Source organism: Limosilactobacillus secundus, assembly GCF_020784695.1.
GTDB lineage: Bacteria > Bacillota > Bacilli > Lactobacillales > Lactobacillaceae > Limosilactobacillus > Limosilactobacillus reuteri_F.
Genome location: NZ_JAJGUA010000039.1, coordinates 1 through 57,671 on the forward strand (window position 1 = coordinate 1; position 57,671 = coordinate 57,671).

57 protein-coding genes, 1 pseudogene, 1 riboswitch and 1 other annotated feature are annotated in these 57,671 nt (G+C 37.4%); of the genes and pseudogenes, 28 read left to right on the forward strand and 30 right to left on the reverse strand.

Translation table 11 applies throughout. The annotated features are described in order from the left end of the window. Both tnpA and LMB57_RS06975 read left to right on the forward strand, forming a co-directional pair. Positions 1-294, forward strand: a 294-nt coding sequence (gene tnpA / locus LMB57_RS06970; RefSeq protein WP_229278044.1) for an IS200/IS605 family transposase, incomplete at its 5' end; no start/stop codon positions are given. A gap of 206 nt (positions 295-500) precedes the next feature. Then, positions 501-737 (forward strand): hypothetical protein, encoded by a 237-nt coding sequence (locus LMB57_RS06975; protein WP_229271541.1) that lies wholly within the window; start codon positions 501-503, stop codon positions 735-737. Between the two features lie 103 nt (positions 738-840). Here the strand turns inward: LMB57_RS06975 and LMB57_RS06980 are convergent, their stop codons facing one another. Continuing rightward, entirely contained in the window at positions 841-1,158 is a 318-nt protein-coding gene (locus LMB57_RS06980) for an ArsR/SmtB family transcription factor (protein WP_003665080.1), read from the reverse strand. Between the two features lie 159 nt (positions 1,159-1,317). Next, entirely contained in the window at positions 1,318-3,027 is a 1,710-nt protein-coding gene (locus LMB57_RS06985) for a LysM peptidoglycan-binding domain-containing protein (protein ID WP_229271540.1), read from the reverse strand. A gap of 425 nt (positions 3,028-3,452) precedes the next feature. Here LMB57_RS06985 and LMB57_RS06990 point away from each other — a divergent pair, with 425 nt between their 5' ends. Beyond that, a complete protein-coding gene (locus LMB57_RS06990; protein ID WP_229271539.1) occupies positions 3,453-4,397 on the forward strand; it encodes a LacI family DNA-binding transcriptional regulator in 945 nt (314 codons plus the stop codon). Between the two features lie 132 nt (positions 4,398-4,529). Here the strand turns inward: LMB57_RS06990 and LMB57_RS06995 are convergent, their stop codons facing one another. Further along, positions 4,530-4,715 (reverse strand): LBP_cg2779 family protein, encoded by a 186-nt coding sequence (locus tag LMB57_RS06995; protein WP_003665077.1) that lies wholly within the window; start codon positions 4,713-4,715, stop codon positions 4,530-4,532. Positions 4,716-4,939: 224 nt separating this feature from the next. Between LMB57_RS06995 and LMB57_RS07000 the strand changes: the two genes are divergently transcribed. From LMB57_RS07000 to hisS, 3 genes are all read left to right on the forward strand, one after another. Beyond that, positions 4,940-5,560, forward strand: coding sequence for an LVIS_2131 family protein (locus LMB57_RS07000; RefSeq protein WP_229271538.1), 621 nt, complete (start codon positions 4,940-4,942; stop codon positions 5,558-5,560). Position 5,561: 1 nt separating this feature from the next. Continuing rightward, positions 5,562-6,758: an MDR family MFS transporter gene (locus LMB57_RS07005; protein ID WP_229271537.1), complete on the forward strand. Its 1,197-nt coding sequence runs from the start codon at positions 5,562-5,564 to the stop codon at positions 6,756-6,758. A gap of 326 nt (positions 6,759-7,084) precedes the next feature. Beyond that, positions 7,085-8,362 (forward strand): histidine--tRNA ligase, encoded by a 1,278-nt coding sequence (gene hisS / locus LMB57_RS07010; protein WP_229271536.1) that lies wholly within the window; start codon positions 7,085-7,087, stop codon positions 8,360-8,362. A 123-nt stretch (positions 8,363-8,485) separates the two neighbouring features. On the opposite strand, the gene LMB57_RS07015 is transcribed toward hisS, so the two are convergent. The 3 genes from LMB57_RS07015 to LMB57_RS07025 form a co-directional block, all read right to left on the reverse strand. Then, on the reverse strand, positions 8,486-8,980 hold the full coding sequence (locus tag LMB57_RS07015; protein WP_229271535.1) for a helix-turn-helix domain-containing protein: 495 nt from the start codon (positions 8,978-8,980) through the stop codon (positions 8,486-8,488). Positions 8,981-9,083: 103 nt separating this feature from the next. After that, a complete protein-coding gene (locus LMB57_RS07020; protein WP_229271534.1) occupies positions 9,084-9,722 on the reverse strand; it encodes an NAD(P)H-hydrate epimerase in 639 nt (212 codons plus the stop codon). A gap of 349 nt (positions 9,723-10,071) precedes the next feature. Beyond that, positions 10,072-11,457 carry a L,D-transpeptidase gene (locus LMB57_RS07025; protein WP_229271533.1) on the reverse strand — a complete coding sequence of 462 codons (1,386 nt, stop codon included), beginning with the start codon at positions 11,455-11,457 and terminating at the stop codon, positions 10,072-10,074. A 516-nt stretch (positions 11,458-11,973) separates the two neighbouring features. Here LMB57_RS07025 and LMB57_RS07030 point away from each other — a divergent pair. Next, positions 11,974-12,630: a L,D-transpeptidase gene (locus LMB57_RS07030; protein WP_229278152.1), complete on the forward strand. Its 657-nt coding sequence runs from the start codon at positions 11,974-11,976 to the stop codon at positions 12,628-12,630. A gap of 198 nt (positions 12,631-12,828) precedes the next feature. Here LMB57_RS07030 and LMB57_RS07035 read toward each other — a convergent pair whose 3' ends face one another. Next, positions 12,829-13,410 carry a hypothetical protein gene (locus tag LMB57_RS07035; RefSeq protein ID WP_229271531.1) on the reverse strand — a complete coding sequence of 194 codons (582 nt, stop codon included), beginning with the start codon at positions 13,408-13,410 and terminating at the stop codon, positions 12,829-12,831. A 70-nt stretch (positions 13,411-13,480) separates the two neighbouring features. On the opposite strand from LMB57_RS07035, the gene LMB57_RS07040 reads away from it, so the two are divergent. Together LMB57_RS07040 and LMB57_RS07045 are read left to right on the forward strand one after the other, a co-directional pair. Next, entirely contained in the window at positions 13,481-14,692 is a 1,212-nt protein-coding gene (locus LMB57_RS07040) for a D-alanyl-D-alanine carboxypeptidase family protein (protein ID WP_229271530.1), read from the forward strand. A 64-nt stretch (positions 14,693-14,756) separates the two neighbouring features. After that, positions 14,757-15,611, forward strand: coding sequence for an alpha/beta hydrolase (locus LMB57_RS07045; protein WP_229271529.1), 855 nt, complete (start codon positions 14,757-14,759; stop codon positions 15,609-15,611). A 41-nt stretch (positions 15,612-15,652) separates the two neighbouring features. Here LMB57_RS07045 and LMB57_RS07050 read toward each other — a convergent pair whose 3' ends face one another. The 3 genes from LMB57_RS07050 to LMB57_RS07060 form a co-directional block, all read right to left on the reverse strand. After that, positions 15,653-16,774, reverse strand: a complete 1,122-nt coding sequence (locus LMB57_RS07050) for a glycerol dehydrogenase (protein WP_229271528.1) — start codon at positions 16,772-16,774, stop codon at positions 15,653-15,655. Positions 16,775-16,932: 158 nt separating this feature from the next. Continuing rightward, positions 16,933-19,062: an LTA synthase family protein gene (locus LMB57_RS07055; protein WP_229271527.1), complete on the reverse strand. Its 2,130-nt coding sequence runs from the start codon at positions 19,060-19,062 to the stop codon at positions 16,933-16,935. Between the two features lie 125 nt (positions 19,063-19,187). Beyond that, positions 19,188-19,451, reverse strand: coding sequence for a hypothetical protein (locus tag LMB57_RS07060; RefSeq protein WP_229271526.1), 264 nt, complete (start codon positions 19,449-19,451; stop codon positions 19,188-19,190). A gap of 131 nt (positions 19,452-19,582) precedes the next feature. On the opposite strand from LMB57_RS07060, the gene LMB57_RS07065 reads away from it, so the two are divergent. Together LMB57_RS07065 and LMB57_RS07070 are read left to right on the forward strand one after the other, a co-directional pair. Then, a complete protein-coding gene (locus LMB57_RS07065; protein ID WP_102816351.1) occupies positions 19,583-20,236 on the forward strand; it encodes a histidine phosphatase family protein in 654 nt (217 codons plus the stop codon). Positions 20,237-20,549: 313 nt separating this feature from the next. Further along, on the forward strand, positions 20,550-22,100 hold the full coding sequence (locus tag LMB57_RS07070) for a YfcC family protein (RefSeq protein WP_229271525.1): 1,551 nt from the start codon (positions 20,550-20,552) through the stop codon (positions 22,098-22,100). Positions 22,101-22,140: 40 nt separating this feature from the next. Here the strand turns inward: LMB57_RS07070 and nhaC are convergent, their stop codons facing one another. Beyond that, a complete protein-coding gene (gene nhaC, locus LMB57_RS07075; protein ID WP_229271524.1) occupies positions 22,141-23,550 on the reverse strand; it encodes a Na+/H+ antiporter NhaC in 1,410 nt (469 codons plus the stop codon). A 311-nt stretch (positions 23,551-23,861) separates the two neighbouring features. Continuing rightward, on the reverse strand, positions 23,862-25,190 hold the full coding sequence (locus LMB57_RS07080) for a nucleobase:cation symporter-2 family protein (protein ID WP_229271523.1): 1,329 nt from the start codon (positions 25,188-25,190) through the stop codon (positions 23,862-23,864). 102 nt (positions 25,191-25,292) lie between these two features. Beyond that, positions 25,293-25,391: riboswitch (purine riboswitch) on the reverse strand. Positions 25,392-25,554: 163 nt separating this feature from the next. On the opposite strand from LMB57_RS07080, the gene LMB57_RS07085 reads away from it, so the two are divergent. Next, positions 25,555-26,988: a C69 family dipeptidase gene (locus tag LMB57_RS07085; protein WP_229271522.1), complete on the forward strand. Its 1,434-nt coding sequence runs from the start codon at positions 25,555-25,557 to the stop codon at positions 26,986-26,988. Positions 26,989-27,172: 184 nt separating this feature from the next. On the opposite strand, the gene LMB57_RS07090 is transcribed toward LMB57_RS07085, so the two are convergent. Further along, positions 27,173-28,090 (reverse strand): magnesium transporter CorA family protein, encoded by a 918-nt coding sequence (locus LMB57_RS07090; RefSeq protein ID WP_229271521.1) that lies wholly within the window; start codon positions 28,088-28,090, stop codon positions 27,173-27,175. A gap of 146 nt (positions 28,091-28,236) precedes the next feature. Here LMB57_RS07090 and LMB57_RS07095 point away from each other — a divergent pair, with 146 nt between their 5' ends. Genes LMB57_RS07095 through trxA form a run of 3 tightly spaced genes read left to right on the forward strand, consistent with a single transcriptional unit; the run spans position 28,237 to position 30,250 of the window. After that, entirely contained in the window at positions 28,237-29,148 is a 912-nt protein-coding gene (locus LMB57_RS07095; RefSeq protein ID WP_229271520.1) for an RluA family pseudouridine synthase, read from the forward strand. A gap of 27 nt (positions 29,149-29,175) precedes the next feature. Further along, positions 29,176-29,931: a TerC family protein gene (locus tag LMB57_RS07100; RefSeq protein WP_229271519.1), complete on the forward strand. Its 756-nt coding sequence runs from the start codon at positions 29,176-29,178 to the stop codon at positions 29,929-29,931. A 1-nt stretch (position 29,932) separates the two neighbouring features. Further along, a complete protein-coding gene (gene trxA, locus LMB57_RS07105) occupies positions 29,933-30,250 on the forward strand; it encodes a thioredoxin (RefSeq protein ID WP_229271518.1) in 318 nt (105 codons plus the stop codon). 208 nt (positions 30,251-30,458) lie between these two features. Here trxA and LMB57_RS07110 read toward each other — a convergent pair whose 3' ends face one another. Next, complete coding sequence (locus tag LMB57_RS07110) at positions 30,459-31,388, reverse strand: prenyltransferase (protein WP_229271517.1); 930 nt, start codon at positions 31,386-31,388, stop codon at positions 30,459-30,461. 161 nt (positions 31,389-31,549) lie between these two features. Beyond that, a complete protein-coding gene (locus tag LMB57_RS07115) occupies positions 31,550-32,872 on the reverse strand; it encodes an MATE family efflux transporter (RefSeq protein ID WP_229271516.1) in 1,323 nt (440 codons plus the stop codon). A 168-nt stretch (positions 32,873-33,040) separates the two neighbouring features. On the opposite strand from LMB57_RS07115, the gene LMB57_RS09900 reads away from it, so the two are divergent. Further along, positions 33,041-33,172 (forward strand): LPXTG cell wall anchor domain-containing protein, encoded by a 132-nt coding sequence (locus LMB57_RS09900; protein WP_418887478.1) that lies wholly within the window; start codon positions 33,041-33,043, stop codon positions 33,170-33,172. Between the two features lie 58 nt (positions 33,173-33,230). Here the strand turns inward: LMB57_RS09900 and LMB57_RS07120 are convergent, their stop codons facing one another. From LMB57_RS07120 to LMB57_RS07165, 10 genes are all read right to left on the reverse strand, one after another. After that, the gene (locus LMB57_RS07120; protein ID WP_003675296.1) at positions 33,231-33,563 is read right to left on the reverse strand and encodes an ArsR/SmtB family transcription factor; all 333 of its coding nucleotides are present in this window, start codon (positions 33,561-33,563) and stop codon (positions 33,231-33,233) included. Between the two features lie 47 nt (positions 33,564-33,610). Continuing rightward, a complete protein-coding gene (locus tag LMB57_RS07125; RefSeq protein ID WP_153701675.1) occupies positions 33,611-34,174 on the reverse strand; it encodes a cadmium resistance transporter in 564 nt (187 codons plus the stop codon). 65 nt (positions 34,175-34,239) lie between these two features. Continuing rightward, entirely contained in the window at positions 34,240-35,004 is a 765-nt protein-coding gene (locus LMB57_RS07130) for an ABC transporter ATP-binding protein (protein WP_229271515.1), read from the reverse strand. Next, positions 34,997-35,896: an ABC transporter permease gene (locus tag LMB57_RS07135; RefSeq protein ID WP_003665032.1), complete on the reverse strand. Its 900-nt coding sequence runs from the start codon at positions 35,894-35,896 to the stop codon at positions 34,997-34,999. Before LMB57_RS07135 ends, LMB57_RS07130 begins: the two co-directional genes overlap by 8 nt. Then, positions 35,893-36,888 (reverse strand): tryptophan ABC transporter substrate-binding protein, encoded by a 996-nt coding sequence (gene trpX / locus LMB57_RS07140; RefSeq protein ID WP_229271514.1) that lies wholly within the window; start codon positions 36,886-36,888, stop codon positions 35,893-35,895. Before trpX ends, LMB57_RS07135 begins: the two co-directional genes overlap by 4 nt. A 372-nt stretch (positions 36,889-37,260) precedes the next feature. Further along, entirely contained in the window at positions 37,261-38,292 is a 1,032-nt protein-coding gene (locus LMB57_RS07145; RefSeq protein WP_229278153.1) for a C40 family peptidase, read from the reverse strand. A gap of 683 nt (positions 38,293-38,975) precedes the next feature. Beyond that, positions 38,976-39,599: a DUF3278 domain-containing protein gene (locus LMB57_RS07150; RefSeq protein WP_229271512.1), complete on the reverse strand. Its 624-nt coding sequence runs from the start codon at positions 39,597-39,599 to the stop codon at positions 38,976-38,978. Then, positions 39,568-39,792 (reverse strand): helix-turn-helix transcriptional regulator, encoded by a 225-nt coding sequence (locus LMB57_RS07155; protein WP_113897151.1) that lies wholly within the window; start codon positions 39,790-39,792, stop codon positions 39,568-39,570. The genes LMB57_RS07150 and LMB57_RS07155 overlap by 32 nt, the downstream gene beginning before the upstream one ends. A gap of 241 nt (positions 39,793-40,033) precedes the next feature. Further along, positions 40,034-40,312 carry a hypothetical protein gene (locus tag LMB57_RS07160; RefSeq protein WP_229278154.1) on the reverse strand — a complete coding sequence of 93 codons (279 nt, stop codon included), beginning with the start codon at positions 40,310-40,312 and terminating at the stop codon, positions 40,034-40,036. Positions 40,313-40,379: 67 nt separating this feature from the next. Continuing rightward, complete coding sequence (locus LMB57_RS07165; protein ID WP_229271511.1) at positions 40,380-40,991, reverse strand: helix-turn-helix domain-containing protein; 612 nt, start codon at positions 40,989-40,991, stop codon at positions 40,380-40,382. 454 nt (positions 40,992-41,445) lie between these two features. Here LMB57_RS07165 and LMB57_RS07170 point away from each other — a divergent pair, with 454 nt between their 5' ends. The 3 genes from LMB57_RS07170 (at position 41,446) to LMB57_RS07180 (ending at position 44,479) form a co-directional block, all read left to right on the forward strand. Continuing rightward, complete coding sequence (locus LMB57_RS07170) at positions 41,446-42,987, forward strand: ABC-F family ATP-binding cassette domain-containing protein (RefSeq protein ID WP_229271510.1); 1,542 nt, start codon at positions 41,446-41,448, stop codon at positions 42,985-42,987. Between the two features lie 40 nt (positions 42,988-43,027). Continuing rightward, complete coding sequence (locus LMB57_RS07175) at positions 43,028-43,807, forward strand: putative ABC transporter permease (RefSeq protein WP_229271509.1); 780 nt, start codon at positions 43,028-43,030, stop codon at positions 43,805-43,807. A 78-nt stretch (positions 43,808-43,885) separates the two neighbouring features. Next, on the forward strand, positions 43,886-44,479 hold the full coding sequence (locus LMB57_RS07180; protein ID WP_229271508.1) for a glycoside hydrolase family 73 protein: 594 nt from the start codon (positions 43,886-43,888) through the stop codon (positions 44,477-44,479). A 71-nt stretch (positions 44,480-44,550) separates the two neighbouring features. Here LMB57_RS07180 and brnQ read toward each other — a convergent pair whose 3' ends face one another. Further along, complete coding sequence (gene brnQ / locus LMB57_RS07185; RefSeq protein WP_229271507.1) at positions 44,551-45,936, reverse strand: branched-chain amino acid transport system II carrier protein; 1,386 nt, start codon at positions 45,934-45,936, stop codon at positions 44,551-44,553. Positions 45,937-45,987: 51 nt separating this feature from the next. Then, positions 45,988-46,227, reverse strand: a binding site (T-box leader). A gap of 63 nt (positions 46,228-46,290) precedes the next feature. Then, complete coding sequence (locus tag LMB57_RS07190; RefSeq protein ID WP_229271506.1) at positions 46,291-47,526, reverse strand: DUF2325 domain-containing protein; 1,236 nt, start codon at positions 47,524-47,526, stop codon at positions 46,291-46,293. A 135-nt stretch (positions 47,527-47,661) separates the two neighbouring features. Between LMB57_RS07190 and LMB57_RS07195 the strand changes: the two genes are divergently transcribed. Further along, complete coding sequence (locus tag LMB57_RS07195; protein WP_229271505.1) at positions 47,662-48,741, forward strand: DHHA1 domain-containing protein; 1,080 nt, start codon at positions 47,662-47,664, stop codon at positions 48,739-48,741. Positions 48,742-48,806: 65 nt separating this feature from the next. Here LMB57_RS07195 and LMB57_RS07200 read toward each other — a convergent pair whose 3' ends face one another. After that, on the reverse strand, positions 48,807-49,187 hold the full coding sequence (locus tag LMB57_RS07200; RefSeq protein WP_229271504.1) for a hypothetical protein: 381 nt from the start codon (positions 49,185-49,187) through the stop codon (positions 48,807-48,809). Between the two features lie 106 nt (positions 49,188-49,293). Further along, on the reverse strand, positions 49,294-49,647 hold the full coding sequence (locus tag LMB57_RS07205) for a helix-turn-helix domain-containing protein (RefSeq protein ID WP_225359159.1): 354 nt from the start codon (positions 49,645-49,647) through the stop codon (positions 49,294-49,296). A 323-nt stretch (positions 49,648-49,970) separates the two neighbouring features. On the opposite strand from LMB57_RS07205, the gene LMB57_RS07210 reads away from it, so the two are divergent. The 3 genes from LMB57_RS07210 (at position 49,971) to LMB57_RS07220 (ending at position 54,072) form a co-directional block, all read left to right on the forward strand. Then, positions 49,971-50,414: a hypothetical protein gene (locus LMB57_RS07210; RefSeq protein WP_229271503.1), complete on the forward strand. Its 444-nt coding sequence runs from the start codon at positions 49,971-49,973 to the stop codon at positions 50,412-50,414. A gap of 17 nt (positions 50,415-50,431) precedes the next feature. Next, entirely contained in the window at positions 50,432-53,443 is a 3,012-nt protein-coding gene (locus tag LMB57_RS07215) for an LPXTG cell wall anchor domain-containing protein (RefSeq protein WP_229271502.1), read from the forward strand. Between the two features lie 89 nt (positions 53,444-53,532). Next, entirely contained in the window at positions 53,533-54,072 is a 540-nt protein-coding gene (locus LMB57_RS07220; protein ID WP_229278155.1) for a hypothetical protein, read from the forward strand. 99 nt (positions 54,073-54,171) lie between these two features. Here LMB57_RS07220 and LMB57_RS07225 read toward each other — a convergent pair whose 3' ends face one another. After that, a complete protein-coding gene (locus LMB57_RS07225; RefSeq protein WP_011953591.1) occupies positions 54,172-54,456 on the reverse strand; it encodes a hypothetical protein in 285 nt (94 codons plus the stop codon). Positions 54,457-54,682: 226 nt separating this feature from the next. Between LMB57_RS07225 and LMB57_RS07230 the strand changes: the two genes are divergently transcribed. The 5 genes and pseudogenes from LMB57_RS07230 (at position 54,683) to LMB57_RS07250 (ending at position 57,632) form a co-directional block, all read left to right on the forward strand. Further along, complete coding sequence (locus LMB57_RS07230; protein WP_229271500.1) at positions 54,683-55,654, forward strand: Rpn family recombination-promoting nuclease/putative transposase; 972 nt, start codon at positions 54,683-54,685, stop codon at positions 55,652-55,654. Positions 55,655-55,758: 104 nt separating this feature from the next. After that, positions 55,759-56,434 (forward strand): annotated as a pseudogene (locus LMB57_RS07235) (Lreu_0056 family protein). Between the two features lie 12 nt (positions 56,435-56,446). Next, positions 56,447-56,767: a DUF7671 family protein gene (locus tag LMB57_RS07240; protein WP_229271499.1), complete on the forward strand. Its 321-nt coding sequence runs from the start codon at positions 56,447-56,449 to the stop codon at positions 56,765-56,767. Between the two features lie 5 nt (positions 56,768-56,772). Then, the gene (locus LMB57_RS07245) at positions 56,773-57,456 is read left to right on the forward strand and encodes an NAD(P)H-dependent oxidoreductase (RefSeq protein ID WP_229271498.1); all 684 of its coding nucleotides are present in this window, start codon (positions 56,773-56,775) and stop codon (positions 57,454-57,456) included. Between the two features lie 2 nt (positions 57,457-57,458). Next, on the forward strand, positions 57,459-57,632 hold the full coding sequence (locus tag LMB57_RS07250; protein WP_229271497.1) for a hypothetical protein: 174 nt from the start codon (positions 57,459-57,461) through the stop codon (positions 57,630-57,632). Positions 57,633-57,671 lie beyond the last annotated feature (39 nt).

A 57,671-nucleotide genomic window follows, 5' to 3' on the forward strand; every position in this document is an offset into this window, starting at 1 on the left:
GGTCATATGATGCCAGATCATGTGCACTTGTTAGTAAGTATTCCGCCGAAGCTAAGTGTATCGCAGTTTATGGGATACTTAAAAGGGAAAAGTGCATTAATGATGTTTGATCGACATGCAAACTTAAAATACAAATATGGGAACCGACATTTTTGGGCTGAAGGCTACTACGTAAGTACAGTTGGATTGAATGAATCCACGATAAAGAAGTATATCCGAGATCAAGAGAAACATGATATAGCAATGGATAAGCTAACAAGTGTGGAATATTCGGACCCTTTTAAGGGTAAGTGAAGTAGTACAAACACCGCTTAAAGCGGTGGCAAAGTAGTCAGAGCATTTTGGCTTGAGCAAAGCGAAAGCCAGCGCCTTGAGACGCCGGCTTTTATTATCGGCTTATAGCCGATGTGCAAACCACCCGTTTGACGGGTGGTTATGATTTTTAAAAAATATTTTAGGCGCTCCGAAAAAATGATATAATGAAAATGGAGGTGAGGAGAGTGACGGTAATTTATGTTCATAATACTAATCAATCACAAAATATTACTTGTTCAGATGGCTCACAAGGTGTATTGCGAGTTAGTAAAACGAATAATGCAGTGCGGTATAATTTTAAATTTTATAGCCACGCACATCTTGGATTCTGGTTAGATAAGCGGCAATTCTATGATGGTAAGTCATTAATTGTAAAAGGAGTTTTGGAAAATGAACGATTAGAAATTAAATTTGTTAACTAGCGAAAAGACGTTTAGAAGTCATCGTCTAAGTTTGACTTAGGATGAGTTCTAAACGCCTTTCTTTTATTTCAAGGGGGGATCCCAAAGAATATTCACTAAACTATTAGATGATTTTTTCTGCATGACTTAATACATCAGCGATCAAGGTCATTACCTGTGGATCCTCTAAATGATAGATAACGGTTTTTCCTTCTCGCCGTTGTTGAACTAAATTATATTTTCTCAATAGTTGCAGCTGGTGAGAAACCCCCGATTGTTCCCAGTTCAACTTCATACTAATTTCTGAAACGCTCATCGAATGTTGAATCAGCAAATATAATAATTGTAACCTTTTAGGATTCCCTAGTAATTTAAATAATTGACTGATTTTATTAACATTTGGAATATCTGTTGTCCAACGGTCTACCACAATAAATATCACTTACTTTCTATAAACTCCCTAATAGTAATTTAGTGAATATTAATAATAAACTGCCTACCTTTATTCTAGAACAGAAAAGAATTTTTTTAAAACAAAAAAGCAAGAAGTATAGCTTTCATTATACTTCTTACTATGTAACGTATAATTATTTAAAATTAATTACAGTGATAAACGTTGTCCCACAAAGATTGTGTATGGACTTTGAATATTATTCTTAGCTGCAATTGACCGCCAGTTTAATCCGTGGTAGGCAGCAATCTTTGATAGTGAGTCACCGCTTTGAACCACGTAGTTTCCGTGATTGGTAGTGGAATAGTGTGAGGTGCTTCTTTGAACACTAGCACTATTGTTAATCCGTAATTGTTGACCAACCTCAATTAAATTAGGGTTACTAATGTGGTTGGTTGAAGCTAATGCAGATGTGGTAGTGTTAAAACGAGCGGCAATTTGTGAAAGGGTATCACCACTTTTAACTGTGTATGTGCCATTAGCATTAATAGTAACTTGTTTATTTTGCTGGCTTTCTTGGTGGTGAGTAGTAGTATTTTGAGCTATAGTTTTTTGATGAAGCGTTAATACTTGACCTACATGAATCATGTTAGGATTACTAATATGATTGAGCTGAGCTAATTGAGTATAAGTGGTGTTAAACTTACCAGCGATTCCTGAAAGGGTGTCACCACTTTTAACTGTGTATGTATTACTATTGGTTGTAGTATTAGTTTCATTTTGCTTAGAGTTTGTTTGTTGCTGTTGTTTAGCAGGTTGACGAACCAAGAGCCGTTGACCAACATAAATGCGGTTAACATTGTGGATATCGTTTAAGGCAGCGAGGTTATTCACAGTCGTATTAAATTGTCCGGCAATGCGTGATAATGTGTCCCCGCCCTTAACAGTATAGTAACTGGTATTAGAAACAGTTACATTAGTTTCTGGAGTTTGAGCACTTTCAGTTTGCTTATTCGTAACAACTTTCCCAGAAAGTGCAACGGCATCTAACTGGTTTAAGTTATATGTCTGAACAAAACGAATTAAGGTACTAGCATAGCTTGGATCAGTAGCATAGCCGTCTTGACGAAGCTTATTTGCAACAGATGCATAGTTAGTGTCGCCAAGTAAGTTCCGATAACGACTATTTACGTTGAGAAAACGACCATGATCAGTAACTGATTCGGAGTTGTTAGCGTAGGCCCGGAAATTGGCGTTAACGTAAACGCTCCGGCCACCATAAACTTCCCGTGTACGCATTACAACTGAATTTCCATTATAGGAACCCTTAATTCCAAATAAGTTATGGGCTTGGGTTGATAAGGCTGAACGGCCCCAACCGCTTTCAACGATAGCCTGGGCAACCGTAATTGAAGGAAGAACTTTGTATTCATTCCATCCTTGGATTGCACCAGGAGCAACACTTTGGATGAATGCTTGTTGTGAAGCGTTATTACTGAAATGGAGAGTACTTAAATTCGTTGTGGAGTTCTCTTGCGGTGCAGCAACGGCACTAGCAGCCTTTGGAGCAGCAGGAGTAGCTTGTTTAGCTTCAGCAGACTGTGCTGAAGCTGAATCAGCTGCGGTTTGGCTAGCAACAGTTTGGCTGGCATTAGAAGCAGCATTATTTTCTGTTGAGGCGCTATTTGCTGTGCTTTGAGCGACAGCAGAAGAATCAGCTGTGCTATTTGTATTATTTTGTGTGTTGGCATTAGTAGTAGCGGCAGGTTCTGCAGAAGAAACTGAAGCATCATCCGCATGAGCAACAGCGCCGCTAGCAGTTAATAAGGTAACAGCAGTTAATCCAGCGAAGACCCATTTTTTTCCGCTTTTGTACATTTTAAAATGGGTTGATGGATCATTATTAGATTGACGATTCATTGGCAGTGACTCCTTAAGTTATATTTGAAATTCCTAAACATTACTCCTAAAAGTGGCTTATTAAGCATTTCATAAATTAAAATAATATCAAAAAGGTCCAAAAGTTTAAGAAGTTCTAAAGATTCAACTACCTATAAACTAGCATTAATTCTCTTTAGCGTCAATTTAACTTTGAAGGTAAAAAGTAAAGGAAATCCTTTAAAACTGGGGAGAAAATATTATAAAATCAATAATTATCATCTTCACAAAGCGTATTTTATCAAATGAAAAATATTTTTAGATAAATGATAAATTAAACATATGTAATAGAACCCATTTTGTAAAAATAGCGATTAAAACTATATTTAAAGTAACCGTCGATTGTTTAAATGTGGTGAGCTATAATAATGGAATAACTTAAACGAAATTAATCAAGGAGTTTTAGAATGGTTGCTAAGTTAAAAGATGTTGCTCAATTAGCCGGGGTCTCAGTAACTACTGTTTCAAGAGTAATAAATAATTATGGTTCTTTAAGTCAAAAGACGATTGACAAGGTCCATGCGGCGATGCGAGAGTTGAATTACCAACCCAATGCCTTGGCACGGGCGATGCAGGGGAAACCATCTAAGTTTGTTGGCTTGATTTTTCCTAATTTAATTAATCCATTTTTTGCAGAATTAGCAAATGAGCTTGAACACGAATTATTTAAAAAGGGTTATAAAACAATTATTGCATCATCGGCACAAAATCCGGAAATAGAGCATGAATACTTAAATATGTTGATGGCAAATCAAGTAGATGGGATTATTTCGGGTTCTCATAATCTGGGAATAGAGGAATATCACCAACTTACTGCTCCAATTGTTTCTTTTGATCGATATCTTGCCGATAATATTCCGATTGTTGCAGCTGATAGTTACCACGGGGGTGAATTAGCAGCGAAGTATTTAGTAGAACATGATGTAAAACACTTGGCGGTAATTGTGGATGAAGATACGTCTGTTTCACCTACCATCAATCGAATTCAGGGAGCACTCGATTTTTTGAATAAACAGAAACGAGATTTTGAACCTTTAGCTATCCAACATTTGGATCTTGAGGCTACGTTCCCTGGTAATTATGATGGAGTGTTGGCTTCTAATGATGTTCAAGCATTAACGATTAGCAATCTTTACTCTCAGGCAGGAAAGCAAATAAATAAAGACTTTTTTATTACAGGTTATGATGGTTCGCGATTAATTCGGAAAATAGCGCCTTACCTTCCAACGATAATCCAACCAATTCCATTGTTAGCCCAAGAATTAATTGAAACTTTAATGAAGCGAATAGAAACACCTCATGAAAAGATAGAAACTAAACTTGTTCCGGTTGAATTTTATCAACCAAAATAAGCAGAAAAAGGACCTAGAAGAAAGTAATGTTTTCTTCTAGGTCCTTTTTAGATTAGAGCAGAGAAAGATTATTAGTTCTGCTTTAGAAAATATTTAGCTTTGATTTTGCTTCAAATGGTATGAATGGTAATGTTACTTACTTTGCATGAACCGTTGAAGCAATTCGACTTCTTCTGAAGTTACTGGAGTATTGGATGATTTAATTTCGTGAATTCGTTCAACAGATAAATGACTGCCGAAAGCAACTTCATTATCATTTAAGTCATTTTCGCGCTCAAAGTTAATCAATTCTTGAGCAAGCTCACTCAAATTGTCCATGAAAACATTCCTCCTTAGTAGGTATATTATTAAATAATACTAACCTTATCTCTTATTCTAAATCAAGACACAGTTTGTTACCAAAAATTAGTTTAGCACAGTTTGAACTTATCCTTGTAGTTATTTTATTAAATTTATTCGTTTGTTATTAAGATTTAACGACAAGTGAATCAATTTGTGTGATAATCATAATAAATAATTTAGAGAATGGAGTATTGAAAATTATGAGTTGGAATTGGCTAGGATGGCTATCGTGGATATGTGCAATTGTCTTTTTTTGTTATGTAATCCACTATATTCGTGTTAAACAATTAATGTTGATTGCGAAGACAAAAAAAGTATTTAAATTAAATTTAGTGATCCGTTATGTGATCTTATTAGTTGTCTCGCTATGTTGGCTCGGGGGGATGTCATATCTCACATTTTTCCGTCCAGTTGACATTAATAATCATCAACAAACACAGACTTCAATTACCTATCGCCCACTTCAAATGGGAAATGAGTCCGATGATTTCTATTATGTTTTAGCGACTCGTAGTAAAAGCGGGAAGCACCCAATTGTGTCATATACGTACTGGGCTGGAAATGATAAATACACAACAAATTCACGGTATGGATCGGTTGCTGATGGGTCACGGATAGTTACCTTAGATGCGAGTGCTTTGCCATGGGATAAAAAGGAATTAGAAAAAGAGGATGCCAAGACAGGACATGCTTTTGCAGCGGTAATGGATGTAAAGTATAAAAATACTGTTATTAATGGTTTAGGGTTCAAAGCAAATCATAGTGCTGTAACCTATACACTCTTACGTGTACCTTCCTCTGATATGGTAGCTGAACGTTAAAATGGACCAGCAAACAGTAAAATTAAAATGGGTTGCCCTTACAAGTTTGTTGAACAACACTGGGGCAGCTTTTTTATGGCCGCTTACAACTATGTACCTTCATAATTACCTTGGGCAAACTTTGACAACTGCTGGGTTTGTAATGTTGATAATGTCAATTGCCATGATGATGGGAAATTATTTAGGAGGATGGTTGTTTGATCATTGGAAACAATATCAAACAGCTATTTTAGGAGTTAGCCTCTCAACATTAGCAATATTCTTATTGATCTTTATTCATGGTTGGCCATGGTATGCTGTCCTAATTACGATTAATAGCTTTGGAGATGGAATCAATGCTACGATTATTAATTCTTATGGGACGTTGATTAGTGATCATTCTTCCCGTTATGTTTTTAATTATATTTATATGGCCTTTAATATCGGAGTTGTAATTGGAACGTTGCTAGTGGGCGTTCTTTTACCGATTAGTGTAGTAGTAGTTTTTGCTGTAGCAACAATCTTTTATGCTTTGTTAATGCTAGTAGTAGTTTTAACGTTTAACGTGGCCGTAGATGCAATTAAAAATAATTCAGAGATACAGGAACACTATCATGTTTCCCGCCAATTACATTCGCGATGGATCATCTTGGTTTGGTTTATTCTCATAAACTATATTACGGTTCATTTAAGTTATTCCTTATGGGAAAGTGTAATGGCAGTCCATATGACAAATATGGGAATTCCATTTTACGCTTATAGTATGTTATGGACATTAAATGGGGTATTAATTATTATCGGACAACCACTCGTTAATAAATTAAGTCCCTATGTTCGTTTATCAACGCAAATTATTGTGGGAATCTTTATTTTTGCCCTATCTTTCCTCTTGTTAATTTTTGCTCGGACTTTGACAGCATTTGTTATTGATTTTGTAATCTTAACAATTGGTGAAATGACCAGTTTTGCTGGCCTACCTGCTTGGATTGCCCAACTGACTAATGTCGATGAAGCTGGGCATTACCAAGGATTGCTTAATATTATGATGTCGGTTGGACGGGCAATTGGTCCATTGTATGGTGGATTTGTCATTGAAAAGGGAAGTTATCAATTTTTATTTATTTCAGTCTTTTGTCTAATGACCGGTACTTTGATTATTATCTGTCTTTATTTATGGTATTTACACCGAGTTCAGCGACGGCTTAATTTAGATAAATGATACCCAAAATCTGTAAGCTATGGTAAAATCACTAATGTATTATAAAAGCATTGATGTAGAAACAAAGTGCCTGTGTAATTGACAGAGATCCAGTTGAACTGAGAGCTGGGAGCAGACATGATCCACCTCTACTAGCTGAAAGGATGAATTTTAGTAGTCTGTTCCGGTGATTCCGTTATCGTCAGGAGTTAACGCAACTCCATGAGGCAGTGGCTGTGAGGTTACTGTGAAATAGAGGTGGAACAGTGATGAATATCGCCCTCTAAGGCTGTTAAGGTCTTAGAGGGCTTTTGTTTTTATACGTAACGAAAGGGGAAACACAGTTAATGGATTATCAAAAGCCAAAGGGAACTGCAGATATCTTACCAGGAACTACAAGCATTTGGGAAAAAGTAGAACAAAATGCGCACGAAGTTTTTAACCAGTTTGGATACCGTGGAATTCGAACACCGATGTTTGAAGACTATCATGTTTTTTCACGGAATGTGGGTGATACTTCAGATATTGTTGAAAAAGAAATGTACGATTTCCATGATAAGGGTGATCGTCATATTGCATTGCGTCCAGAGGGGACAGCTGGAGTAGTACGGGCTTATGTAGAAAATAAGCTCTATGGTCCAGAATATCCTAAACCTTATAAAGTTTATTACATGGGACCAATGTTTCGGTATGAACGACCACAATCAGGGCGACAACGTGAATTCCACCAAATTGGAGTTGAGGCATTAAACAATGAGTCACCACAGATTGATGTGGAAGTTATTTCAATGGCAATGGCTCTCTTTAAGAAGTTTGGGGTACCAAATGTTAAATTAGTTATTAATACCCTTGGGGATAAGAAAGTTCGTGAAGATTACCGTGAAGCATTAATTAACTATTTGAAGCCTCACTATGATGAATTGAGTAAAGACTCTCAAGAACGTTTATATAAGAATCCATTGCGTGTGCTTGATAGTAAGGATGAAGGTGATAAGAAGATTGTTGCGGAAGCACCATCAATCCTTGATTATCTTGATGAAGAGTCCCAAGCTTACTTTGACGAAGTGCAGGCACTATTAAATAAATTAGGAATTGACTTTGAAATTGACACTAATATGGTGCGGGGATTAGATTACTATAACCATACTATTTTTGAAATTATGTCAGACTCACCAGTATTTGGTGGGGGTTACACAACTGTTTGTGCAGGGGGCCGTTATAATGGTTTGATTAGCCAGCTTGGTGGTCCTGAAGAAGGTGGAATTGGCTTCGGAATGGGTGTCGAACGGTTAATGCTCTTACTCCAAGAAGAAAATCCTGCATTTGCTCCTCAAGATCAACTAGATGTCTTCTTCGCTAGTGCTGATCAGCAGGGGGATGAAATGGCATTTGAAGTCCTCAGTAAAATTCGTCAGCAAGGAATTGTGGCTGATAAAGATTACAGTGGAGTAAAAGTTGGTAAGCAGATCAAAGAAGCTTTCCGTCGTAATGCAAAATATTTTGCAGTGTTTGGCGCTCGTGAAGTTGAAGAAGGAACTTTCCAATTAAAGAATGCTGCTACTAAGGATGCAACAACTATTAAAGTTAGCGATTTTGTAGCAAATCCAGCAGAATATTTGAAATAACTAAAATAAAAGCGAGCGGGAAAGTACTTTCTTAATAAGGCTAGCCGCCACTAAAAAAGGCAGAAACTAAGAGATCATAGAAAAGTTCTCTTAGCCTCTGCCTTTTTTGAATAGGATATTATTTTAACGGCAAATATTTCCAAGGGCGTTATAATTTACATCGCGGGTTGCATAATCCTCTATTAGCTTGTTTACAAGGCGATCTAATTCTCGTTGTTCATTTTCACTCAATGTGTGGTAAGCAGCTTCAGCAATTTTGTCTCGACGCTTTAGCAGATTATCAGCAACTTCGATACCTTCTGTGTTAAGTTGAATTTTGTAGTCCTCCTCGTTAATTGGGGTGGTAGTTGCCAAGTTGTTTGTTACTAATGCTTTAGTAGCATCTTCAAGGTCACTTGGCCGGTAATCGAAGTCGTAAATTAGTTGTTTGCTAGTTAAACCGTCATCATGTTTACGTAAAATCCGGAGAAGACGGTGAAAATTGTGACGATCAGGAAAACCTGGTAAGCAATAATCACCATGACGTTCTTCTTCAATGTGTACTTGGCACTTCAACATTGATTGGTATTTTTCAAAATTTTTAACATCTATAAATAATTTGGTTGTTAACTCTGACATATTATTTACCTCCAAATTAGTTCACTGAAACGTTCGTCACTTATTATAATAATATTAATATTAAGTGATTAATAGTAAAACGGCTCGGTAAATAATATTCCAATCAGTCTACTGCATAGGTTCCCATATCATTTGCGACGACAACATTTCCTGCGTAATCTTTTCCGTCATTCTTGGTTAAGCCAACTTTATTATAGGCAAAAGTTACGGTTGTAGTAGCTCTGACAGCAGTTCCCATTACTTCTCCAGTATCAGTATTAACTCCTGATGGCATATCTACCGCAATGACAACCGCATTAGTTTTATTAATCGCATTAATCGCATCAGCATAAGTTCCTTTTACTGCACGATCGATTCCGATTCCAAACATGGCATCGACAATTAATGTTGCCTTATTAAGGACAGCGAGATCAGCGGTTTCGGGAATTTGATAATATTGAGCGATTTTTTCTTGTGTTTGGTGTTCAGCAGATGCATGTTTAGGATTACCGATGTTGAGGATTGTTACATGGACACCAGCAATATGCAGCAAACGTGCAATGGCTATTCCATCCCCGCCATTATTTCCACTACCAGCAACTACTACCACATCTTTTAGTGCAATTGGAAAAGCATGTAAAATTTCATCGCGAACGGCTAATGAAGCTCGTTCCATTAACACAAGGGAAGGGATACCGATTGTATTAATGGTGTAAGAATCGTAATATCGCATTTCTTCTGCAGTAACAATTTTGTCAGTCATAATCTAAGCCTCCTAAGATTAAGATACATTTTTAATGTACCACTATTTTAGAATCATGAGATGCAAAGGAGAATTTTTTTACGTATATATTAATTAAGAGAATAAAAAGTAAGCTAGCTTGTGAGTTTTTCGCCACACTCCGGTTAAATATTTTACTTAAAATAATAGGGACTGTGACATAAGTTAAGTTACTTTTATAAAAAGCAAATACGCAGTACAACAATGGCCTCTAATGTCCGGCAAAAACCGAACGTTAGAGGCCTATTGTTGCTTGCGGGGGCTCCCAGAGGCTAGCTTCGCGTCGAAAAACGAAGTCACAAGTGACTTCTGTCTCGCTCCCTTTAGAGTATTAATAAATAATAACGGGTTCATTTTGCTTTAACTCATGGAAGGCTTGACCAGCCACACTTGGTTGCATATTAATACAACCGTGCGAACCATCGCTTAGGTAAGCAGTCTTAGACCAATTGTGACGCCAACTTGCATCGTGGAAGCCACATCCTGTTAAAGTAAACGGCGACCAATAATTAACTTTACTTGCATAACTTGATCCATCATCGTTTTGACCACGGAGAACGGAAGGACTTTGTTGGTACATGATATACCAGACTCCCTTTGGCGTTTTGTTGCCTTCATTATTAGTTCCGCTAACGATATCTGTTTCAAGGACACATTTACCATCTTTGTAGAAATAAGCTCGTTGGTCAGCTAATGAAACCTCAGCATAAGTGTCGCCAATACCATTATTGGATGTAACATTGTAGCCGAGTCCAGCAGTGTTATAGCCTTTCCCTTCAATATCGTGTTTGCCATCAACTTCTTGACGACCATCGATAATTGCTTTAGTTAATGAATTACCAGCTTTTTTCTCGCTAATTTTCCAACCATAGGAACCATTAGCTGTAGTGGTAATTTCTGCTCCAGAATGGGTTTTAAATTTAAATGGTTTATCAAGAGTTGCATGTTTTTCATTGATTTTCTTTACTTGTTTATTTAAGGCTGTGGTGTCGAAATGATACTTGCCGTTTTGATAAGTTGCCCGGGTAATAATTTGATTGGTAGTGAGGCTATACTTTTCATTTTGAACAAGGTAAGTAACTTTCTTCCCTTTTAGCTTACTTAACTGTTTTTCCTCGTTTTTAACAATTTTACTATTTGCGGTAATCGGCTGTTCCTTATGTAAAGTAATGTTAATTTTAGTACTTCCTGCTTGATTATTTAGTTGATTAACAGCATTTTGTAAATCATATTTATTACCCTTAACTGCAGGAACTATAGAAATTTTCTCATTTTGGTAGATTGCGTAAGCATCAACGGGAGCTTTACGACCTGTGTTGAGCTGATGTATCTTGTTAGTTAATTTGTTTTTAGCAATATTAAGCGAATCTTGATCAAAGTTATCTGGCTTTATTGATAAGTTTCTTGCTTGATGTGATGGAAAAAATGTAAACTGCTTTTTTAGTGCTTGATTAAATTTTTGTTCATCATTATTGCTAAAATTAGCCTTCATGGATTTAGTTTGGTAAACTAGCTTATTGTCAACATATACCTTGGTTGCTCCTGAGGTCCCCTTTACCTTATCAAAAGCTTGCTTGGCTGTTAGTCCCCCAACGGCAACGTTATTGATGGTTACGTTTTTATTGAAATGATTTTTCTGGTGAACAGTCATCCCCGCAATCATTATAATTAATAATGCTCCTATTCCTGCTATCCAGTATTTAATATATGAATGCATTGTACCTTCCTCAAATCGAAAATAAATAATTACGTTCCTATCTTAGCATGGAAAAGTGATAACTCAATAAAGAATTTATAAAGTTACAGTGTTCTTAAATAACGATCAATACCATCTAAAAGAAACTTAAAAAATAAACAAATATTTAATAGCAGAAATACTTTGAAGAAGACCCGCCAATTAATTATTTTTAATGAAAAGTGAAAAAGATCATAAATAATAACTAAAAGAATAAAAAGGATGTTGGCTCGTAAAATATCCTTTGACCATTTATGGTTGATGGTATACGACCAAATATTTGATATGAATGAAAAAATTGATGTCATAATAGAATCCTCACGATTATTACGCAAGATTTGCATAAATGATAGCAACAATAAAGAAAAAGATAGCAGTTAAGTATGAAACTTTAAGATTATCTCGCATTTTGTACACCTTTTTTAAAGTATATTGAATAAAAAATTCCCTATAATTATAATAGTGATGTTTTGAATTATCTGTAAAGGAGAAATTAATTTGAACTTACGAGTAAAGCATTGGATTTATGGAATATTTTGCTTATTAGTAGCAATAATTGCAATTGGTCCAGAATTACGTGCTACTTCGAATGCCCATCCCCAAAAAGCAGTAGTTGAATCGCAAGTAAAAGAAAAACCAACACAAGAAAAGGAACTCGATAATAGTGAAAGTCATATGCGAACCCCAATTGATTGGCATAAGTCATCGGAAACAGTTCCGTATCCAGATTTAAATAAAGTGAAGGACTTCTGGATTAAAGTTGACTTAAAAAATAATCGGACATATTTGTATGATGGTTCAAAAGTTATTTATACAATGTATAGCACAGGTGGAATTTATAAAAAAGATCCTAAAACTGGTAAGCTGAAAAGTGCGACCCCGACAGGAACATTTTATGCTCAACAAGAGCGAGGAGATAGCTTTTTTAATCAATCGTTGAAAGAGGGAGCTAATTACTACGTTTCTTGGAAGAATCATGGAGAATACTTGTTCCATAGTGTTCCGACTAAAGCGGACGGAAAATATAATGAACAAGAAGCTGCTAAACTTGGAAAAACGCAGGGTTCACACGGATGTATTCGGCTTTCGGTGCCAGACGCTCAATGGATGGAAAAGAATTTGCCAGTCGGTACTAAGGTTGAGATTGTTGGCTAATTGTGTAGCGCTAAAATCTTAAAGGTAATCAAGAGTAGATCAATTATTAGAAAGAAGAAAATTATTTGAGTGATTGAAATTTTGATTAATGGGATGAAGTATGTAAGAAGATTATAAAAGCTAATTATAATTAGCAAAATAAAATTACTTCCAAGTAAGTGATTAAAAAAATGTCCATGTTTTAGGCGTGAAATCATATTAATAGTCCTCCTTAACTATTAAGAGTGTGTTTTCAGGCAAAGTTTGAAGCCATTTAGCATCGGGGGTTGACACCTGGATAGTATTTTCAATTTTAGATGCTTTTCGTAGGTTGCGTGAGGCCTGATGATTATTCATATCTGTAACGGGTGTTTCAATGTAGTTCCCGTTAGTCACTCCTAACCAATTCTTAGCGATAGCTTGCTGAGAACCATTAATATGATAAATTTGCTGCCCTTGAGCATGAAGTAAGCGGAAAGGATTTTTTTGTGCTGGTAGATTAATCTGTGCGTGGATAATGTAAATAACTTGTCGCTTATTTGAGTTGATAACTAGAATTCTTTTTGCTTGCTTGATAGCGACCAATTCAATAGGAGTGTTATCGATCTTGGGGTATGTCCAATTTTCAGAGGAACGGTGAATATTAGGGGTACGAAGCCGATTTTGGTTAAGAATTTGACTTGTTTTGCTAGCCTGGGGAATAAAACTAGCAGCATTATATATACAAAGATTAAAAATTAGAACAAAAATAAGGAATAGACCAGTTGAGATGAAAAGCAGAGATTTAAGTTCTTTATTCATAATGAATTCCTTTATTATTTATTATTAAGTTTATCTTACCGTACTTGAAGAAAATAGGAGAATAGATTTTATGAAAAAATTGACAGTTTTTATTTTATCTCTATTCATGATGCTAATGGTGGGAAGTCAATCCGTATTAGCAAATAATCGAATTGATGCTTCTGCAGCGATCATGGCTGATGCTTCAACAGGGCAAATTATCTATAAGCAAAATGTAGATAAGGCTCTTCCGGTAGCCTCAATTACAAAATTATTAACCATTTTAGTAATAGAAGATGAAATCCAACAGAAGCAACTTTCGTGGGATACTCAAGTAAAAATAACTCCTGAAATTGCGGCTATTTCTAATGATGCTGCTTATTCTTCAATCGGATTAAAATCTGGTCACTCTTATTCAGTTCGGACATTAATCAATGCAGCCCTTGTAAAGTCAGCTGATGGGGCTACTGTCGCACTTGCAACAGCTACCGGGGATGGAACCGATGAATTTAATCTTAAAATGATGCAAAAAGCCAAAAAAATTGGAATGACTAAGACAAACATTGTTAATTCGGTCGGATTAGATAATGGAGATATGAAAAGTTTTAAGTTAGCTGACCTTCCTAATAATGCTGCTAATACGATGAGTGCACGGGATGTTGCCATTTTATCGCAATACTTTGTAAAACATTATCCTGAACTTTTGCAAATTACAGCACAAAAAGAAGTAAAATTTCAAATAGCAAAAGATCAAGTTAAGACTGAAAAAAATCTTAATAAGATGTTACCGGGAGAGCAGTATGCTGTAAAAGGGGTAACGATTGACGGACTGAAGACGGGAACCTCTGACAGTGCGGGAGCTTGTTTTGCAAGTACAGGTAAGTACCAGGGCCATCGCATTATTACTGTTATCTTACATTCAAAAGGGAGCAATAAAGATAATCGATTTAAGGCTACTCAGAATTTATATAAGATCCTTAAAACAGAGGATCATTTACAAAAAATAAAAGTTCCATCATCAGTGACAACACGTAAAGTAGCTAATGGGGTTGAAAAAACAATGAAACTCACGCCACAACATGTAACTATCTGGAGTCCGTACGATACAAAAACGAACTATACGATTGGAACACAATATAAAAAGAAAAAACTAGAAGCACCCATCTGGAAAGGTGAACGTGTTGGCAGTTTAAGGATAACGAGTGATCAGTTAGAAACGCTTAATGGTGAACCGTTAACTTACTCTTTATACAGTGCTAATGATGTTCGCCGCGGAAACTTTTGGCAACGCCTTCTGCATTAAAATAATTTTTGACTGCATTATTGTTCTTAGGCTTACAATCTAAGTAAAAAAGCGGGTGAAAATTATGAAAAAAAGTCATATTGGAATTGGTGTAGTGATAGTAGTTGTTATCCTGGCAATAATTAGTAGTGCAGTTTGGTGGCAGCAAAAACACAGTAAATATATCCAATCAACAACGCCAACGCTATTCTTTCATGGTGGAGGCAGTAGTTATCATGCAGAAGAGCACATGGTAAACGCTGCTAAAAAAGCCGGGGTAACGAGCACAGTCCTGCGAGCTGATGTTGCTAATAACGGAAAAGTCACCCTTCATGGTTCAATGCATAAAGGAGCCATCAATCCGATTGTTGAGGTAAACTATGATAATAATAGGCAGTTGGATTTTAATAAACACGGTGAATATGCGACAAATGTTGTAAAGATATTACAGAAACGCTATCGCATAACTAAGATTAATATGGTTGGCCATTCCCTGGGAAATATTTCGATTATTTACTATATGTTGCAAAACGGTAAAAAGCAGAATATGCCGCAATTACAAAAACAGGTTGATATCGCAGGCCATTTTGCTGGCTTGAATTTTAAACAGGTACCTGCTGCTATTCGGCAACCAGTTGGAATGAAATTAAATAAAGATGGGAAGCCAAACGAAATGAATGCCACATATCGTCAAATGACAAAAGTACGGCAAATTTATCCGAAAGGCCAAGTAGCAGTTCTTAATATTATTGGTGATATTGGCAATCGTTCAGATGGAACTGTTGATAATGCATCTTCGTTGTCACTTAAATATTTAGTGGCTGCTCGTGCAAAATCATACCGTGTTCTAAAAATAACAGGAAAAGATGCTCAACATTCGAAACTTCATAATAATGCTCAAGTTGATAAGGCATTGATTAATTTCTTATGGGGTAAATAATAAAAAATCAGACGCAGAAAAATTCCGCGTCTGATTTTTTGTTACATTTGGCTATGATGACAATGGTGACTATTTAAATATTGTTTAGTATATGCATCAACTGCTCGTAATGCTTGAGCAACATCATCTGGAGTTACCTTAAATGGCAAACGATCCATAGTATCTTGTTCTGAACAGGCGGCTTTTCCAGCATTGAGCAATTCTTCATCAGTGACATTTTCTAAATGTAAATCAGCAAGAGTAGTTGGCAGCCCTAAAGAAAGAATAAATTGGAAGTATTTGTTATAACGTTCTTGATCAGCGCCTTCAAGCATTAATTGGGTAAGAGTTCCGTATGCGACTTTTTCACCGTGTGTAAAATCATGAGTCTCTTCTAAAATTGTTAAGCCATCATGAATAGCATGGGCACCAGATAAACCACCACTTTCAAAACCGAGACCACTCATCAAGGTATTAGCCTCAACAATATTAGCAAATGCTGGTGTAACAACATGTGCTTCTGCATCAGCTACTGCTAGGTGCGAGTAATTAAATAATGTTTCTTCACACTTCTGAGCGATTGCATTTCCGACAAGGGTTTGTTTTTCACCAAGCATTGTATCGCTATTAGCTTTAGCAACTGCTTGTGCTTCAACATTGGTAGCTAAAGCATCAGCAATACCTGAAATTAACATTCGAACAGGGCCATTAGCGATAACTTGAGTATCAACTAAGACCAAGTCAGGATTTTGGTTGTAGAAACGATAATGGTCAAATCCACCGTCATCAGTATAGATTACTGAGAGACGTGAACAAGGAGCATCATTTGAAGCCAATGTTGGCATAATTACAACTGGTAAATGGAGATTGTCGGCAATCGCTTTGGCGGTATCAACTGTTTTACCACCACCAAGACCATAAACGACGGTTACATTATTTTCTTTACCGATTTCTGTGACCCGGTTTACTTCGTTAGTGGATGATTCACCATTAAATTGAACACGGGTGACATCATAACCACTTTCTTGAAGATATTGTTCAAAACGCTTACCTACAATTTTATAGACTGTTTCGCCAGCCAATAATAATGGCTTTGTGCCAAAGTTTTTAAGATACTTATCACTTTCAAAAAGAACACCTTTGCCTTGAATGTAAGATGATGGTGAGCCAAATTCTTCAACCATAAAAATCCCTCCATTATTCTTTGTGTACAGATTAACAATATCACTTTTATTAATGGAGAGAAAGTTTAGCTGACTGAAATTAGCTTAAACTTAAAAAAATAGAGCCTAGGTAGAACACAGTGCTCTGCTAGACTCTACTATTCTATTTTGTACCTTTACTACTTATTATTAGCGTCTGGGTTAGTGATCTTAATACGGTTGGAATCAGTGGAAGAATGGTTTTGCTCAGGGGCGTCAGTGCTGTAGTCATCTACAGTTGAACGATCCCCATTTTCTGAGTAAATACTTGTTGATTTAATTCCTTTCTTCTTCTCAATTTGCTGTGCTCGTTTTAGACCATTTGAATAATTGTAATCAGCTGGGTTAACATTTTTAAACCCTTTTGGATGGTAGAACCGCAAGAGATTTTTTTCGTTTAACGAATCAGAAAGGGTTAATTCCTCATTTACAAAATCTTGATCTTTCTTTAACTTCTCTTGCTGCTTTTTGGTAAGTTTAGCTTCTTTACCAGTTTTATTATTGTAAATTGTTCCGCCCACACTAGTATAAGTTGGCGTAACAAAATCCCGATTACGGAAGGCAACCACTTGATTATGCTTGCTAGAAAAGAGATCGGTTCCGAATTGAATGTAGCGTTTACTGCTAATTCCTAATAAGTGAAGGAGGGTTGGAAGAACATCAACTTCCCCACCATAGGTATGATAAACTTTTCCGTGACCCGTACCAGGGATGACAAACATTAGCGGCACACGTTGAAGTTGAGCGTTATCGAAGTCTGTCCAATCATCGGCACTCTTTCCCAGAACACTTGCTAAGGAAGTATTCTCACTATTTGAAATCCCATAATGGTCACCATAGATCATTATGATTGATTTCTTGTCAAGACCAGTCTTTTGAAGATAATTAAAGAATTCTTGAATTGATTGATCCAGATAATGAGCAGTTACAAAGTAATTATCGACGTTACTGTCCCCAGTATTAGTAGTTTGGAAGTTTGGATCTTTATCCTCATCATCAAGCGTGTAAGGGAAGTGGTTAGTAACAGTGATATATTTCGCGTAGAATGGTTGCTGTAAACTTTGAAGATACTTGATGGAGTTTTTAAATAATAACTTATCTTTAAGTCCATATCCGGTAGCTTTGTCTCCAGAAGTATCATAATAACTAGCATCAAAGAAGTACTGATAGCCTAAATTTTTGTATACATTATTGCGGTTCCAGAAACTAGCAACATTTCCATGGAGGACTGCACTCGTGTAACCGGCACGTTGATTAAGAATAGCTGGAGCGCCTTGGAAGGTATTATCGCTTCCGAGTGTGGCAAATAAAGATCCTTGTGGCAAGCCAAATGTACTAGTCTCTAAAAGGTTTTCCGCATCACTAGTTTTACCTTGACCGACTTGATGGAAGAAATTATCAAACGAGTAGGTATCCTTGCCATTATAAAGCGAGTTAAGGAATGGGGTAACTTCTTGCCCGTTGATCTTCTTGTTAATCAAAAATTGTTGGAAACTTTCAAGGTGAATGATAATCACGTTACGTCCTTTAGCAATTCCATACATTTGTGGATTAGCCGGAGCGTAGTGCTTGTCAGTAAATTTCTTAACTTTCAGTAGTTCAGGTTTAGTAGCACTCTGTCGCATGTTATTGATATGTTGCGATTTTACTAAATCATAGCCAGTAAAAGTATCAATTCCAAGATATTTTACAATGTAAGAACGATCAAATGTCCGGCCAAGTAATTGAGGACGACTCATTTCCGCAAAAGACAAATTAACCCCAAATAAGACAAGACCAACGGAGCTAAATGCGAATGCTAACCGTGTTCCAATTGCTCGGGGATCAAATTTGATAACTTTACAGAGCATTAAAATAAGAATTACGACGATATCTAACCAGTAAAAGACATCATGAAAGTTAGTGAGGGCAAGTGAACTACCACTTAAACCTTGATTAACTTTTGAATAACCTGTCATCGTAGCAATTGTCATAAAATCGGTAAATTCACGATAATAGATGACGTTTAAATAAAGTAATAATGTGTTCGCAATGTCTAGCCCCATAATAACTGGGTAGAAGAACCGTGAACGCTTAAAGTAGAATGCTAAACTGTAAATAAAAAAGGTGGTTGCTAACGGGTTAAAAATTAAAATAAGGTATTGAAAAATTCCCGTAACACCAAGCTTAAAGTCAGTAAAGTAAGCAAACAGGGTCTTTAACCAAAAAAGGATAACTAGGAGGGTGAAAAAACCAATCCTAGTATCCACAAATTTGCTTAATTTTTTCATTAGGAATGTTCCTCGCAATCAATATGGTTTGTTCTAGATTATCGAAGTCCAATTTCGACAAATCAAGAATTATTTTATCATAGATTACTATAAAACATCCTTTTTATGGAAATCATTGAAGAAACTTAATTCTTTGCTGGGACCAAGGCAGGAACAGAAAGCCAGTCGTAACTAAATAATTTTTTAAGCTTTTTATTTACTGGAATCCATATCCCTGCTTTCAAAATATCAACTAATGATGCGCGTAAAGTTTTATCTTCCCGATATTGTTTAGTTAATGGAATCTTGAGCAGGTGGCCTTCTTCAGTAATTACGGTAACGTTTTTCGAAGTAACTTTAATAATCTTAGCGGCAACAATATTTGGTTGACTAGTGTCTCTAAGTTTCATAATAATTCCTTCCTTCTATATTTTTTAGTCTACGTGGAGAATATGAAGAATATGTGTTTAAAGCTCAAAATTAATTCTTAAATAGTTTTAAGCGTTTGTAAGCGGTACAATAAGAATATGGAGGGATCGTTATGACTAAATTAAATATTTACCTTGTTCGCCATGGACAGACTTTCTTTAATATTTACAATAAACTGCAGGGGTGGAGCAACTCCCCACTAACGATGAAGGGTAAAGAAGATGCAAAGGTAGCTGGTGAGAAGTTACAAAACATTCACTTCGATGGTGCTTTTTGTAGTGACCTTTCCCGAGCAATGGAAACAGCACAAGTAATTTTAAATCTTAATAACGCTAATTCTGTAGCTCATCCAGTCACTGCTCCTTATTTTCGGGAAGAGTTTTATGGATCATATGAAGGAACGAATATGGATCTTGCTTGGTACAACGCGGGCGCTCCTCATGGCTTTAAGAACTTCCGTGAAATTGTAACAGCATATTCCATTGGACAAGCTAAAGACTGGTTAAAGGATGCTGACCCATTTCATGATGCCGAAAACAATGAAGAATATTGGCAACGAATGGATAAAGGCATTGAATTAATTCGTAATGCTGATTTACCTGACGACGCAAATATTTTATGGGTAAGTCATGGAAATACTGTTCTAAGCTTAGTAGAACGGTTTGGTCATGGAAAGTATGATGTGACTGAGCGTCCAGCAAATGGAAGTCTGACGCGCGCAACGTTGACTGATAATGATATGGAAATTGTTGAATATAATAAGTAGCCTAAGTAATAAAGGCGAAAATGTTAAAAGGAGCGAGACAGAAGTCACTCGTGACTTCGTTTTTCGACGCGAAGCTAGCCTCTGGGAGCCCCCGCAAGCAACAATAGGCCTTCAGCGTTCGACTTTGCCGGACACTGAAGGCCATTGTTGTACTGCGCTGTTCGTATTTTATGGAAGTTACCTAACTTATATCACAGTTCCTTTTAAACAATAAATATGCATTTGTTGAATTAATCTGACTTATTATGAAGTTTATTGAAAACGCTTGCTAAAATTAACAGGAGGGAGAAAGAAGACTTAAGGAGTGAGGAAGATGGGAGAAGCAACAGCAGAGAAAAAACATCGGTTTAAACTAAAGATGCCAGGCGCGTTTACGATTTTATTCTTTCTAACGGTGATTGCAGTAATGCTTACTTGGATTGTTCCAGCGGGAAGTTATTCTAAGCTAGCATATGTCAATAACCATCTCCAAGTAACACAACCAACTGGAGAAAAAATTAGTTATCCGGCAACACAGGCAACATTAGATAAATTGCATATTCAGATTGATGTCGACCAGTTTAAATCCGGCGCAATCAATAAACCGATTTCAGTGCCAGGAACTTATAAGCGGCTTGAACAACATCCGGCTTCGGTCAGCGATATTTTCTCTAGTATGGTCGACGGTACGATTGAATCAGTTGATATTATGATTTTTATCTTAGTTTTAGGTGGTTTGATTGGTGTTGTTAAAGCAAGTGGAGCCTTTGAATCTGGGCTAGCCGCACTATCTACCAAGACTAAAGGAAAAGAATTTATTTTAGTGTTTCTCGTGACAGTTTTACTAGCCCTTGGTGGCACGCTATGTGGGATTGAAGAAGAAGCAGTTGCCTTTTATCCAATCTTAGCCCCGGTTTTTATTGCAATGGGTTATGATTCAATTGTTTGTGTTGGGGCTATTTTCTTAGCAAGTTCACTTGGAACAACATTTTCAGTAATCAATCCGTTTTCAGTTGTAATTGCATCAAATGCTGCTGGGACAACTTTTACGCAAGGAATGGCAGGACGAATCTTTGGTTTGGTTATTGCAGTTGCTTGTTTATTATTTTATCTGCATTGGTATGCACGCAAAGTACAACAGAACCCCCAGTTTTCTTATTCATATGATGATCGGGCTAAATTTGATCAAATGTGGGGAATGACTACTAGCGAAGAAAAAGATCAGCGGTTTACTTTAAAAAAGAAAATCATTTTAATTTTATTTGCTTGTGCTTTCCCAATTATGATTTGGGGAGTAATGGCCAAAGGATGGGCTTTTCCTAATATGGCATCAGCCTTCTTGACAATTGCTATTATTATTATGTTTTTAACTTGTTTTGGACATCAAGATGGTTTGGGTGAATATAAGACGACAACAGCTTTTTCTGATGGAGCAGCTAGTTTAGTCGGTGTATCATTAATTATTGGTTTGGCACGAGGAATTAATAAAGTGCTTAACGATGGCTATATTTCTGACACGATTCTCTATGCTTCTTCAAAAATGGTTGCGCATATGAACGGATCATTTTTTATTATTGTGATGATGCTAGTATTCTTTGTCTTAGGTTTTATCGTCCCATCATCATCTGGTTTAGCAGTGCTAGCAATGCCAATTTTAGCACCATTGGCGGATACAGTTCATATTCCACGATATACGGTTGTTACTGCATATCAATTTGGTCAATATGCAATGTTATTCTTAGCACCGACTGGATTAGTAATGGCAACCTTGCAAATGCTCGATATGCGGTATTCTCATTGGCTGCGTTTTGTGTGGCCGGTAGTTGTCTTTGTATTAATCTTTGGTGGTGGATTATTGGTAACGGAAGTATTAATTGCAGGATAATAAAAAGTCTGGGTAAGAGAAATTCTCAAACCCAGATTTTTTAAGCTTCTTTTATTTGATTTTCATTCGCAGTATTGCGTTGCTTTCCTTTTTGCCACTTCAACCCAATTCCTGTAACCCCACTTAAAATTGAGAAGACTGGTGAAAAAAGACTAAAGAAAGCGAATGGTAAGAAGTGAAGAACTGGTACACCAAGGGTTGAGGCGGCAAATGAGCCAGCAACTCCCCACGGAATTAAGTAGTTAATAACACTTCCGCCATCTTCAAGGACACGACTAAGAGCTAATGGGGAAAGGCCCATTTTATTAAATGCACCCTTAAATGCCTTACCCGGAAGAATAACGGAAAGGTATTGCTCTCCTACAAAAAGATTGATTCCAATACCAGAAAGAATGGTAACAGTAATAAGACTGCCAGGCTTATGAAGATGATCAACGAGTGGCTTCATTGCTGACTGAACAATGTTAAACTTCATCAAAATTCCTCCCAGTGAAAGGGTAACAATGATCAGGGAAACTGTTCCCATCATACTGCTAATCCCGCCACGGGTAAGCAGCGTATTAACAGTTGCGTCGCTAGTGTGAGCAACAAAACCATCACTAATTAATTTGGCGAGAGATTGAAGAGAAGTTCCTGGCTTTTGGAAGAAGATCATGATTACTGTAATGATGATATTGATAAATAAGGTTGGAATAGCCGGAATATGACGCCATGCACAGATAAACATTAAGGCAATTGGTAATAAGGCCCACCATGAAATCGTAAATTGTTGATTAAGGATAGCCATTATATGAGCAATCTTACCGGCATTCACATGTGAACTAGAATTACCAAAGAACCAGAATAGAATTAGCGAAACAAGAAAAGAAGGAATTGTTGACCACATCATATTCTTGATATGGGCGAAAAGGTCACTACCGGCGATTGCCGAGGCAAGATTAGTTGAATCAGAGAGTGGCGACATTTTATCACCAAAAACCGCTCCCGAAATGATTGCACCCGCTACTAAAGCAGGATTGGCATTGAGTGCAACCCCCATTCCGAATAAAGCAATGCCGATTGTTGAAATAGTTGTAAAACCACTCCCAATGGATAAACCAACTAAAGAACAGACAATAAATGTTGATGGGACAAAAAATTGGCTACTGATTAAATTAAATCCCACAATCATAATTGTAGGGATAACTCCAGCTTGAATCCAAACAGCAATTAATGCCCCAATAAGAATGAAGATAAAAATGGGGATGATTGCGGTACCGATTCCTTCTTGGATACCTTTATGAATCTCATCCCAACTAGCACCACGAAATTTAACCCAAAAAATAAGCAAAGCAATGACAAATAGGACAGGAATCTGTGGTGATAAACCAAACTTAATCACGGCAGTTCCTAAAATTATTAACATGATAAGTAAAAGAGTTACTGCCTCTTTGAAACGAATACTTTTCATCGTTGTTCCTCCTTAGAAAAGAAATAAAAAAGTCCCGTTGATAAAGATATCAACGGGACGATTATTTTAATCGCGGTACCACCCACCTACGCATATTAATCTTATGCGCACTCATATCAGGTGGTAACGGCACTGAATATGGCCGGACAATTCAGATCTCGTGATAATTCGAAACACTCCGCCTGACCGGTTCGCACCTCACCACCGGCTCTCTTACGCCCAACGAAGGATCTACTGAAACGATAATTGTTGAAATTATAATATCGTGCTTAGATTTGAATGTCAATAACTAAATTAAAAAATAATGAGAATTAACTATGGCTAGCCGACCGATGATTAAATAACATGTTAAGAAAAACGGCCGAAAGACTGGTAACAACAATTCCGTTACCAAGGATAATTTGAAATTCAGTTGGCATATGTTGGAATAGTTGAGGATACATAGTAATCCCTAAGCCCAAGCCGATGGAAACAGATGCTGTAAGAAGGTTAGCATTATTAGAAAAATCAACTTTATGGAGAATTTGGACTCCTTGAACGCCGACCATCCCAAACATAACAATCATTGCACCGCCAAGGACAGGTTCGGGAATAACCGTTGCGAGGGCACCGACTTTCGGTAGAAGGCCAAGCAATAAGAGTAAAAAGGCAGCATAGTAAACGGGTTGGCGACTTTTTACTCCTGACATTTTAAGGACACCCACATTTTCAGAAAAAGTAGAATAAGGAAAGGTATTAAAAAGTCCGCCTAAAATTGCAGCAATCCCTTCAGCCCGGTATCCACGTTCTAAGTCTTTGGTTGTTAATTGTCGACCTGTAATATCGCTAAGGGCAAAGAACACCCCAGTTGATTCAATCATTGTCGTGAGTGAAACAAGAATCATTGTAATCATGGCACTCACGTTAAAACGGGGAACGCCAAAGAAAAATAACTGAGGAGCATGAAACCAGGCAGCTTCACTAACCGGTTTAAGAGAAACAAAGCCTAATGCGCCCGCAATGAAAGAAGAAATTAAAATTCCTAATAAAATGGCAATTGATTTCATAAAACCACGAGCAAAGGCATTAAATAATAGAATAATAGCAATTGTTAGAAAACCGATAAGAAGGTTAGCGGGATCTCCAAAGGAAGTAGCTGTTGGCGTACCTCCTCCCAAATCCTGGAAACCTACTGGCACAAGGGTAAATCCAATAATAGTTATTAAAGATCCGGTAACAACTGGCGGAAAAAACTTTTTCAAGCGGGCAAAAAAGCCAGCAATTAAGAAAACAAAGATTCCGGCTGCAATAATGGCCCCATACATATAAGTGATTCCTAGCTTTCCACCAATTGTTTCGAGAGGAGTAACAGCTTGAACTGCACAACCGAGCACAACCGGTAAACCAATCCCAGTTAATGGGGTTCGCTTTAATTGTAAGAGCGTTGCAACACCACACATGAAAATATCGATTGAGACCAGGTAAGTCATTTGCAGAGGAGAGAAATGTAAGTAATGTCCAATTAATAATGGAACAAGAACATCCCCAGAATACATTGCGAGTAAGTGCTGGAAACCGAGGACAAAATTTTGCCATTGACGAGTGAAATCGATTTTAGTGTGACGACTAGGTGCTTGAATAGATGAAACGGGTTCTTTCAAAATGTACCTCCTTAAAAATTAACACGCCTAAATAAAAATAAGAGACTGAAAGTTCAGCCTCTCTACCGATTTTTAAAGCTTTAAATTAAAAACAGACAGTGTCAGTTTTTAAGAAGTGCTTATAGTCTAAAGTTTACGGCTTTAGGTAGAGACTAACCGACCATATTTCGGTATTATATAGGCTATTTATTTAATGTAGTTATCCTAGCACTAATACCGAACAGTTGCAATGACTTGTTCGGCATTAATAATGTTTTAGACCGAGTTATGGAATTAAAGTTCAGTTTTTTCTTGTAATCCAGTTGATTCCAGATAGTGGTATTATTAAAAAGTACATTAACTACTGTGGAAGGAAGCGTATATCATGAAAAAGCTAAGGAGTAGTTGTACGGCAATGCTTGTTGGAAAGAATGCGACGATTGATGGCTCAACAATTATTGCACGCGATGAGGATGCAGAAGATGGAGTTAATCCTAAGACCTTCAAAGTATTTCCAGCCAAGGATTATACTGGTGAACATTATGTTTCAAAATATAATGGATTAACCGTTGAAATGGAGGGAAAGGGATGTCGTTATACTGCAACTCCCAATGGCGTGCCTGATGAAGGGCGCTGGGATGAACAGGGTATTAATGAATATAATGTTGCAATGAGTGCGACAGAAACCGAGATGACAAATGCCAGGGTACTTGGTCATGATCCATTAGTAGAAAACGGGATTAATGAAGATTCAATGGTTTATCTCGTCCTACCATTTATTAAGTCGGCCCGCGAAGGAGTTCAGCGTCTTGGCTCTTTAATTGAAAAATACGGTACTGGTGAGAGTAATGGAATTGCCTTTAGCGATAATGATGAAGTCTGGTACTTTGAAACTGGTGGTGGCCATCAATGGGTTGCCCAGCGGATTCCTGATGATGCTTATGCAATTGCCCCAAACATTATGTGCATTGAAGAGGTCGACTTTAACGATCACAATAGCTTTATGTATGCGCCGCAAATTAAAGATTTTGTAGAAAAATATCATTTAAATCCTAATCCTCAAACCTTTAATTTCCGGAATATTTTTGGTACGCAAGATGAGGCAGATGCTTACTACAACACTCCTCGTTCTTGGTATGGTCAAAAACTCTTTACCCCCTCCTTAAAACAGGAACCTACCAGTCAAAATATTCCATTTATTCAACATGCAGAAAAGAAAATTGCCGTTGAGGATGTAGAGTATTTCCTCTCATCACATTATAATGGTACCCCGTATGATCCAATGGGAACTTATGCTTCTGGAACACTAGAGGAACAGCGGAAATTCCGTTCAATTGCTCTTGATCGTAATCAAAGTTCATGTATTTTACAAATTCGGAATGATGTACCAGCGCAATATGCTGCTATTCAATGGATTAATTTTGGCTTTTATTGCTATAGCCCTTATGTTCCGTTCTTTACAAATATTAGTGATACTCCGGCAAAATATAAGTATGCTACTGACGATGCTCAGCCGGATAAAAGTGCTTATTGGTTAAATAAATTGTTAGAAGTAATTGTAGAACCACGCTATCATGAATTTATCAATGAAGTAAATGATTTCCGAGATCGGTGTCAAAGCTATGGCGTAGGACGAGTAGATACAATTACAAAAACAGCTCAGATCCAAAATTCGGCTAATTTAATTAACTATCTAACTGAACAAAATATGAAAACCGCTAATCATATTCTGAATGAAACGCATGAATTGATTAACCAACTTTTACATGAAGCGTTGTTAAATTCTAAGTTCCAATTTGAACGTGGCGATAACTTATAAAATAGAGGCTGAGAAAAAAACGGAGTTTTTTCTCAGCCTCTTTTCTACGATTAGTCAAGATATCGTGGAAATTAACCACAAGGCTCGAGGCTAAGTCCGAACGATGATCAGCCCGTACCGTGCTAATCACCGTTCTATCCTTAGCCCACCGCCTTGTCGAGGCGGTTAATTTTCACTCACTATTTTATTTCCACCAATGACGATTAATAAGAAAGATGACACATGCCAACATTAGGACAATAGTAATGAAGATTGTAAAAACCCATGAATAGTCTCCGTTTGCGAGGGGAAGTTTGACGTTTTCACCGTAAAAACCAGATACAATTGTTGGAATTGAGAGAACAATTGAATAGATGGTTAGATATTTCATCGTTTGGTTTAGGTCACTATCAAGAACCTTGCTATAAGCGTTAGAGACACGGGCAGAAACATCTGAAGTCATTTGTGCCATTTCTAAACCTTGCTGTGCTTCGACAATTACATCATCAAGATCATTATATTGCTTAGTAGTAATGTGGTTACCAAAGCGACGTTTAAATTCTTCAAGTAGGGAAACATTCCCTTTGAGTGAGGTAAGAATATAGACTAATCCAGTTTCGATTTCCATAAATTGAGTGATCGCTTGGCGTCCCGTTCGCCGTTGAAGATTTTGTTGGATTTCTTGTCGCTGTTGGTCTGCACGACGAAGGGGACCAAAATAATCAGTCGAAAGTCGATAAAGGACAGGGAAGACTAAGTTTAATTTGTCGTCATTTTCGCCGTGTTTCTTTAATAATTGTAACTGATTGGCAATGATTCCATTTACAAAGTTAGTTTTTGCGTTTGTAAAAGTAATGATATTATTAGCGGTTAGCATGATGCCGATTGGTGCAGTTTGTGGAGCCGTCACGGCATGAGTTGGCACATAGACATCGAAAATTAATAATGTAACTCCTGCATCTGGATCAATTTCAACCCGGGCTTTTTCATAGGGGTCAATTGCGTAATCAAGTAATTCTTGAGTAACCTCGTATTTTTCAATTAAATCTAATCGTTCATGGGGAAGAGGTTCGAATATACTTATCCATTTACTATGATCATTAATTTGTTCTGTTGTTAACATCGGTACCCATCCCCTTAAATTTACTCATACTCTATTCAACGCTATTATTGGATAAAAGTAAACCGGCTTAAAAATATTATAAATATTTCCTGGGAAATACAGTAAAATAATCTTATCAGAATTTAGACTAAAGAGAGGTGAGGAAAATGAAATATCGGTGGCAGATTAATGAAAAGTTAGCTGATGAGCAGGTGGCAAAACCACTGCGCAAATTGCTTCACGATCAATGGCTGCTTCCTAATCGGCTAATCCATTATTTACGAATTAGACGAACAGTGCTTGTTAATGGCAAATATCGGTCAATGAATGAACTGGTGGAAAGAAACGACAATATTCAATTATTATTTTGTGGTGATGAAATTCGTACCCCCACCGCAAATGATTATCTTCCGTCATCCCGGCCACACTTGGAAGTCCTATATGAGAATCGTGACTTATTAGTAGTAAATAAACCACGGGGGCAAAAAACACACCCTAATTACCATGGCGAAACAGGAACATTAATGAACGATGTAGCAGGCTATTTAGCGCATAGTCAAAATAATGCTTACATGGTTCACCGGATAGATTTACAAACGAGTGGCGCAGTAGTTGTTGCTAAAAATCCAATCGTTGTCCCAATCCTTAATCAACTAATTAGCGATGGACAAATCCATCGACAATATTTGGCGGTAGTAGAGGGAGAAATGGCCCAAAGTGGAAAGTTTGATTGGGCAATTGGACGTAATCCGGTGAATTCCCATCTCCATCAAGTAAACGGGCAAAACGCGCAACCAGCCTTGACCTATTATGAAACACTGGCAAGTAATCGTGAACGTTCCTTAGTGAAACTTCGCTTAGTAACTGGCCGGACACACCAACTTAGGGTTCATTTGGCGCATAGTGGTCATCCGATCGTCGGTGATCCGCTTTATAACCCTTCGTCGACAGAGGGAATGCTCCTTCATGGTGTGTCGCAAAAACTTATATTGCCTTTCGTAATGAAATCTTTAAATATTAGTGCGCCATTACCATCGTATTTTGAAAATTATTTGGTAAAATATAACTTAGCTAAGTAGCAAATTTAAATTAAGGGAGGACATTAATTGTCACTTTTAGAGAAGTTGTATGGACCATTTTTTGATCCACATAACTGGGCAACAGTTGTTACATCAGGACAGGACTGGTTAATCATTTTTTCCTTGGTTATGATTGAATGTTTATTGTCAGTTGATAATGCTGTTGTATTAGCGGCTCAAACTCGAGTATTGCCAACGTTAAAAGAACAAGAAGAATCACTTTTCTACGGTATTTGGGGTTCTTACATTTTTCGCTTCTTAATTATCGGGATTGGTGTTTATCTTATTAACTTTTGGGAAATCAAAGTTATTGGAGCTGCTTACTTAATTTACCTTGTCTATCGTTACTTTCATAATAAGTTCTTTGGTAAGCGTGCAATGCGAAAGGCCCGTGAAGGTAAAACGCGTTTAACTGGACGAAAGCTTTTTTGGACAGTTGTTTTACAGATTGAATTTATGGATATTATTTTCTCCATTGATTCTGTTTTGGCATCATTGGCCGTCTCCGATAATCCCGTTATTGTCTTAATTGGTGGCCTGATTGGGATTGCATGTATGCGTGGAATAGCTGAAGTTATCATGAAACTGATGCGTAAAGTACCAGAGCTAGAACCGATGGCATATATCTTAATTTTTGTGATTGCTATTAAGCTCTTTTTAACGATTCCTGCGATTGACATCGAGATTCCATCTGGGATTTTCGGTAGTTTTATCTTGCTTGTTTTTGCGGTAACGATTATTATTCACTTTATACGTAGATCACAGAAAAAGAAGGTAGAATAAAATGGCAATTGATGCTACAGCTGAGACCTTTGATAAGGATATTCAAGGCTCAATGACGATTGTTGACTTTTGGGCGCCATGGTGTGGTCCATGTAAAATGATGGAACCAGCGATGCAGAAGCTTGAAAAGCAATATGGCGATAAAATCAAATTTGTGCGAATGAATGTGGATGGCAATCAAGAAATCGCACAACGGTACAAAGTAATGAGCGTTCCGAGCCTTGTCCTCTTTAGGGATGGTCAAGCAAAAGAAAAGGTAACGGGATATTATCCTGAGCCCAAATTAGCTCACTACCTTGAACGAAAGATGAAAGAATAAAATATATCAACTTTTTAGACAGCTTATTCCCAGGATTAGTCCAGTGTTAGGCTGTCTATTTTTTTAATAAAGTTTATGAGCTTCCCTTGCGTAGCTTTTTTTGAGCTAAAAACTCCCATTAGAATAAACAGCGAATTTTCAATCTTTTCGTGTTTGCTCTAATGGGAGAAGGTAAAAGAACGTTAGGTGTTCATGCGTCAATAGTTTTTTAAAATGTAAGGATAGCACAAAGAGTATAGATCATAATATAGAGGATAAGGAAGACAGATAATTCTTTAAGTAGGTGCAAATAGGTTGTCTCTTTATCAGGATTGGTAAAAAAATTATGTGTATTTCGTAAAGTTGGAAGAACCCATAAAGAGACAAGACCGGTAACGGGAGGAATAAGATGCATGACAGCTAAGATTAGTGGCATTATCATTCCAATAATAATGAGCACTTTAACGACTTGGAAGCCTCGTTTTTTACCAACAAAACTAGCCATTGTTTTTCGTCCATTAATTAGATCTTCTTCTAGATCGCAAACATTATTCGCTAACTGAAGGGCATAAAAGATAATCATTAAGGGGAGACAGATAGCGAAAATTTGACCAATTGTGTCAAAACCCATAACTAAGTGAGGATAAACAGCTACGTACACACCAACAAAGACAATAAAGAAACTGATAAAGAAAGCGACGATAGCTTCACAAAAGGGGGTCGCATTAATTGGGAATTTTCCAGCGGTATAGAAGATCCCAACAAAATATCCGATGACTCCTAAGATGAGAACAGACCAGTGGGTACGGGCTACTAGAATGATTCCTGGAATAATTGAAATAAGATAGAGGATAATCATTAAATTACGAACTTTTTTGATGGGTAATTTTAATCGTCCCACCGGATTACTAACGGTTAGGAAATGAGGGTCCTTACCATGACGATAATCAAAATAATTGTCAGCGACATTTACTGCTAGGTCAAAAATCATCACATCAAGACAACAGAGAAAAATATTGATCAGGTTAATCGTGTGAAATTCACGATAGGCAATTGCGCCGCTTAAGATAAACCATATGATGTTCAAGGGAACTTGATAAATTTCTGAGAGAGTATAAAAAGTTGGCCAGGTCAGCCATGATTTTGTTGATTCTCGCATAAAAAGCCTCCGTTCGGTACTTACTTCAATAATCCAGACTATCATTTTTACGTAACGGGAGCAAATGACAAGTTAGTTGAGATAGGTGCGTTAAGAGAGGCATTTTTGAGAAACAAAGATGATGGGCAGCTCAACGCCCAACAGTCATAAACATCTCTTAACTATTTAAAACGTGGACGATAGCAATAGAAGAAAATAAGTGCCAGGATAAAGGTTAAACAATCAGAAATAGCTTGAGCAGCAATAATTCCAGTATAACCAAATAATTTTGCGGAAACACTAATCACTACTCCGAAAATCAATCCCTGACGACAGAATGAAAGCCAAAATGCAGGAGTTGCTTTTCCCATTGATTGGAACATGGTTGTAAAAACAAGAATGATACCAGCAAGAGTTGTCGAAATTGATAGCCAACGTAGCATCAAGGCACCTTCTTTTACTATTTGGGAATCATTCATGAAAATACGAATAACCTGGGGAGCAAAAATGAAAAGAATAATAGTGAGTATAAAGGCAAGACTAGCAACAACTTGAATATCAAATTTGACAACTTTATTGAATCGTTGTTCATCTTTGGCACCATATACGTATCCGATCAAGGGTTGCGCGCCGAATGCAAAACCAACCATTACCATATTGATGATCATGTTTGCTTTCATCGCAATTCCCATGGCTGCTACACTATCCGCACCATAAACAATCAAGTAACGATTAGTTAACGCAACCGCAAACGTTGCCATGATATTAGTGACCGAGGCCGGGATTCCGATAGCGTAGATTTCAAATTGAAGCTTCCAGCCGATTTTCGTTTCACGAATTGAAGTCGTTAATTTTTTACTCTTTGTTCGTAAATAATAAATCATTAAAATATCGCCAATAACAGTACTTGTTACAGTGGCCAACGCTGAACCAGCTGCACCGAGCCCACATGTGAAAATAAAGATTGGATTTAAAACAATATTAATTCCTGTCCCTACCATACTAGCGATCATCGACTGAATGGCTAGACCTTCTGTTCGTAAAATATTAGTTGGTGAAAGGCCAAAGATAATGAAAACTGCGCCCCAAGCGATCACTAAGTAATATTCTCGTGCATATTTCCAAGTGGCAGGGGAAGCACCCAATAAATGTAAAATTGGGGTTTGAAAGATAATCATTATTGCAGTTACGATGATTCCGCAAATAATTGGTGCATAGAAACAATAACCACTGACAAAGCGTGCTAATTTATCACGGTGTTCACCAAATAAGCGGGAAATAACTGAGCTTCCGCCAAGACCAAAGATGTCTCCAAGAGCAATCATTAACGTAAAAATTGGTGCTCCTTGGGAAACGCCGGCAACTAAATTAGGATTCCCAGTTTTGGCCACGAAAAAAGTATCAACCATGTTATAAATTAAGGTTACAGCCATGCTTAATACAACAGGTAAGGCCAGCGTAAAGTATGCTCGCTTGATTGAAGAATGTTCAAATAGCTCGTCCATTTTAAATCTCCTTTTAACAATCTGCTAATCATTTTACGCTAGTCAAGCTATAAAGTGAAAGATTGATTATTTCATTAATTTTTTATACAAAAGTTTAAAAATGGTTAACTGTAGCTAACAAAAGCAATTAATTCTGGCGGCGAAAACCTTTAGTATGTTGTCAAATATATTAAAGATGAAGAACCAAATAATAAGCGTCCTCAAACTGGTAATCAAAATTCAACAGTAGTTATTGGTTTAGGTCTTGTAACTACCTTTGCTAGTCTCTTTGGTTTTGGAAAACGGAAGAGTGAAAAATAATTAATAACAAAAAGAGTGAATAGAGAATAATCTTTGTTGATTGTTTCCTGTTCACTCTTTATTTATATAAATTTCGAGGATGTGGTTCGCCCTTTATTTCGTGTTTAACGTGTTTTAGCATGTCATCAATCATTTCAATAACATGAGGATCATCTAAAGCATAGTAAACGCGTGTTCCTTCTTTGTGGCGACTGACTAACTGGTAGCGATATAAAATACCGAGTTGCTTTGAAACGATCGGTTGAGCAAGATGAAGATCATTAACGATTGTTTTAACATCAGCTTCACCGTCATAGTGCCGAAGATAATATAAGATGTTTAAACGCGTACTATTGCTTAGGACTTTATAGATTTTAGCAGCTTCATCAATAAAGGCTTGTGTGGAAGACAATGGTTGCTGCTCCTCCTTTTAATCGGTTTAGTAATTATTATACCAAACTAAAGAAGGTGGATAAGGTGTGTAATTAATCCACTATCCCAAAAAACATAACAACCAACACCGATATAAATGACCTTCATTAAGGTTTCGCTATAACGCTGCATTGCTTGCTTAATTAGTGGAATATTACCAATTCCTTTTATGAGAATCACAATCGCAATTGAAAGGACTGCAATAAAAAGAAGTGCCTGAGTAAATTGTTGGAAGGTAAGATTCGTTAAAATTGGTAAGAAAATTGAGAGGTTGCAACCAGCGCAGACTGCCAGATAGGTTATTAATGTGGTAATAATTGGGCCATACTTTTCGGTATGAGTTGGATCTTCATCGTTGTCATGGAGAGCCATGTAAATAGGTAAAACACCAAGTAGTCCTAGAATCCACTCAGGGAGAAAAATAGCAAGTGTTTTTCCTAGTAAAAAGCTGATAGTAACTAGGAAAAAGAGGGCGACGAGATAGCCAATGATTACGTCGCGAAGGTTATACCGTTCGAGTAGAAAGATTAAGATAAAAAAGAAATCGAGGTTTACGGCAAGAAATGTGATAAAAATAATCCACCAATTCATAATTAAGTCTCCTATATATCAAATTCGATATACTTAATATATATCGAATTTGATATATAGTCAAACTATCCTTCAAAATAAGTATAAAGTTTCTCAGGAGTAAGAGATTTTCGTTGCTCTGCATTAAAATCTGCTTTGATTTCACCATCTTTAAGCACGATTAGACGATTCCCATACTCTAAGGCATCTTCAAGGTTATGGGTAATCATTAGAGCGGTTAAATGATCTTTAGTGATCCGTTCATTAGTAGCGTGTAATAAATTTAGACTTGTGTGCGGGTCAAGAGCAGCAGTGTGTTCATCCAGCAAAATAATATCAGGTCGTTTGATTGTTGCCATTAAAAAACTTAATGCTTGCCGTTGTCCTCCTGAAAGGGCGCCGGTAGCTGTATTCATACGATTTTCGAGGCCGTTATTCATTGTTGCAGCTAGCTTGGTGAAACGTTCCATGTTACTTTTGAGCTTCCGAGGAATAAGATGGCGACGCTCACCCCGCTTAGTTGCTAACAACATATTTTCAGCAACTGTCATTCGCGCAGCCGTTCCCAATTTTGGATCTTGAAAAACACGGGATAGGAAAGCTGTTCGCTGTTCTTCTGTCGTATTGGTAATATCTTGTCCATTATGCAAAATTTTTCCTTCGTCAGCGTGCAGGTTTCCACCAATGACATTAAAAAGAGTCGATTTACCGGCACCATTCGTTCCAACGATTGTAATGAAGTCTCCCTCATTAATTTTAAGGTTTAAGCCCTTAAGAATAGTCGTTTCACTAGATGTGCCCTTATTAACAATGGTTTTGACGCCTTGCAATTCTAAAATAGGTTTATTCATGAGGCCGGACTCCTTTCAAAATTGGCTTTTTTAGGTGAATGCGTTCTTCAAGTTGTGGCAACATCATGCAGATTGCAAGAACAACGGAGGAGATAAGGTTGAGGTCGTTGGCAGAGAAACCAAGTTGTAGCACGGCAAGTAAGATGATTCGGTAAATGATACTACCAAGAGTAACGGCTACAAGTCGCTGGTTAAGCGTTAATTCACCAAAGGCTACTTCACCAATAATGATTGAGGCAAGGGCGATAACAATCGTCCCAATTCCCATATTAATATCAGCATACCCATTGTTTTGAGCAATCAATGCCCCACAAAGGCCAACGATTCCGTTTGACACCATTAGGCCGATGATGACCATTGTGTCGGTATGAATCCCAAATGATTTGGCCATTACAGGATTATCACCAGTCGCGATGAAGGCCTGTCCATAGTCAGTTGAAAGGAAGAAGACTAGGATTACGGTAATAATCGCAATCGTAACTATTCCCAAGAAGACACTATCAAAGTATTGGGGCAGACTTCGCATGAATTCCCCACTAAAAAGTGTCTTTTGGCCAAGCAATGAAACGTTTGATTTACCCATAATGCGGAGGTTAACAGAGTAAGCGGCAGTCATCGTTAAAATTCCGGCTAATAAACTTGGGATTTTTCCTTTAGTGTAGAGCAACCCGGTGATCAAACCGGCGAGCATTCCCGCACCAATCGCAATTAAAGTTGCCAAAAAGGGATTAATGCCATGTGTGATTGCAGCAACAGCACTGGCAGCACCAAGAGGGAAAGTTCCTTCAACAGTCATATCCGCAAAATCAAGAATTCTAAAAGTCAGGTAAAGGCCAAGACCAAGTAAAGCCCATAATAGCCCTTGACCGATTGACGATACAATTAGATTCATTTGTAAATCTCTCCTTTCGCTTCTGCATCCTTTTCAAATTGAGCGGGAATTTGTAAATTAAGTTTTCGAGCTTGCTTAATGTTGAGAACAGGCGTCCCATGCTTCATATATTCAATTGGAGTATCCGCGGGCTTTGATTTGCCTTTGAGAATTGCAACGGTCATTTTTGCGCCTTGGACACCTAGAGCACGCTGGTTAACACTGTAAGTTGCAACGCCACCTTGCTTAACCATTGTGTCAGTTGCTGGGAAGACTGGTTTGTTAGCGGCATCGGCATTCTTAACTAAGGTTTGCATTGCCCCAGCGATCGTATTATCTGTTGGTACAATTACTGCATCAACCTGGCTAAGCATTTGTTCGGAAACCTGATTTAAGTCGTTACTGTTGGCAATTGAATAGGCCTTCAAGTTAATATTCATCTTGCGACATTCACGTTTGATTTGGTGGTAACCGGCTACTGCTGAAGCATCACTTGAAGTGTAGATGACTCCGAGTGTTTTCATTCGCGGCATAAATTGCTTGATCAAGTTGAGTTGTTCGCGAATTGGTGCTTGGTCGGATACTCCGGTGATGTTGCCCCCAGGATGTTGATTATTTTTAACTAATCCAGCTGCTTTTGGATCGGTAACTGCACCAAGTACAATTGGTGTTTTGGTAGTAGAATTAGCTAATGCTTGTGCCGCAGGAGTTGTAATTCCAAAAAGAACAGTTGAGTTATCATTAACAAGTTTTGAAGCCATTGTTTTAAGATTACTTTGGTCACCATTCGCATTTTGATACTCAATCTTGATATTCTTACCGTTGTGGTAACCTTCCTTTGCTAATTCATCAACATATCCCTTGTAAATTTCATCTAACGCTGGGTGGTGCATCAAGGTTAACACACCGACTTTTGGAATTCGTTGCTTAGTTACGAACCCATTGTTTTCTCTAAAGAATGCGAAACAAAGGAAAGCGATAATAATTGCAATTAAACTATACATTCTTTTCATTTAAAATCTCACCTCACAAAATAATAAAAAACGAGAGCCCACATGACGGACCCTCGTTTTTTGAAAGGCAAAATAAAAGTCCGCATGTGGATCCATGCGGACTGAAATGAACATCAAACTCAGCCGGCACAGATGCAATCTGTTCTTCAGGTCGCATCCATGACGAAACAACCTGAATTACCGGCTTTGCCAACGAGTATTAACGTTGATAGCTTGATATGCGTTCATTATACTTACTCCCTACATAATTGATTGTTGTTAAGTATAACCAATGATAATAAAGCTGTCAATATAATTATTAAAATTTGCTAAGAAAAAAGAGTAAGTAGAAGAAAATCCTCTATCTTACTCAATGATTATGCTATTCGTATCCTAGTTCATGCTGATGTAGAAACTAGGAGTGTAGTAATTGATGTTACCAGTTTGAACGTTTTGACCTGGTGTAGGAGCTTGGATGTAACCGCCATTACCAGTAGCGATTGCAACGTGGTAAGGAGCACTATCTGGGCCCCAGAAGTAAAGGTCACCACTTTGAGCGTTTTGGATATCACTGTGGTGGGCACCAAGGTTAGTTTGTTGGTAAGTAGTCCGGTAGTTTGAACCAAGACCATATGCATATTGAACTAATCCTGAGCAGTCAAATCCGCCTGGTTGGTTACCACCCCAAACGTATGGAGTACCAATTTGTGCTTGCGCAACGGCAACCGCATTAGCAGTAGAACCATTACCTTGACCAGCAGGAGTTGAAGTTGCTGGAGTAGCAGTTACAGCAGCAGTACTTTGAACAGTAGTGTTGCTTTGTGGAGTAGCAACTGCTTCAGTGGTAGCGGATGTAGTTTGTGTTGGAGTTGCAGTGTTAGTAGTAGCCGCTAAAGTAGTAACGTTGTTGTTAGTATTTGCAGCACTAGTTTGAGCAACATTAATAGTAGCAGAAGCAGCACTTACTTGGGCTGGAGCTTGGGACGTAACACTAACTTGAGTAGCAGTAGTGTTGTTATCAGAAGCAGCAGATACGACTGTTGTTGGTTGTGCTTGGTCGGCTACGTTGCTTGCGTTTGTGGTAGAAACAGCTGGAGTAGTTGATGCCGCTGTTGTTTCAGTAGTTTCAACGGCTGCTTGACTAGCAGTAGCGTTGTCAGTTGCAGTAGGTGCAGTAACAGTTGCGGCAGCAGAAGCAGTACTAATAGCAGAAGATGGGATAACTAATTGTTGACCAACGTAAATTACGTTAGGATCAGCCAATTGGTTAGCAGTAGAAATTGAATCAACAGTAGTAGCGTATTGTTGAGCAAATCCCCATACTGTATCTCCTGATTGTACTTGAACTTGTGTGTCAGCACTTGCAGTGTTAGCAACAGCTAATGCACCAGCAGCACCTAAAGCAGCAACAAGAACTTTTGACATTGTTTTTTTCTTAGCGATAATTATTCACTCCTGAATTATTGTTTGTTTTTTCTTTTATGCATGCAATTAATTGTGCACTCTTTTACTATATGATGATATTGTGAAGAAGATATGAAAAATATCTTAAGGGTGGCAGTTGTTACATAATTGTTAAATTACTGTAATAATTTGAAGAGAATTTTATTGGAATATGAATTCTTCTTACGCGCTAAAACGTTGTAACTGCGGGGAATGGGGCAGATAGAAGAAGGTCATCAATTTTCACGTTGAGGAGCCTTTTTTATTAGCCGAAATCAATTTGTTCTGGTATTTTCTCTCGACTTATTTGATCTAATCTAAGATATTTAAGTATTATAGGTACTCTTAGTTTACTTTTGATTATTTTTGGCAGCATAAATAATTAAGATCACGCCATTAGTTATCATAAGAAACATATATAGAAAAAATAGTAGATCTGGTAATGTGTCCCAATATTTATTGAGAACAATTATACCAATAATAAATAAAGTATTTAACGCTGAACAAAAAGGAACGATTACCCCGTTATTGTTATCTAATTTCATAAGTTACTCCCTTTGCGTATTAATTTATCTAATAGTATCAAACGAGGAGGGAAACGACCATAAATCTTGGTACAAAAAGTAATTTAAGACATAATGCTGTCTCCTTTTTTGTAAATATGATTACTTATGTATTAACAGAAGACTGGTAATAATGATAATAATAAATAAAATTAACCAATACTTTTGATGTAAGTGATTTTGAGTTACCTTTTTATCATTAGGATCGCTTTTAATTTGATGTGTTTCCCAAGTACCCATTAATAGTCCGTAGATAATGCCACTGACAATAGCACTACTAATTGTAGAAGGTTCTGTAAGTAATGGAATTAGTGCTTCTCTATTAGGCAGCCAATCGATAAGGATTGTTAATCCATACATTGCAATTGCAAAGTAAATTCCTAAGCCAATTGATCTTTTAATAAAGTTTTGTTTAGTCTTACCCACCTGTTTAGCTTCAACATCAATTTCTGTTAAATGATGTCGTTTAGTTTCATATAGAATGTAGCCTAAAGAAGCGAAAACAGTTAATAGTAAGACGCTTACTACGATATCAAGAGTAAGTTCAGAATTATTAGTACTAAGCATTAAAAGGCTAGCAATAAAACTTAATAATATATTTATTGATAATAAAAATATGGCAATATTATTACCGATTCGATTGAGTTCGTTGCGGCGATATTCATCTAATGGTCCATGAATACCGTAAAACCATTTAATGATTTTGGTGCTGATTGTTTCTTTCATCTGTACGTTCCTCCCAAAATAGTGAATTAAGATCAGTATTTAATGCTTTAGCTAAATTAATACAAAGTTCTAACGAGGGATTATACTTATTATTTTCGATTAAGTTGATAGTTTGACGAGCTACTCCAATTTTTTGAGCTAGCTTTAACTGGGATAATCCTTGATCTTTTCGAAATTGTTTAACACGGTTCAAATATTGACTCTCCCTCCTTATGACACATATATATGACATCTATGTTAGAGATTTTATCATTGCTTAAATCTGGTGTCAATTATATATGACAAAAAATAAATAGACATAGAAGTACATTGTTGCTTCCATGTCCAATAAATATAATTAATCCATTAGCAAGTTAACTGAAGGAATCTATATTCATAGAAGATTTTCTTAATCTGTAAATCCAGCTAAAAATAAATAATCCTTGAATTTTAGATTATTTATTTTTAAGTCTATGTTTTTCATAGTTATATCCATCTATAAAACTTATGACTTCTTGCATTCTATTTCCAGAAATTAAGTTTAAAAGTACAAATGGTAATTTCGGATAAAATCTAAATTTTTTGCTAATTTGATAATCTTCGTATGCCTGATGTTTTCCCATTTGAAAGTCAGATAAGTTCTTTAAATCCTTAATTTTAGAGAGGTTGGAATCGTTCGATTTAGAAGTATAACCTTGAGAGTATAAGCCGTGTTCATAATTATGCTTAATCATATCATGGAGTTGGAATAGTAACATTTTAAAAGTACCTTTACCTTTGTTTAGTATTTTGAATAGAGTTCTATTTAAACATGTATTTCTGAAAAATATTCATTAGTCCGACCATTATGAATACTAAAGTTCCTAAATAATTATTAAGATCATTTCGAATGATTACCATGATTGCAATAATGATAATCAAAATCCCGAAAAATATTTTACCAATTAAAGAAAATTTTTGACTGTTTTTGTATCCTTTTTGTCTGTACGTTTGTTTACTTATTCCTAAAAAGAACGGTTTTACATGCTCACCATAAAGAATAGCTATTCCAAATGTAATTAAAAAGGAAAATGTACAAAAATTAACGATGAGAGAATTATAATCCACTAGATAATTTGTCAGTAAGAAAAATAATCCATCCATTATGAAGAATAATCCCTTAAAAACACTAAAAGCATTATAAGCTTTTCCTTGATCCAAATATTTTTTCAAATCTTTGTCTCCTTTAAGCAAAGCGTCAATTGTGATTTTATATATGTCGCTAATCTTAACGAGTGTGTCTAAATCGGGATAACTTTTTCCTTGCTCCCAGTTGGAAATTGTTTGCCGAGTGACATGTAATTTTTCGGCAATTTCAGCTTGAGTAAAGCCTAAATTATTGCGTTGTTTTTTGATATAGTTTCCGAATTCCATTATGGCGCTCCTGTATTTTTGGATAAGTATATGAAATTTATTAAGCTAAAACTAGCAAAGATTTGTTGCATGCTTGTTATATCAACGATTCAAATTACTGAAGAATTTTATTAGATAACTTATACTTAATATATAAGAACTATTTAAAATAAAGTTTTCATTTAGCTGTCACGTTATATTTTTTATCTTTAATACCTAAAATAATTTGTTGCCTTTAGAAAATTAGTTGGAAGGTGAAAAGGATGAAAAAGAAAGAGAATAACCATTATTCATCAGTAGGGGACTTTCTTGCAAAAAAGTGGTGGATTATTGTAGTTGTTTTAGGAATGATATGGTGGATCCTTGCTTCATTAAAGTAGGACTATTACCAATAAATTGAAGCCCGTGCCTAAAATATGATAGTATGGATAGCAGTTTTAGCTCGTAATAAGTAAGAAAAAGAGGAGAGAATATAATGGCAGTATTAGATGTTGAAGGACTGACAATGAGCTATGCCGATAAAAAGCTCTATGAGAATGCCAGCTTTCAACTAGAAAAGCACGAACACATGGGGATTGTCGGGCAAAATGGTGCCGGGAAGAGTACCTTGATTAAAATCTTGATCGGGAAAACCCTCCCGGTCGATGGCGCTATCAAATGGCAAAAAGGAGTCAAGATTGGATACTTAGACCAGTACGTTGATATTCCAGCGGGGATGACCTTGATTGACTTCCTTCATACTGCTTTCACGGAACTTTATCAACTTAATGACCAGATGAATAAGCTTTATGCGGATTATGCAGAAAAGATGGATGATGAGCTCCTCACCAAGGCAGGCCGAATTCAAGAAAAACTCGATGCTAATAACTTCTATGAAATTGAAACGGAAGTCGAACGAGTGATGAACGGTTTAGGATTGACAGATATCGGTAAGGATCATGTTGTCTCTGAGATGAGTGGGGGACAACGGTCAAAGATTATCCTTGCCAAGATGTTATTAGAAAATCCAGATGTCATTTTACTAGACGAACCGACAAACTACCTTGATACGGCTCACATTGAATGGCTAATCGACTATCTTAATGATTTTGATGGTGCCGCAATGATTATCTCGCATGACTATGACTTTCTTGAACAAGTTACGAATACTATTTGTGATGTATCATTTGGAAAAATCACTAAGTACCGCGGAAGCTTCCAACAAGCGATGCGTCAAAAGGAAGAGCGCAAGGAAGCTCAAGAACGGGAATACGAAAAACAACAAGTGGTCATTGAAAAGGCACAACGGTTTATTCGGAAAAACAAAGCTGGTTCAAAATCGACTATGGCTAAGTCACGGGAAAAGATGCTTGCGCGGATGAAAAAGGTTGATCCACCCGAAGATAATCTAAAAGCAACTTTCCATTTTCCGTATGAAAATACCGGATCAGCGAATGCGCTGCGGGTAGAAAAATTATCAGTTGGTTATAACCGGCCATTATTAGCGCCAGTAACTTTCTCGATGACAATGGGTGAAAAATTATTGTTCACTGGATTTAACGGGGTTGGTAAGTCGACTTTGATTAAATCAATTTTAAAGAAAATTCCAGCATTAGGCGGAACAGCAACCTTCTCCCCATCAGCCCGGATAAATTACTTTGACCAAGATTTGGAATGGGATGACCCAACGCTTACGCCACTGCAAACAATTCAAAATATGTTCCCAACGATGCAGCCGCGGACGATTCGGACAAAACTTGCGCGTGCTGGAATCAACGCTGCTAATACAATGAAGGAAATGAACCTTTTATCAGGGGGCGAGCAGACGAAAGTTAAACTTGCCATTCTCGAGTTAACGCCATGTAATTTTCTTATCATGGACGAACCGACAAACCACCTGGACGACGAAACTAAGGAAGGTTTGAAGAAAGCCCTGCAAGATTTCCCGGGAAATTTAATTTTAGTTAGTCACGAACAAGGATTCTTTGAAGGATGGCTTGATAAGATCCTTAACGTTGAAAAACTTAGCTTGAAATAGGAAGATATGAGACAATGAATTCAAAAAGGAGGGGAAACGAGTGCCCTATTCAATTTCTGAAATCATTGTCTTATTTTTTACCTATTCATTTATTGGCTGGCTATGGGAGACTTGTTACTGTTCAATTAAGGACCATCATTTTGCCTACCGTGGATTCTTATTCGGCCCTTATTGTCCGGTGTATGGATTTGCCGTTACGACGATCTTGATTACTACCTATCCGTTCCAAGATAATATTTTACTGCTATTTGTAGTAGGTTTTATTGTGGCTTCAATCTTTGAATATGTAGCAAGTTGGCTGCTCGAAAAGCTTTTTCATATGAAGTTATGGGACTATTCGCACCTAAAAGGGAATATTCAAGGAAGAGTTGCTCCCCAAATTTCATTTTTCTGGGGGATTGGCGTTGTCTTGCTGGTTAAGTTCGTTCAGCCATTCATTCAGCGGATTATTAATTGGGAAGAATTATGGACCCACGGGATGCTTGCCTTAATTATCGTCCTCGTGATGGGAACTGACACTATCCTCAGCGTTATCAGTGTGGAAAAATTCCATATTACAACTCAACAATGGGATGAACGAGCAGCTGACTATCGAAAGAAACTGCTGGATCGAATTGAAAAAGCAGCTCCTAAGGATAAGTTAGCAATTAAAGCTCACCTTCAAGATTGGCAACATCAATTTGTGCAACACCTAAACAAAGAGGGAGCTGACAAGCGATTAAGCTGGAACCATCGTCGGCTAATTAAGAGCTTTCCTAAGATGAAGATTACTGATAGTAAATACTTTAATAACTATAAAAAGGACCTTAAAAGTAAGTAAGATCAGCGTAAAATTCTCGCTTTCTTGTAGTGAAGTGGTTATAATAGCGTCAAATTCATAAAAAGGGAAAGACACATCATGAAAAAAGAAACAAAAATCATTTGTGGAAGTGTACTTGCGTTTTTGATTATTTTATTTGGGATTGTGGCGATTATTATTCACGAATCTCCCCAAATTCAACGTGAGACCCACCCAACAGATATAACCGTCAATGAATTTGTTCGGCAGATTGCACCAGCTGCTCAACGTGAACAGAAGAAATATCATATCCCAGCTAGCATTACGATTGCGCAAGCAGGACTTGAATCTAACTGGGGTCGGAGTCGGTTAGCAAATAAATACAATAACTTATTTGGAATTAAAGCTAACAGGGATGACGAGAAGGTTCAAATGTATACTACCGAAAATATTCGGGGTAAAAATGTTCAAGTAAAACAATATTTTACGGTTTACAATAGCTGGGCAGATTCAATTAATGCGCACACATTGCTCATTGTAAATGGAACTGCTGATAATCATGCACGTTTCCATGGAGTACAAACAGCGAAAACTTATCAACAGGCAGCTCATGAATTACAGCGGAATGGTTACGCAACCGATCCAGATTATGCCAGCAAGCTGATCTACGCGATTAAGAAGTTTAATCTTGCCCAATACGATAATGTTAAATAATAATTTAAAAGCGTGAGAAACGACTCTTGTAATGAGCTATTTCTCACGCTTTTTAACCTATAAGACACTTATTAATGTACTTCGCTTTGCATGCTGGTGGAAGCAACCCGTTGATGACGGAACCAGTGAACTAAGAGACCAAGGACTAAGCCGACAAGTGCTGGAACAAGCCAGGATAATCCCATACTTGCAAGTGGTAAGTTATTTCGTAAAGCGGCAACAGATAACCCAAATGAACTTTGGCTAACAACCGCTGGAAAGGCAACAACCATATCACCGAGAGCTGGTACAACGGTGAAAAGGACCACGAAGAAGTAGACAACGCCATCACGCTTAAAAAGTGGTGATGTCACAGATAAAAGGATAAGTACCATTGATAATGGGTAAAGGAACATTAACATTGGTGTTGACCAAGCGATGATTTGGTCTAAGCCAAAATTAGCAGTAAGGAACGAGGCGAGGCAACTAAGTGCAAGCCATGCATGGTAGCTAACCTTTGGAAAGTGCTTATGGAAGTCTTGAGCAAAAGCAGCAACTAAACCAACAGCAGTCGTTAAACAGGTAACCGTTAACAAGAATGCTAGTACAACTTGTCCGAATGCACCGGCATAAGCATTAACTAATTGGTTAAAGGCAACTCCACCATCTGGGGAAACTTTGAAACGACCAAGAGACATTGCGCCAAGAAGGATTAGTAATAAGTAGATAAAAGCAACGGCACCCATTGAGAGGACACCAGCTTTTGCAACAACTTTGGATACATCTTTTGCTGAACGTTGTCCCATAGAACGAACGGCGGTTACCACTGTTACCCCAAAAGCAAGACCGGCAAGAGCATCCATAGTGTTGTACCCTTCAAGGAACCCGTTAGTGAGTGCACCGTGAACATAAGCACTAGTTGTAGGTGCAGTAGCAGGGTTACCAAGCGGGCGAGCGAAACCAACAACAAAGACAAGGAATAAAAGGGCTAAGAAGACGGGATTTAATACTTTTCCGATGTTAGCTAGGATATCATTTTCCCGGTATGAGAAGAGGAAGGCCGCCCCGAAGAATAATGCTGAGAATAATAGCAAGGCAAGGGATTGATATTGTTTATCAACGAATGGGGCAAGACCAACTGTGAATGAGACAGTGGCAGTCCGTGGGGTACCGAATAATGGACCGATCGTAGCGTGGATAAGAACCATGAATACTAAGGCAAAACCGACGCCAAGCGGACGACCGATATCAAAGACCCCCTCTGCACGCGTAACAGCAACGGCGAGAACTGATAGAAGTGGTAAAAGAACTCCAGTAATCAGAAAGCCAACTGCAGCTGGTCCCCAATGACTACCAGCTAATTGACCAAGGTGTAACGGGAAAATCAAGTTTCCGGCCCCAAAGAATAAACCGAAAAGCAATGATGCAACAACTAAATAGTTTTTGAATGTTAACTTGCGCGATGTTAAATCTTGCATGTTTTCTCCTCCTAATCTGATCCCAACAAAAAAGTCCCTTAGCCAAAATGGCTAAGGGACGCTGAGCGTGGTACCACCCTATCATTGTACTGCTATTGCTAACAATACCTCACACGTACGGCCGTAATGGCGATACGCTGACACGATAATGGGTGTAACCACTACAGCTTACTGGTATTTAAGCTGTAGACTCGAAAGTGATTTTCAGTTAGAGTTAAAACTGTCTCCTCACACCAAACGAGACTCGCTGAAGCTATCGTCTAACATACTCTTCTTTCTCATTGCGATCGAATAATTAAATTATCGTCATTAATATTAACTGATTTCTCATAAAAGTCAATAGTAAATTAAAAATTATTTATAATTTTTCAAATCTTCGCTACTTTCGGCGTATGCAGGATCACCATTTAATGCCCGGGCAATGGCTCGCTCAACAGCAGTATTAGAAGTAACATTTGCAATGGCGAGTGGCTTCTCATATCGTTTAGCGTGATGGTTGGCGAGTTGACTAATTCGATGGTGAATTGCATCGATGCAGACAATCACAAAGTCCGCATCCCGAATTTCGCGTTTTAATTTGCTGCTGGAAACTTTTTCTTCTGCAGACGCGTCTAATCCACGGAACAGACCGTGGTGTTTATAGACGACTGGTTTAAGGCCTTTAACCTTGCTGCGGATTCCGGTAATAACAAGTACCTTTCGTTGATGGAGGTCATAATCAAGTTTCTTTTCATAATCATGACGAGGATTAGCAGGCTTTTTAACAACTTTTGGTTTAGCTGGTTGCTTGGTTGTATCATAATCTTGCTTTTCATGGATCCAGCGAATTGCGCCATCTTTGGCATCAGTTAAGCCATTTCCTCGATCATAGTAGGCAAAATCAATAACCATTCCAGGCTTAATATCACGACCAGGGTACTTAAAGGGATCAATTACGATGGTATTCTCTGGCGCTTCGTCAACGATTGAATTACCTTTAATTGTTTTACTCAGTTGAAGGACATCAGAACCGGGGACGCGTTTTAATTCACCATATTCAATCACATTGACTTTTTCAGGGGTGTAATCGCTAAGGTGATCACCGGTGATCCGCCGAATAACTGGAAGACCACGGACTTTTTGTTCATAGTCTAGTTGAGCAATATCCCCATCCTCAACAGGAAACGGTAATGCATGCAGAATTGCTTCTGGATAATAACGATGATTAATCTCGGCACCGCTTAATTTTCGGTGTACTAAGTAACGATTGTCGGCTGCTAGGCGTTCTTCTTCAGTAATTTCTTTTGGTGCTTCAACTGAAGAAGATGTAGCGGAGCTTGTTATTGATGTTGACTTTTCTTCATCATTAGCTGGACCGGTAAGCAGTGACTTCAATGTTTTGCGTGCTTGCGGAGGCAACTCGTTTGATGATTGAACTTTGCGTTGAACAAACCGAGGTGCATTTTGTTTAACGGGTTTGCTTTCCTGATAATGATTTAAAATATTAAGAATGGTGGTAAGACTCCGCTGTGTCTGCAGTAAGCTTTGTGGATCATCAGCGGTATTATTTAAGAGGTCAATTAATTCTTGACGATAATCATAAACTTCCATATTATTTTCCTTTCTTAAAATAAGTTACTAATTTCAATGATAGCAGTTCGTTAGCGTGATGTCAGTAATTAAGTGTGGTTTAGCCGATTTTCTACGGTATAATAAGAAACAAAATCAGAATTGCGAGGATCGAAAATGGCACAACGGTTAATAAAATTATTTTCCCACAATGATTTAGATGGATTCGGGGCTCCATTATTATTAAAAACACTACAACCAGTAATGTTTGAAGATGCAGAATTTGAGATGACAAACTGTGGCGCTGGACGAATCGATGAAGAATTAAGTCGATGGATGCAAACAGCGGAAGTAGGGCGCTTTACAGATGTTTATATTATGGACATGACACCGGATAGCGACTATACATTCAAACTATTGAATGAACGGTTCGCTAATCATTGGCTTGTCTTTGACCATCATGAAAGTGAAGCGGAACTACGACAAAAGTATGCGGCCAATAGTATCGTACCTGCTAATCCAGCAGTTAACCCAAGTGCCACAAGCTTGGTATGGGATTGGTTAAAACAACAATCGTCTTTTGCAAAGGTTGATGAACAACGGCAAACAGACCTTGCTTATCTTGTGGAATTAATTCGGGCATATGATACTTGGGATTGGCAAAATGATCCAGAAATGAATGAGCAGGAACGAACTGATGCCGATAATCTTGATCAACTCTTTTGGTTTTATCCTCTCCAAGATTCGGAAGAGTTTGTTCAAAATGTTTTTAATACCAGCTGGCAACAATATCAGAAAGAAAATCGGCTGTTAATTCGGACCCTAAACGAACGGCGGGCAAAATACCTTAAAAGTCATTTGAAAGATGTTTTAATTACAGATATCGATGATCATAAATTTGGTGTCGTATATGCAAGTGACTATAAGTCTGAAATTGCCCATGAGCTATTAGAAGAGCATCCAGAGGTCGATGCCGCCTTAGTGGTTAGTCCGGTTAGTGTCTCCCTCCGTAGCAATGGTAAGTTAGACGTTGCTAAATTTGCGGAGAAGTATTTCAACGGTGGCGGTCATGCTGACGCAGCAGGTGGCCGATTAACGGTTAATCCGATTGAAGTTGGTGAACAAGCAGTTATTGACGACCTTAAACAAACAATTGCTAATCAGCAAAATGAACAAAAATCAAATGAAAGTACGCTTGCCGATAATCTTGATCCCGAAGTAGCGGCAAAGATGGCAGCTTTGTTTGGGAAGAAGTAGGGTGGAGCGTTAATCTCTACAGCACGGAAGTAAAAAAAGCCCCTCAAATCGAGGAGCTTTTTTAGTTAACTGATTAACCACGGATTAGGGATACGGCCAACTTTAACAAAGTAGTCGATAAAGAGGTCGGTCAGCTGTGGTGAGATTCTGAGAGGATGATGTGAAGCTGGCGTAACAGGTCGGACATTTAGACTTATATCTGGTAATTCTGCTTCTTGAATGTTGATTTGCCACTTAATGTAGTAAGTAGTATCGGTTGGTAAGCTCATAAGCAACTGTAAATCATGAGTAATTGTCGTTAGTTTCCGGCAGCTATGTTCCAATTGGATGAGCTGCTCTTGAGCTACCTGCTTTTGCTCTAATGAAAAGTATTTCTGATGATCTTGCCAGGCGGTTTGTAATAGTTTGTTGAGAAGCGGAACAATTTGTTCTTGCGTTAAAATCATATAAAATAACTCCTTTGAATTTATTCAAAGGTTTTAGCGAGGCGATTAGCCTCGAATAGTAACAGCCCCAATCTGTTTTTAGATTGGGGCTGTTACGTTTAAATAATTATTTTGTGTATTTAAGGATATTTAAAAATGAATCCGTTAATTCAATTGCTGTTTTCGGATCTTTTGATTTTAACTCAAAGCATAGTTGATCAACCTTATAATAATTATTTTGAGTTTCAGAAGGCTCATTATTATTAAAATTTGTATTTTCAAGTAGTTGTGTTATTGGAATTTGCAAAGCATTCGCAATCCGCCTCAGAGATTTTAAACTTACATTTTGGTCATTGGTTCGTTCAAGTCGTGAAATGAAGTTCACGGAGAGACCACTAAGTTCGGCTAAACGTTCTTGTGTTACACCAAGATGCTTTCGAATTGCTCTCATGTTGTCCCCAATATCTGCGATAACAGTCACCTTCTTTTTTATTAAAGATAACTGAAAAATCCGCTTGATATAACGACTTTTGGAAATAGTTTTCGACCATAATAACTGTTTATCAATGCATATGTGTACAAATAAATAGTTATCACTATTAAAATGAGATTGCATGATACATTCTTTTTAAATTTTTTGCTTATCGTTAATATTAAACATTTGTTAAGGAATAACTGTAAATATTAAGCGATAAATATAAAAGTTATCTAGTTGAAAACTATTAATATAGTGGTATTTTAAAAACGGATTATGTTAATGATTTTATATAAAAATAGGAGGAAATAGTTAGGGAGGATTTTGTCATGAAAAGAATCTTGGCAGTGACCGCTTCCGTAGCTGTTGCGTTGTCACTAGCGGCTTGTGGAAATACTTCAAGGTCCGCAAGTAATGAAAAGAATAGTGTGAGTTCTTCAAAAAGGATAGTTAAACATCATGGAAAGAAGAATTCAAATAGCAGTAGTTCAAGTAGTGTTAGTTCTACTGTGTCGTCAAGTAGTAGTGAAACTAATACATCATCCACTAACACTGAACAAAGTGCTCCAGCAAATGATGCACAAAGTAACAGTCCGAATTCAGATAGTCAATCGGTTAATGCGGAGAGTACGTCAGTAGATGATGAAGGAAATACACACCACATTACAATGTCTGGACAGGTAGTCGATGGTCATCAACTTGGGACTGACATCGTGACTACTCCAGATGGTCAATCAAGAAGATATGAATTTGACAAGGCTATTGATGATTAAATTGGGGGATTTTTAAGATGGAAAATCAAGTACATTATAAATTATTTAAGAATGGTAAGTTTTTGTGCACAATGGCATTATCTACAGTTGCAGTATTAACAACATTAGGAGCTACTGGAACAGTACATGCTGATGCCACACCAGTTCAAAATAGCAATGAACAAAGTGAACAAACTAGTCAAAGTGCTTATCAACAAAAAGCTTCTCAAAATGAGCAACAATTATCAGATTTAGCATCTGCTAATGCCACTAAAGAAGCTAATGCAGCTAACTCATATGCACAAGCAAATCTACAAAGTGCAAATGCCACAAGCCAGCAAATTGCTGACATTCAAAATCAATATACACAAAAGAAGCCACAAGCAAAACAACAAATTCAAGCGGCTTCTGACGCGATGGCTTCTTCTGTAGCCAGCCAAACGCAAGTCGTTAATAATTCAGCAGCTTCTGCAACCAGTGCCACTCAACAAGCTAACGCTACTAGTGAAGCCCAGATGCAATCTGCAAATGCGGCAGCAATTGCTCAAGCCCAACAACAAGCACAAGATGCTGCAGCTCATTCGGCAGCAGCTATTAGTGCAGCTAATAGTAACTATCAAGTAGCTGTTGATTCAGCTAACGCAACTCATCAATTAGCAACATCAGCCGCAAATGCGGATTACACTGCTAATGTTAACAACGAAAATAATACATATCGTGCTAATCAACAACAAGTAAAAAATGATGTAACTGCTGCTCAAAACGCTGTAAATCAAGCGCAACAAGATGTTAAGGATCACACTACTACTCAAACAGTAACAGTGCCGGGCCAAAAGCGGACAATTGATCACATTACCAATGCTGCTGAAAAGCGTGGGAATTCAACTAACTGGACATCGGTAGGTAGTGGAACATTTGTCACTTCACCTATTGAAGAATCTTATTTCCGTAAATCAATTTATTACAATACAATTATGGGAATGTATCCCGGCCAAACACCTTATAGTCGTGAAGATGCTGCTAATCATACAGCGGTTTATGACTATACTCACGTTCCAACTAATGTCTCAGAGATGCCAACGGATTTTCAACCTGGTTTGTTAATTTATAATCCAGATCTTGATACATCTGAAGTTGTATCATCTGATGGGTTTACTGAAGCACAAAAACAAACAATTCGTGCATTTATGGCTAGCTGGGCTAATTCATTCCGCAATTGGATTTACAATAATGATCGCGATGTTTGGAATGAAGCCAATAAGTTCCACTATTTTAAAGATCAAGCACCTCATGAACTTAAATTTACTACTACTATGAATGCTGCAGGAGACAAGATCGGTCAAATGCGTACTGATGCTGGTTTAACTAACGATCAGCACACTATTCCTTCAGGTACAACCAATGTTGATTATGCTAAAGCGATCCCTTCAATCAATATTACTGGACAACAAGTTGGTAACTATATGGTCAATGCTGTTCAAAGCAATATGGAAAATTTAATGACTGTTGAACCGTCAACAATTGACAGTGCAAAGCCAACAATGTTGAATTATTTAATCAGTGCATATAATATGACTCAAGCTATGTGGTATGGTGAAATCTATTCCAATGGTTTAGGCGGTCATGCACGAGGAATTTTAAGCAACGATCTTGGTTATATTACCGGTGGGTTTGAAAAAATGACACCTTCTACTTTTAGTAATGAGTTAACAAATAATGAAAAAAGTTATCGTGAAAATTACGCTTTTAGTCATAATATGCCACTCTACGCATTTACATATGATGCTTATGATTATGTTCCTTATGTGATGTCACTTGATGATCAACTAAATGTATTATCCTCATTGCCAAATGATCAAAAAGTAGTCGATGCATATAACAGAATGCAATCTACTATCGACAATGCTATGGGTCAAGAAATTCAAGATCCAACATTTATGAGTGCTGTTTCATATGAAAAGAACGGTGATGGTTCACGCACTGAAACTAAGCAAGTGACACCACAACAATACACTGACGCCTTAAACAATGCTAAATCTCATTTAACCCAAGTAACAAATGATGCTAATAGCAAGTTACAACAATTAGCACAAACTCATCAAGATCACTTAAAGAATCTTGAAAGCATCCGCGATAATGCGATTAAGCAAGCAGATACAGCCTTGCAAAATGCTGTCAGACAAGCTAAGCAAACTTGTGATAACAAGATTGCTGAAGCTAAGGGTAGTCAAGTTAATGTTGACGCATTAAAGAAGAGTCTTGATGACAAGTATCAACAATTAGTAGCTAGTGATAAAGCTAAGCTCGATAAGATTGAAACCGATCGTCAAACTGCTATTAAGCAAATTCAAGCTACTGCTCAATCTGAATATGACGCTAAACTAAAGGAACTCGGTGTTGATGATCAAGCTGTTCAAGCTCAAATCAAGCAATTACAAGATGCACATGACACTTTTGTAAAAGAAAATGCTGATAAGCTAGCACAACTTAAGGCAGAAGATGCCAAAGCCTACAATGATTTAAAGGCTAAGCTTGATGCTGAATTAGCCACTTTAATGCCTAAGCATGAAACTAATACTGATAATTCAGGCAATGTTATTAATACTGGGGATCACACTATCGTATTGCCCGATGATACGAAGAATGAATCTGCTACTCATAATAATGCTAGTCAATCAAGTAATGCAACAGATACAGACTCAGTGGAAAATAAGAACCAATCTGCTAAAGACGTTGCTCAAGAACATCCATCAGCAAACAGTGATAATTCAAAATCGACTGCCTCATTGGCGGAAAAGAATAATAATTCTGATAATCAAACACAAACTAGTGTTGCAACGGCTAATGTTGATACTAATAACGATGACACGGCGGTTACTGTTCTTGCGGTAAATGCTACCTCTGAATCAGTTACAATGACTCGTAAAGAAGACAAGCAACAAACTAAGAAATTACCACAAACTGGTAACTCCCAATCATTAGTATTAGTCGCCCTTGGAACACTAACTTCAATGTTTGGTTTTGGTCTGATGCGTAAGCGCCGTTATTAGAAAGATGAGATTAGATGGGAAGTTTTGTTAAAAATAATAGGAAGTTATTGGTTGTAGTATTAGCAATAGTTTGTCTTGTAATAGGAATTATGGTAAGTCATCATATTTATGAACAGCATCGTGATGAGCAAGCTGCGGATGAAATTTCTAAAGCATGTAAGAAGACGCCATCAATGAAGGGGCTTTTTAGTAAGTTTCAGATTGCTGGTGTCAATGCTCATAAAAAAGTATTAGATCTGCAAATGAATGAGGAACTGAGCAACCAACTTAAATCAAATATTAACGCGTATATTGAGGATAATATTTCTGTAATTACGCGAATGTTTGGTGATCCAACCCGTCATGAAGATGGTGAGGGAAACCTAATCGTTACAGGCGATGAGGTAGAACCAGTTTGCGATACGATTGCTTCTGATAAAAAGTTTGTTAACGATTTTGGAGATGGCTGGAAAATTAGAATATATAACGCACAAGAAAAGTTAGTATATGTTTATTCTGATGATAAGTTTTTGGACAAGCCCGAAGTCCATTTAGATTCTGTGATTGCTAAAGGTAAGCAAGAACACGATGATAATGCGGTCAAGTTAACTGAAGCTGCCTTGAACGCAGTGGGTAATAATAAAGAATAAAACTAAATCCGGTGAGGGCATTGATGTCGTCACCGGATTTTTTAACTAAAAAAGAACCATGACCCTAAGCCATAGCTCTGTAATTGAAAAGTAAACCAATCATGCGGTTGTGTGACCGTTGTGGGTAACGTTATTTTCACGATAACCAAAGTAGAATTGGATAGCAGCAATTGCAATGTTGACCCAATTCATCGTAAGGAACCAGCCATTAAGTACGTTGCCGTCGTGTGTCATGCCGTAGTATACCCAAAAACCAATTACGATAGCACATACATTAATCCATGCGAATGTCTTTTGTAGAATTTGATTGTTAAGGGCAAACCACATCCATACAACGTTTACTACAAACCAGATTGCAAGAATCCAAAAGATAACGTCGAACATAGTATTACTTCCTTTCAACATCCTATCTACACATACCATAGATAATACCTAATAAAGAAGATTTACTTTTCACTATCTATTATAGTCGAATCTTATCCATAGCCAAAAGATAAAGCATTATTAATATGCATTAATGATACATTGGAAAAATATTGAGTAAAAAAGTGCAGATTACCGCTTTTTACGTATATATCTTTATAGAACTATTTAACAGGGGGATATAAGGATGAATGAATTCTTGCGCAAAAAGTGGGAGATGGCGGGCTTAGCCGATGACTATATCTTCAACAAAGTGATGCTTGATTATGATATTTGTTTAGAAGTTTTACGTCGGATCTTGCCCGACTTGCATATTAAAAAGATTAAGTTGCCTAATAACCAGCAAGAGTTTGCTGTCGCTCCTGATGCTAAGGCAGTGCGTTTTGACATCTATACGACCGACGAACAAGGTAACCATTATGATATTGAGATGCAAGTAGCTGACCACCACAATATCGCTAAACGAATTCGTTATTATCAAACTGCCAGCTCAATGGAGGCTTATGATAAAGGACAGCCATATGAACAAGCTGATGATTCCTATGTGATTTTCTTCTGTAATTTTGACCCATTCCAGCTTGGCCAGCAACGTTATGTATTACATAAGCATATTGATGAAATTCCCGAACAAATTATAGAAGATGGACAAACCGATATCTTATTTAACGTTCCTTCCTTACGCCACGATGTTGATCCTAAGATGCAGGCGTTTTTAGATATGATTGCCCAACGAAAAGTTGAAGCGACCGATCCGCTTGTCGTAAAATTAAAGGAGAGAATAGCAGTTGTAAAGCGGAATCGGAAATGGAGGTCGGAATATATGCGACGTTCAGTATATGAAATGGATCAAGAAATGCGCGAGAAAAAGATTCGTGAGGGTGAACGTAAAATACGGGATGGCAAACTTGAACTCCTAGAAGGAAAACGTGAGCTCCTAGAAAGCAAACGTGAAATTAAAGAAAGCCAGGATCGACTCAAAGAAAAAGAACAGCTAATTCAAGAAAGAGAACAAAAACTACACGAAAATCAGCAGACAATAATTAAAACATCTATTTTGGCAATGAGAGAGCTGAATATTGATGAAACAACAATCAAGAAAGAAATAAAAGAAAAGTTTGACCTGTCAGCCAACGAAATTAAGGATTATTTTGCTGAATAAAATGAGAAGGAAGTCTCCAAATCAATTATGGAGGCTTTTTAGGTAACTCCTACAGATTAAGGTATAATGAAGATTTAAATATAAGCTCTGCAGGGAGTATCTTTATAAGAAAAATAGCACTAATTTTGATGCTTTCATTGACGATGCTAGTCATGGTAGCTTGTGGAAGAACATCCTCAAGTACTAATAGATCATCAACTAGTAGTATGACTAGTTCTTTATCAAGTACACAACAAACAAGGGATGATGCAGCACTAAACGCTGAACGATTAACGTCTGAGCAAACTGCTGCTCTCGTGTTGTATTATCGTGATGCGCATATGCCAGGAGCAAATGATTACGATTATTCTGCTGATATGGAAAACAATGATCAGGGAGCAACGGTTAAGATTTATGATAAAGAAGTAGTGCCTTGGGGAGAGGGACCTTCTGCTAAGACTTATCCTAAGGGCGCCAAAATTTTATATACTATTAAATTAACTTCCGACAGATAAGGTTGGATTAACTATCCAGCAACTCGGAACATTAGTTGCATTGTTAAAGAACTCTGATTGGTTTAATAATGGGATTCAAAATGGTGAAATGTATTACGGAACATACTATGGTTATGGTGAAGTTGCTGATTACCAATATGTAACGACTAAGAGTGATTCGACTTTTAGATGTAAAGACAATGATGTCACCATTAAAATGATTGCATCAACTGAAAATCAAAGTGTGACAGAGGCACTAATGACTACTACGCATACTACTGTTACGAATTTGATGAATAATTACTAAGAAGGATATATTATGAGTAAAAAAGATAAGTATGATGTTCAAAAGTTTACTGGGATTCCCGTCGAAACAGATGCTAGTGGAAAGTACCAGTTAAAGTTTGACCAAAATGGTGAGGCAAAATTACATACTTGGCGGACTGGAAAACATACTAAGGGGAAATTTAATCATCCAGGTCAGTTAATGCTGACAGAAAATAACTTGACTGTTTTAATTCTAAAAGCCGAACCAATGGCTTTTAAGGATCGTCATAGTGAAACTCCTCTGCAACGATTTTTAACTGTCGATGTTACAGAAGATGTACTGAAACAAGGCCTTGCAGAATTAAAGGAGTGAAATTGATGAAAACACTAGTGATAGTGGCTCATCCTCAACTTGCGAATTCAGCAACTGAATCGTTTTTAAAGGCAGCCGCTGATGATGAAAATAACGTTCTGTGGCATGAACTAAAAACACCTTTTGATATTTCTCGAGAGCAGGAATTGTTAAAATCGGCAACTCGAATAATTTTTCAATTTCCGCTGTATTGGTATAGTGCGCCAGCGATCTTAAAGCAATGGCTTGATGAGGTATGGAATTCACAACTTACAAGTAGTCATTTGCTAAAGAGCCGTGAATTGGGGATTGTCACGACGGTTGCTCATTCCGCCTCTGCCTTTCAACCGGGCGCCAGTCAAAGATATACAATTGCTGAAATTTTACGACCATATCAGGCTTTAGCACACGCGATGGAGATGAAGTATTTACCACCATTGCCGATTTATCAATTTGCCCAACAGGGTGAAGAAGAGCGCCAGTCATTATTTATCCACTATCAGCAATATTTGACCTTAGATAAATTCTTGCATTTTAGTGACCAGACACAATGGTTTATCGCTCGCCTTAACGCCAAAATTGCTCGCGAGTTAGATCCCTTTCAACAAGCTAAATTAGAACAATTGTTATCACTTTTACAAGATCAACAAGAAGAACTGGATGATTTACACACTTCTATCGGCTGGCTACGAGAAAAAGAGGATGACTAAAAATGGATGAGAATCAACAATGGGCACACGAAGAACTAACAAAATTAATGAAAAATAGCCCAACATATGAAGATCAAGCTTTTTACCGGGCATTAGATCAGTTAATGCTTAAACAAGCACAACGCCTAATCAATGCCGCTGGTGAACTTGATGGTCGTAGTTGGGCTGATAAATAATTGATTTAAAAATGTAAAGCAGGGGTCTACCCACCACTT

Coding starts and splice junctions, on each gene's coding strand:
- LMB57_RS07085 (WP_229271522.1), top strand. CDS start 25,555: ATGAAAAAGCTAAGGAGTAGTTGTACGGCAATGCTTGTTGGAAAGAAT.
- LMB57_RS07040 (WP_229271530.1), top strand. CDS start 13,481: ATGAAAAAATTGACAGTTTTTATTTTATCTCTATTCATGATGCTAATG.
- LMB57_RS07065 (WP_102816351.1), top strand. CDS start 19,583: ATGACTAAATTAAATATTTACCTTGTTCGCCATGGACAGACTTTCTTT.
- LMB57_RS07025 (WP_229271533.1), bottom strand. CDS start 11,457: ATGCATTCATATATTAAATACTGGATAGCAGGAATAGGAGCATTATTA.
- LMB57_RS07045 (WP_229271529.1), top strand. CDS start 14,757: ATGAAAAAAAGTCATATTGGAATTGGTGTAGTGATAGTAGTTGTTATC.
- LMB57_RS07210 (WP_229271503.1), top strand. CDS start 49,971: ATGAAAAGAATCTTGGCAGTGACCGCTTCCGTAGCTGTTGCGTTGTCA.
- LMB57_RS07110 (WP_229271517.1), bottom strand. CDS start 31,388: ATGCGAGAATCAACAAAATCATGGCTGACCTGGCCAACTTTTTATACT.
- LMB57_RS07240 (WP_229271499.1), top strand. CDS start 56,447: ATGAGTAAAAAAGATAAGTATGATGTTCAAAAGTTTACTGGGATTCCC.
- LMB57_RS07050 (WP_229271528.1), bottom strand. CDS start 16,774: ATGGTTGAAGAATTTGGCTCACCATCATCTTACATTCAAGGCAAAGGT.
- LMB57_RS07095 (WP_229271520.1), top strand. CDS start 28,237: ATGAAATATCGGTGGCAGATTAATGAAAAGTTAGCTGATGAGCAGGTG.
- LMB57_RS07190 (WP_229271506.1), bottom strand. CDS start 47,526: ATGGAAGTTTATGATTATCGTCAAGAATTAATTGACCTCTTAAATAAT.
- LMB57_RS07125 (WP_153701675.1), bottom strand. CDS start 34,174: ATGAATTGGTGGATTATTTTTATCACATTTCTTGCCGTAAACCTCGAT.
- LMB57_RS07020 (WP_229271534.1), bottom strand. CDS start 9,722: ATGACTGACAAAATTGTTACTGCAGAAGAAATGCGATATTACGATTCT.
- LMB57_RS07160 (WP_229278154.1), bottom strand. CDS start 40,312: ATGATTAAGCATAATTATGAACACGGCTTATACTCTCAAGGTTATACT.
- LMB57_RS07015 (WP_229271535.1), bottom strand. CDS start 8,980: ATGTCAGAGTTAACAACCAAATTATTTATAGATGTTAAAAATTTTGAA.
- trxA (WP_229271518.1), top strand. CDS start 29,933: ATGGCAATTGATGCTACAGCTGAGACCTTTGATAAGGATATTCAAGGC.
- LMB57_RS07220 (WP_229278155.1), top strand. CDS start 53,533: ATGGTAAGTCATCATATTTATGAACAGCATCGTGATGAGCAAGCTGCG.
- LMB57_RS07060 (WP_229271526.1), bottom strand. CDS start 19,451: ATGAAACTTAGAGACACTAGTCAACCAAATATTGTTGCCGCTAAGATT.
- LMB57_RS07245 (WP_229271498.1), top strand. CDS start 56,773: ATGAAAACACTAGTGATAGTGGCTCATCCTCAACTTGCGAATTCAGCA.
- LMB57_RS07170 (WP_229271510.1), top strand. CDS start 41,446: ATGGCAGTATTAGATGTTGAAGGACTGACAATGAGCTATGCCGATAAA.
- LMB57_RS07225 (WP_011953591.1), bottom strand. CDS start 54,456: ATGTTCGACGTTATCTTTTGGATTCTTGCAATCTGGTTTGTAGTAAAC.
- LMB57_RS06990 (WP_229271539.1), top strand. CDS start 3,453: ATGGTTGCTAAGTTAAAAGATGTTGCTCAATTAGCCGGGGTCTCAGTA.
- LMB57_RS07250 (WP_229271497.1), top strand. CDS start 57,459: ATGGATGAGAATCAACAATGGGCACACGAAGAACTAACAAAATTAATG.
- LMB57_RS07055 (WP_229271527.1), bottom strand. CDS start 19,062: ATGAAAAAATTAAGCAAATTTGTGGATACTAGGATTGGTTTTTTCACC.
- LMB57_RS07005 (WP_229271537.1), top strand. CDS start 5,562: ATGGACCAGCAAACAGTAAAATTAAAATGGGTTGCCCTTACAAGTTTG.
- brnQ (WP_229271507.1), bottom strand. CDS start 45,936: ATGCAAGATTTAACATCGCGCAAGTTAACATTCAAAAACTATTTAGTT.
- LMB57_RS07165 (WP_229271511.1), bottom strand. CDS start 40,991: ATGGAATTCGGAAACTATATCAAAAAACAACGCAATAATTTAGGCTTT.
- LMB57_RS07215 (WP_229271502.1), top strand. CDS start 50,432: ATGGAAAATCAAGTACATTATAAATTATTTAAGAATGGTAAGTTTTTG.
- LMB57_RS07135 (WP_003665032.1), bottom strand. CDS start 35,896: ATGAATCTAATTGTATCGTCAATCGGTCAAGGGCTATTATGGGCTTTA.
- LMB57_RS07145 (WP_229278153.1), bottom strand. CDS start 38,292: ATGTCAAAAGTTCTTGTTGCTGCTTTAGGTGCTGCTGGTGCATTAGCT.
- nhaC (WP_229271524.1), bottom strand. CDS start 23,550: ATGAAAAGTATTCGTTTCAAAGAGGCAGTAACTCTTTTACTTATCATG.
- LMB57_RS07195 (WP_229271505.1), top strand. CDS start 47,662: ATGGCACAACGGTTAATAAAATTATTTTCCCACAATGATTTAGATGGA.
- LMB57_RS07035 (WP_229271531.1), bottom strand. CDS start 13,410: ATGAATAAAGAACTTAAATCTCTGCTTTTCATCTCAACTGGTCTATTC.
- trpX (WP_229271514.1), bottom strand. CDS start 36,888: ATGAAAAGAATGTATAGTTTAATTGCAATTATTATCGCTTTCCTTTGT.
- LMB57_RS07000 (WP_229271538.1), top strand. CDS start 4,940: ATGAGTTGGAATTGGCTAGGATGGCTATCGTGGATATGTGCAATTGTC.
- LMB57_RS07150 (WP_229271512.1), bottom strand. CDS start 39,599: ATGAAAGAAACAATCAGCACCAAAATCATTAAATGGTTTTACGGTATT.
- LMB57_RS06995 (WP_003665077.1), bottom strand. CDS start 4,715: ATGGACAATTTGAGTGAGCTTGCTCAAGAATTGATTAACTTTGAGCGC.
- LMB57_RS07200 (WP_229271504.1), bottom strand. CDS start 49,187: ATGATTTTAACGCAAGAACAAATTGTTCCGCTTCTCAACAAACTATTA.
- LMB57_RS06985 (WP_229271540.1), bottom strand. CDS start 3,027: ATGAATCGTCAATCTAATAATGATCCATCAACCCATTTTAAAATGTAC.
- LMB57_RS07115 (WP_229271516.1), bottom strand. CDS start 32,872: ATGGACGAGCTATTTGAACATTCTTCAATCAAGCGAGCATACTTTACG.
- LMB57_RS07180 (WP_229271508.1), top strand. CDS start 43,886: ATGAAAAAAGAAACAAAAATCATTTGTGGAAGTGTACTTGCGTTTTTG.
- hisS (WP_229271536.1), top strand. CDS start 7,085: ATGGATTATCAAAAGCCAAAGGGAACTGCAGATATCTTACCAGGAACT.
- LMB57_RS07070 (WP_229271525.1), top strand. CDS start 20,550: ATGGGAGAAGCAACAGCAGAGAAAAAACATCGGTTTAAACTAAAGATG.
- LMB57_RS07230 (WP_229271500.1), top strand. CDS start 54,683: ATGAATGAATTCTTGCGCAAAAAGTGGGAGATGGCGGGCTTAGCCGAT.
- LMB57_RS07090 (WP_229271521.1), bottom strand. CDS start 28,090: ATGTTAACAACAGAACAAATTAATGATCATAGTAAATGGATAAGTATA.
- LMB57_RS07130 (WP_229271515.1), bottom strand. CDS start 35,004: ATGAATAAACCTATTTTAGAATTGCAAGGCGTCAAAACCATTGTTAAT.